The organism is Paenibacillus sp. PL91 (assembly GCF_012935325.2).
Classification (GTDB): Bacteria; Bacillota; Bacilli; order Paenibacillales; family Paenibacillaceae; genus Pristimantibacillus.
Map to the genome: position 1 here is coordinate 1 of NZ_JABBYG020000020.1, position 57,671 is coordinate 57,671.

Sequence of the window (57,671 nt, forward strand, 5' to 3'; positions counted from 1 at the left end):
GAAGACGATTTCAACCTGGATGGGGCCGGTCAAGTAAGTCGGTTCGGAAATGTATACGAAGAATGGCCGTTCCCGGGCGGTGGCCATTTTTACACAAAACTCTGCTGTCCAACGAAGTGATTAGGACATCGCTATTTCACCACGGCCCCCTCCTGAACGTATGAAAATGATTAAAAACTACCCATGACGCATGTGCGTCATGGGTAGTTTTTGATCGCAATCGTATCTGCCGGATTTCTCCTTTACCTTACGATTTTTAATCTTTTTTGTCCGCAACCAACCGTGATAGGCCAGATGCTCCACATACTCAGCAGATCTATTCAGCAAAACTGCCCGTTAGCTTAATAAAGAAAGGAGCAGCTGCCGTAGCCTACCCCTTTTTGTTCAACTCAAGTTCGCTTAATATTCGATAAAAAACCTACTTTTCAATCCTTCATTTCATTTTTCGGTTGTCTAACTGTAACTTTCTAATAAAGTTTGATAATTTTAAAGCTACATACCCTTGGTTTTTCGCTAAGGAGATCAAGTATTTTTAAAATAAAGTTTGATAAAAACTGAACTTAACGACGAAGGGCTGCCACCTGGCAGCCCTTTTGTTATTCAACTATCGTTCCCAGTTAGCTTAATCGCCCTTACTTTTAAAACTTCGATCGTAATCTGCACTACATCAACATCCGCTGTGATTAGGATTTATATTTAGCATTATTCCGCAACAGGATACTACTATTAATAACGACCACCAAACGCATTTGGACTAACAGCATCAATACGGGCAAAATCATCAGACGTAAGATGAATATCAAGTGCCTTGATATTATCCTCCAAATATTTACGGCGTTTCGTACCAGGAATCGGCAATGTGCCTCTTACTACTGTCCATGCTATTGCTAGTTGAGGTACCGTACAGTTCTTTTCTTTGGCGATTTCCGCTAGTTTATCAACGATGTTAATATTCTTTTGGAAGTTCTCACCTTTGTAACGTGTAAAAAGATTGCGCATATCATCAGCTTGGAAGTTCTCATTCATATGACGTTCCCCCGTAATAAAGCCTCTGCTTAGAGGACTGTAAGCTACAAGTGTGATTCCTAATTCTTTTAGGGTAGGTAGAGCTTCTTCTTCAATTTCCCGACTCCAAATGGAGTATTCCGATTGGACTGCGGAAATAGGGTGTACTTCATGCGCTTTACGAAGTGTAGATGCACTAATAACTGATCCATTTAGGCCATTAGAAAGACCAAGATAACGTACTTTACCTGCTTTAACTAAGTCAGCCATAGCACCAACTGTCTCCTCAATTGGAACATTAGGATCTACCGCATGTTGATAATACAGGTCGATATAATCGAGACCAAGACGTCGAAGGCTTTCATCAATAGCTTTCTTTACATAGTCCGGGTGTCCTCCGATGAATTCCCAATTTGGACCATACGAAAACTTGGTAGCGACAATTGCCTGTTCTCTTCGTCCCTTCAACGCTTTTCCTAATAGCTCCTCATTATGGCCGTTGCCATATGTATCAGCAGTATCAAGCAAAGTTACCCCGAGATCAAGCGCCCGATGAATGGTTTTAATGGACTCCTCATCATCAATGGTGCCATATATGCCGGGGGACATGCCCATCATACCCAATCCGATAGAAGAAACGACGATATCGCTGTGACCGAGTTTTTGCGTTTTCATTTTAGTTACCTCGCTTTTTATATGTTTTAGCTTCGAGTTACATCTTAGCATAAAGACATTTACACAGTAAACACTTTTAATCATTTCTGTATAATCCGCAAAATGTGTTTGTGCCGAAAGCGAAATTCAGGTTATAATAAAAGTAAGGGGGGCTTTATGTGAATAGCCAGATATCAGATAAAAAAAACGAAACACGAGCTAAGCTTATGAATAAGCTGCTTCCTTATTTACGAAAAAATGGCCTTCAGTCCGTTCGGATGGACGAAATTTCTAGAGTAATGGAGATAAGCCGAGCGACTTTATATAAGTATTTCTCAACCAAGGAAGAAATTGTCGAGTTCATCGTAGATGGTTTTATTGAATACATGAAGGAACTGACTCACAACCCTTTGGATTCGGTTCAAAGTTTCGGTACTCGTTTTTTGCAAATATTTGAACAAACCATATCTCTAGTCGTTTATTTCTCGGATATTATCCTTCAGGACCTCGAAACCAGTTACCCAGATTTATTTGATCGCTTTAATGAAGCTATGAAGGAGCGAGAAGAGAAGATACTGGCTTTCTTTGAGGAAGGTAAACAAAAAGGGATTTTCAATCAACTTAACGGCAGGCTATTAATAAAGCAGGATGAAATTCTAAGAGGGATGTTCGATGTTAAATTTCTGATGACCAATCAATTCACGGTTCAACAAGTTTTATATGATTATTTTCAATTAAAGAGGATTCAGTTGTTTAAGCCCGAAAAGCTGACAGCAATTGATGATGAAGTGTTGATGCCGAAAATAGAACATTTAACTCAAAAAGTGACCAAAAACCTTTTTTAACATTCACTAACGCGATACCACAATGATAAGAGGCCCACCAAATTAAATTAATGGGGGTTCTTCACTAACCTGCCCTTTAGCTTAAAAAGGCAACTGATCACTCTGACCAGCTGACTTCTCTTCTTTATTAAACTATCGTTTCCCGTTAGCGTAATCCTCTTTGGATGAAGACTACTCAAAAAGTACGTAAGTGTTATCCAGACCCACCATCTCTTTTAGCGATTTGCCAAGCGAGTAGTGGTTGAGCTTGTCTTTTGGAATCACACACAGAATATTCCCGGCTTTCCCTTCAGACAAATTAGTAAGCTGTAAAAAATCTTCATTATCGTAGATATACGACACAAGATATTCATAATAGTCCTGCTTTTTATCAGCCACATTTAATCCGACATTAAAGAGTCTTAACTTGGCACCAGCCCATATCTTTTCATCATTGCTTATGTTTACTAAAGGAATCCATCCCATTGGGTTAAACAATTCACCCTTTGATATTACGTATTTGAACTAGCGTCTCTCGTGAACTCAATGTTTTTTTATTATATCATGTCAGCTAGATGTCGCTCAGTGAGGGTTATCGAATGATATGTATTATTCGAAAAGGTAATACCCTCTATAATCGCCCCTTTGAATTCTGCACCATCGAGTGAATTGCCAACCAAGATTGCATCTTTAAAATACAATTAGAGAAATCGCACGTTTTAAAATTAGAGTTCATAAGTGTGGAGTTTTCAAAATTAGAACCCGCAAAATCAACCGAGAAGAAACACTCATCGAAGGTTATCCTCGAAAAGTCAACTCCATGATAAATGCCTACTTCTACGCAGATTTTGTGAAAGTATCTCTGACCATTTTGAATCATATCTAAAAATTCGTCTTTCGTAACATCTCTTTCCATTGCTCTCCACACCTTCCCCCTTAATAACTTAATACAGTAAAAATTCTACATGGCTTTCGAAGTAACCTGCCCGTTAGCTCAACGAGGCTGCCGTTTCATGTCGGCAGCCTCGTCCTGTTGATTGTTACGCTATAGTTCTCCGTTAGCGTAATCCTTTTTCGATTTAAAACCTTTTAGCTTCAAGTAATTATCCATAGGGAAATCATAATTAATCCATTTTTCTTTGTAACCTTCCCGTCCATGTTGCTTTAACAATAAGTCCAGTGCTTGAACTACTGCCCTTGTAAATTCCAGTATAGAACCAGTTTCATCTATTTCAATAACTTGCTTTTTCTTGTTCCGTAAATCTTCAAAAGACATAATTTGTACACGTAGTGAATCATCATTAATCTTACTTAATGTCCAAACGGTTCCACCAGGCTCCTCGTTCCATTCAAATTGAGTCTCTAAAACAGGATATAAACTGACTTCTGGAATAAGTGCATTTAGTGCCTTTAACATGTCATTAAGAGCATCAGTTATATAGCTGGATGCGAAGTAAAATGTACTTGAGTTCATTTCAATACAACCATCAGCCCAACCAATACCTGTTAGTTCATATTCAAACCTCATAACGCCCTCCGTTCATAATGGCATTTTCTTTTTTCATTAATTCGGTGTATACACCACGCTAACCTGCCCGTTAGCTTAATACAATGAGCAGGCCGCCGCAGCGCCTGCTCATTAATGTTTGTTATTCAACTATCGTTACCCGTTTGTTCAATAACACCTCGCAGTTTGAATCATCCTAATACTCTCCATTTAGTACTAAAAGTTAATACCAGTCGTATCCTACGTTTTTTGTTTATCCATCAAAACAATAACAATCATAATATGATTGTCTCGATTTTTAGTAGTTCATTTTCTATTTTTCAACCAATAGAGTTCAACTTGTTGTGCTGCGCTTGTTCCAGTAACAAGAATCAGCGCGAGGACATCATGGAAAAATCGGGATTGTCAAACTTGTTACCCGTTAGTTTAACGCTTTCTTGGTTGAGAACCCTGATATATACCTATTCCATTCTCTAGTTCATCTGTGTTGATCTATAAGAATGGGATTACATCAGGATCTCAAATTGTAAAAATTGCACGGCATTCGCTTGTTTCATCTGCTTCAGACAGTTTATAAGAGATTCTGAATCGAAACCTAGTTCAAAAATTCATGCTTATGTTGGCATACAATATTCGCAATATCAAAACAATATGAAGGGGCTGTCCCCTAAGTAGATGATCCTACTTGATGGGCAGCCCCTAAATGAACAGGTAATCGTTATTCGTTTATACGGTTAATTAAATTCAAAATCATCTGGGCACTTTCCGCTCTTGAGCCATTAGCGATTGGAGCAAAAATCTCATTCGTGCGTCCATACATGAGTCCAAGCTCAATCGCCGTTAAAATTGCCGTTCTTGCCCAATCCGGAGCAGCGGCTGTGTCCGTAAAGCGCACATTGCTTAGCGCAAACTCCGATTGTTTCTTCACTGCGTAGTCATAAGCTCTTACGATCATTACCGCCATTTCCTGACGGGTAACCGAAGCATTAGGCGCAAATGTAGTTGCGCTGACTCCTTTCACGATCCCCGCTTGCTGTGAAAGAGCTACCTCGTTTGCATACCACTTGGCTACGGGCACATCCGTAAACATAGGTGTGGCTTGACCCGTAATTCCAAGTACTCGTACAAGCATAGCTGCAAACTCTGCGCGGGTTATGGCTTCGCTTGGATTAAAGCGCTCAGTGGATACCCCTTGAATAAGCTGCTTGGCTGCGAGCTCTTTCACCGCTTTGGCTGCCCAATGGCTTTGCGGCAGATCGATGAACGATTTATTGTACTCTAATACTGCATACTTGCTAAAATGATTAACTGCAGCCGTCAGCCTTCCATTTACCAACTTGCCCCCTATATATTGCAGCTTGCCGTCATCCGCAATATAGTAGATGCCGAGCAAGCTTGCATCTGCCAGCGGATCTACCGCAAAGGAGATGGTGATAGGCTGATCAAACTTGGTTACCGTAACCGTTACTCCCGCTTCCGTCGTCATCGTCAAGCTGAAATCGAGAAGCTCAGCACTACCCATCCGCAATTGTGCGCCGGCTTGGCTGCCCACATTTACTAATATAGCTGAAGACTCATTGCTCGATGCTGCTTTTGCCGTTAACGAGATCGTGCTTTTACTCACTTGATCTGCTGGAAGCAGCTTCGTTAAATCTTCCAGCACCTGCGCAGGGATGCTAATCGCGAGGTTCTGAGCATCCACTTTAAACGGAGCGCCAGCAAGCAGTTGAGCCGTATGACCTGGTAAAACTAACTCTTTAAGCTGACCATTCGTTTCAATGACAACCTCGCCGTCCGCGTTTTTATCCGTTAGCTGCTTATCGGTTATTTTGACCACGCCAGGCACCTCAGGTGATGGTGTTGGCGTTGGCGTTGGCGTTGGCACTGGAGTTGGTGTTGTCACTGGAGGTGGTGTCGGCGTTGCTGGCTCCGTAACGTTTATGACAAACTCTGTTTGTTTGCCACCATAGCTTGCCGTTATCGTTGCTAGACCAGCTTGCAATGCCTTAACGGTGCTACCACCAACAATCTCCACGGTATTGGGGCTGCTACTCTTAAATTCAGCTTCCCCGCTCACATCCCTTGAGCTGCCGTCACTGTATACCGCTGTTACCTTTGCATTAGCCGACTGACCTGGGTTCATTTGCGCATTCAGGCCGCTCAACTCCACCTTGCTTAACGTGACTTCCGGCTCATTAGCCGTAACCGTTACTTCGTATTTTGCGTTAAAGCCCTTGAAAGTCACGGATATTTCCGCCGTTCCTTCCTTCTTCGCGCTAACCAGACCCGCTTCGTTAATTGCAGCAACTTCCTCATTCGAACTGGCAAATGCAAGTTCACTCAGAATAACCTTTTTCCTGCCTGAGCCATACACGGCTTCCGCAACCGTCTGATCCGCCGCGCCGATCTGAAGCGCCGTTTTCCCTTGAAGCGTTACTCCTTGCAGCATGTCCGTAACCGTAATCTCGCTCTCGGCAAATATATCCGGGTAACCGCTAACCGTCGCTCTTACTGTGGCTTGTCCTGGCTTCATCGCCGTTACCATTCCTTCTGCATTTACCGTTACCGCATTCTCTGGCGTCGATTGAACAACGGACCAGACCAGCTCTTTTTCGGTCGCATGATCCGGCAGCACGGTTGCCTTCAGCGTAATCGGTTGACCCGCTTCAAGCTCAGCGGAAGTATGATCCAGCGTAACCGTCTCCGGCTCCACCTTAGCGATAGCAAACCGGTCAATCTCCCGTCCGTCCACTGTTCTGCCTACAACTACAATCTCGTCTTTAGTAATATCAACAGCGGTAAAAATTTGAGCATCCTCGTCAAAAATCTTCTCCTGCCAATAATGCTCTGTTAATGCATAAAACTTCGGACCTGATGAGCCGCCTATTACATATCGAGTGCCTTGTCCTTCGGCAACTTTCTCTCCGCCCTTCATCGGGTGGGAGCGCATATAAATATGGTCGTGTCCGTTCATGACGAGATCTACGCCATGCTTATCGAAGATCGGCACCCAAGTCGACTGGACCTTTTCATTTGCATAAATACTTCCATAAGGCCCCTGATGAAAGAAGATGACCTTCCACTTTTTGTCTGATTTCCCTAAATCCTCATCCAACCATTGCGCCTGCTCATCGAAGATTTGGCTCGACATTTCCGTGTTCATCACGACAAAATGTGTATCCTTAACGTCAAAGGAGAAGTTCGAGCCTTTTACGCTTGCAGCGCCGTTTTGCGGATTATGAAACTGAGCCAGGTAATCGCCGGCACCATTCGTTCCCATGACCTCGTGGTTCCCGATAATCGGAACAAGCGTCGTATTCATCAGCTTGTCCTGAGCGGCTTCAAACCACCAGTCCCATTGCTCCTGCTCATACCCTTTATCGACGATGTCTCCGGCATGTACGAGCATTTCCGCATCCGGCATGTATGCCGAAGCTTCCTCTAACGTATTGCCCCAAAGCGCGAAGCCCGCTTTCGAGTCTGCCTGCGAATCTCCAATGAACAGGAATTTCATCGTATCGCCTGCAGCTGCGCTTGTTCGGAAGGTTCCTTCGCTGCTTACATTTGTCTTGCCATCACCAACACGGTACACATAAATCGTATCCGGCGTTAGCTGATCGGCTTCCGCTTTATGAACACGCATCGTTCCGTCATTATTGGTGTTATAAATCGAGCTGGTACCTGCGATTTCAATTATGTTGTTATCCTCAAAACTTGTGAAATCCGACTGCTTCACCAGCTCAACAACCGTATCCGTCGTAAGCGGGTCAGTCTGCCAAGTAAAATGGCGCGATGTGTTAGGATCAGCTCCCATCGTCACATTCATGTTGCGCGGCGCCGCCGTTCCCGCATACGGTGCAACCTTGAACGTCATGACCGGACTGTACGCACTGCCTTTTACCGCCTGCACGTTATACGTACCTACCGCCTGAGTCGCTGCTGTCGTCGTAAGCATACCGTTAGCGCTTGAGCTCGTATCTGCGACCTCGACTTGATTGATCAGCAGCTTCGAACCTTCGACAGCTGCTCCGCCTTGCACCTCAGCAACTTTGAAGGAAGCGGCATAGCCCATTCCGATCGCAAAATGATCCCAGCTCAGCTTCAACTGCGTCTTAACGGTCGCTTGCGCCGCAGCGCCGACAAAGCTGATTGGAGTACCTGTGCCTTCCGTAGAAAGGACAGAGCCTGAAGTATTTTCAATGACTAACGGCTTCGTCACTTCAACCTCGGTCTGCTCGAGTGTTAGCGGACCGATATAATCATTCCGGACCGTGTATTGAATTTGTCCGAGGATATCGGCATCCACAAGACTAGCCTCATTAATATTAAACAGATTTAAACGAACAAGACCTTGCGCCTCGTCAATCACCGGCTCCAGCTGACCCTCCTGCACCTTGCTGCCGCGGATGACTTGAAGATCTTTAATCGCTGCAGGATCAAACTTAAATGCAATATGGCCTTCCTTCAGCTTGCTCGCTTTCTCTGCATGAATATTTAAAGTATTTGTCGTGCCTGCATAAACCTCGCTTGGCGTATCGTAAACATAATAAGGTGATCCCAGATTGACCATGAAGTACCATTCTTTGATCGTCTGATTGCCAGCCATGTCGCGGATGGCCACCTTCACCTTGTGACGCCCTTCCGAAAGAGGAATGGTCGATTTATAAGTAATGAGGCCTGCTGGTGGATGGAAGCCGTGCCCTACGAGTTGGTCATCCACATATACGCGTGTTTTAGCAGGATCGATTAAAGTGGTTCCGGGATGCTGCACTGGATCATAGCCTGTATCCTCGCCATGAACCGCAATCGTCGGCGTTGCCGTTTTAATAACAGCATTCTCGGCAGGATAAATATCTTTGAACACAGGTGGCGTCGTATCCTCTTCGAGCGGTCCGTAGAGGGCACGTATATCATCAATATAGAGCGCGCCGTCCGTCTTCTTGACGTTGCTGGTTTCCATATAACGGATAGGCATGTCAATCGTGAGAGGTGTTGCTTTCCCTTTTGGCACAGCCACCTCCACGTACTTCCACCCTGTCCAATTCACGCCGCTCACATTATCCGTAAAATCAACAGGAATAGCGGCATTGTTGCCGTCCCTTAGCTGGGCGCGCAGCCAGTGCTTCTTCCCGTCCCCATAAACCCACATGCTGAGCTTCTCCGGATAACCGGGAATTTGAATGCGATTTTGTGTAGAAGAGGCTGCTAAGTAAGCGCCAGAGGTTCCCGTTTTGCCGATAAAATCATACTCCAGCTTCAGCGCCTTATTCCCGCTTCTCACATAGTCCTGATCCGTCACCTCTACGATTCTCGAGTAGTTTGCGGCAGCACTAGATGCTATGTACTTGTCTAATCCGGACTCAAAATCCTCCAACAGCACAGGCGGAAGACCGACATTCACCTCAAACGAGGTTTCTACATTACCGTATTTTACGAAGATTTTGCCTTGCTGCCCATTCTCCGTCGTAGCTTGGAATACTCCGTTCTCGTCTACAGTCCCGATATTTCCTTCCACGCGCCATTCAAAATTGCGATTATTTGCCTGAACGGTTTGACCATTCCGCAAGGCCTTCACCGATAAGGATGCCGTCGCTCCTGAGTTATAGGTTTTAATGATATCCGGAAATTTAAGCGCCGTAAGCTGATCGACAACCTCAATTTCACCCTTACCTTGCACAGCACCGGCTGCTGCCGTAACGAAGCCTGTTGCGAAAGCCGTACCTGCCGTAAATACGCCGCTTGCATCCACAGTTCCGAGCGATGGATCAACCTGCCAAGCGAGCGTATCCGAGTAAGCTGCCGGATGGCCATTAGCATCGATTCCTGCTGCTTTAAAGGTGAACGATGCGCCTTTCAAGATACGTTCCGCGTTGGGCTGAACCGCCAGCTTTGAAGCTGCATTAAGCTCAGGCGCTTTGTTGATGAGCAGCAAGCCGTTGCCTGTCTTCCGCTCGCCGCCATCGGAGCCTTGGTTCAACATCTGAACCTTGCTCGTTCCCGGCAGCTTCGCTGCGAACGTAGATGATCCGCCGCCGTCAAGGTTCATGCCGTTAACGACGCCTATATCCTTTAACATTTTTGCAAGCTCATCGGTTTCAACGCCTTCGCTAAAGCCCGGAGCCCTTCCATCGATTTCGAAGAGGACAATGCTTCCATCCGCCTTCGTCCCGATTGCGGTACGAGGATGTACACCTGCTGGTCCTACATTTAGCTGCGGAACGCCGTCCTTCACAAGAGGGCCTTGGCCGCCAATAGCAACCGATACTTGAGCCCACTCACCATCAAGTGCAAAGCTGGCAGCCATCTCATCACCAACCTGAAGCCCTGCTACGACTGCTCGCGATGTGCCGGAGGCGGATAAAACTACTTGGCCTTGAGTAATCGCCGTATCCCCTTGATCCTTGCGGAGCTCGGCTACCTTCAGCTTCATCGTCTGCCCGCTTTTCACGTCTCCTTCTATGATATCTAGTACAACCTCATCGCCCAGATTCGTCGACTTAGTTGTGGTATTATAATCCGCTGTGTAGAGGACTAGTTGGTTTGTGTCTCGGTAACGGTTAATGCTCGTCAGATTGGTTGTCACCCCGCCGATCGTGACCGTCTTCGTCAGCTTTGGAGCGCCATAAATTGAAGAACCATCCGCTTTCAGGCCAAAAGCATACGAGGAAATAGAGCTATTAAGAATTCGGCCCTCATCCATAAACAGACCGTTCGGCACACCTGTCGCAAAGCCGCTAATTTCATAGAAATCGCCGTTAATTCCGGCAATGACGCGGCTGCCCGGCGCATCCGCATGAGCTGCCATTTCGGTCACGCCCTTCATGCCATACACTTTTCCGTCCTTGGTGCCAGCACGCAGCTCCAGATTCGGATTTTTCGGATCAAATGCTACCGTATGTATTTTTTGCAAGCCTCGCTCATTTTCCATATCCATCCAAGTATACACCGCTCCCGGTGCTAGCTCCGTCTGGCGAATGTCGATGACCTTGCCGTATTCCGTAGTAGGAAGCTCTGTAATAGCCGCATTAACGATTAATGCCGGCTGAAGTAACGAGATTAATAGAGCAAAGATGATAAATGCGTTCGTTTTTCTTAGGTACTTCTTCACATTCAATTCCTCCTAGTGAAATTTCGCCGTCCTTTACGAGGACAACATTAAGGAGTAATCTTAATGAAAAAGTGTGAGGGGGGTGTTAGTGTGGGGTTAAGAGATTGTGAAGGGAATATAAACTAAAAAGAGCACTCTTATAATATAGGAGTGCTCTTTTAATACATTGAAGATATGCGTCCAACCTCTAGTACCCTGCTGACCATCAGTAAGCCAGCCTTTTTGTTGGAATAGACCAAATTACTAGTACTTGCATTCTTTGAGGGTTCCGACTCTACGACCCTTATGATTTTATTTCCATTTGGCTCTTCTCGAATGTACTTTCCATCCAATACATATAACGGAGCCCCTCCTAGTGCTTTGGCACCGTTTGTTTTATACGTTTGAAGGCCCGTCGTAATTCCTCTCCAGTAACTGCAGATAAGTGTGTCAATCCTTTTTGCTGAATCATTATGATTTGGGTTCGATTTCTTTTATCACTTTCGCTGGATTACCACCAACAATCATGTTTTCCGGAATGTCTTTAGTCACCACAGCTCCAGATGCGATAACAACATTATTGCCAATAGTTACACCTGGATTAATAACAGCTCGTCCGCCTACCCATACATTGTTACCAATCGTTACTGGCTTGCCATACTCTGGTCCCTTGTTTCTTTCATATGGATCCACAGGGTGTGTGGCCGTATATATGTGTACACCGGGTCCGAACATACAGTTATCGCCAATCCGAACCTCGCACACATCAAGAATGGTACAGTCAAAGTTTGCATAGAAGTTCTCACCAACATGAATGTTGTAACCATAGTCAAAACGGATGTTCGGCTCCATACCAAAGTTAGTTCCTGTTGATCCTAGCAGGTCTTTAAGTATCCGTACTCGATTTTCATCATCGATTTCGGTAGTCTGGTTGTACATGCGCGTCATCCGTCTAGCATTTGCCCGCTCACGTGTCAGTTCGGGATCCCAAGCCTTATATAGCTCTCCATCCAGCATCTTTTGTTTTTCTGTTTTCATTTATAAACCCGATCCTCTCTCATCATGAAATAAAGTATGAAATTATATTGGTCTAGCTGATCTGGTCAGAGAAGCTGAGATGACCAGGCCAATAAGTACAACAATCAGTGCACGCAATAACCCAAAATGTTCTCCCAGGAAGCCCAACAGAGGCGGGCCAACCAGAGCTGCGATATAGCCCGACGTAGCTACGGCTCCAACTCTTGTAGCAGCACCTTTAGGTTCATCTCCTACCGCTGACAACCCTACCGGAAAACCTAGTGAAGCTCCAAGCCCCCATAAGACGACGCCTACCGAAGCGACAAAATAATTCTGCCCCCAGATCACAAGCAGTAATCCGAGAATGGCCGCAATGGCGCATCCCGATAAGACCCACACCCTTCCATAACGATCCAGGGCCCATCCGCCAGTAAAACGTCCCATGGTCATCGCTGCAACAAACAAACCATAGATAAATGAACCTGCCATTGCGCTAACCCCGTAACCATCTACCATGATCAGTGGTAGCCAATCATTGGCGGAACCCTCGGCAAATGCCATTCCTAAAACCATAATCCCGATTAACAATGTACGCTTCTCGCTCCATACCTCTAACAGTTGCTTAACAGCCGAACTCTTCTGAGCTGCAGCATCCAAAAGTTCCTTTCCTGTATCCTTTGGCAGGTAACGATAGCAATAAAATAAAAGTGCGGTAATCAATAGACCGAGGATCGAGAAATGGGCCATGATCGGCATATGTATGGCCATAGCTCCTGCTCCGATAGCCGCTCCAATGAGTGTTCCTACACTAAAAAAGCCATGAAAGGTCGGTAAGAGCGTTCGATTCATTGCCTTCTCATTAGCAGAACCTTCCACATTCAGTGCGACCTCAGCCGCACCGAAACCACAGCCAAAAACGATCAACCCGCCCATAACGACAGTCACCATCGTCAAGGCTGCACCGATTCCGATTGCCACAAATCCAATCACAATCATTAAAAAGCTGCCAATTATGACAAGACGGGCACCTTTTCGTGCGACAACTGAACCTGCTGCAAGCAGACCAACAAGGGATCCCGCTGCGACCGCAAATAAAATGATACCCATCTCGGCAGTAGAGACATGAAGCAAATCCCGGACAGCAGGTGTACGGGATATCCACGAAGCAAAGGAAAGTCCTGGAAGGGCAAATAGAAGGAACAAGATGTTGCGGGCAATTCTGAGATCCTGTTTATAAGCAGTTGTCATATGCTTTTCGCTTCACCTCCGTTTCTCTACTAGCTGCAGCGAATAGGCCAGGCTTTCCAATGTCATTGTAATTAATCCATACATGTAATTCTCTTCCGGATGCTCGAGCAGCGTCAGCTGTGGCATATGCATCTCTGGAATATACTTTAGGCATTCCTGTCGGATGAGATCCACATCAGCAGACTCTACCAAGCTCCCCGTCAGAGCGATCATCTCTGGGTTCATTACTGCAATCAAGCTCGATACGACACGGCCAACCAGAGAATGAAATGTGGTCCGATCGTGCAACTGCCGGAATTGCTCTTCAAGTGTCATGCCTAACGGTAAAAAGGCAATCTCTCCTGCAAAGTGAGAACTGCCTCTGTGGATATGTCCATCCACCATCATACCTGCTCCAGGGAAGCTGCCTTCAATAAATGTCGCAACCGCAACCGATTTCTCTTCATCATATCCCTGCTTCTGGTAGAAGCCGTACACGGTCAAATTCATGTCGTTCTCCAAAATGACTTCCACCTCATGCTTTCCACGAATGAAAGCCTCCAGAGGAACATTAATCAGTTCCTGGATGTCGCTGAGATTAATGACTCCCTGATTAACAGCACCCGGCACCCCGATAGCAACTGCTCGGATTTGCGGGAATTGACCTATGAGCTGATCAACCAGTTGATCAATCACTGCAGGATCCATCCGATCGTTTTCCTGGTATCCTTCCTTGATTGTTTCTCCTGCCAGGTTGGCGAGCGTATAAGTGAGCGAACGGGTCTTTACTCCAGCTCTGACAATAATGCAGGCAATATAAAAGAAGTTCTCATTATACCGGTACAATCTGGCCGGACGGCCTCCGCTTGACTCCTCCATCCCCATCTCCAGCAGCTCGCTGGTGTCCAATAGCTCATTTAGAATGTTACCGCAGGTGGCTACACTTAATCCTGTAGCTTGTGCCACCATGGACTTCGTACCCTGCTTCATCATTTTGAGAGCTTGTCGGACTAACTCCTGGTTCATTTTCTTGACTCGCATCGTATTATTTGTAATGTGATTCATATATGGTGTTCTCACTCCTTTCTTTTTAAAATACTTTTAATAAGTACTAATTTATATGATTCTGGTCCTTGTGTCTACTTTTATTCGGGTTAAATTATCAGATACGAATGAAAGGTCTTGTCCTTATATTTGGACAAGACCTTTCATTGCTGATACTAAAAAGCGACACCAGTAATTTCTTGGATATCTAAACAACGTGCCCACTACTCCCAATACTCATGTTGCTTGAAAATAACCTTCTTTTGTTAACCGAGCACTCTTAAACCCAACGCCAATGCTCCACACAAGCCCGCATTGTCGCCTAGCCTAGGTGGTACAATATAATGTTGGATATCCGAAACAATCGGCGCGGCACTCACGTATCCATTTAGAATTCTGCCTACTGCCTCCCGGATCATCGGAAAAAGATGTACTTGTTTCATGACGCCACCACCCAGAATTACCTTCTTGGGGGATAACGTCAATTTTTCATCCTGACTTGACTTTACGGTTGGCTATGAGAGCATATACGGCACAATTAAGGTGGAATTATGGCAATTATCGTTTTTTCAGTTCCCCGTTCTTGAACTCCTTCTACCTTCAATTCCTCTGCGTATGCGATTTTCGCCTCAGCACTCATATTAGACATGGCAAACATAGCAATATTGAAATGAAAAACGGAAACAATCCAGAGAAGCCACGGACGCGCCTGACCGTGCTTTCTTCGTGTCTATCCACCATCACGACCATGCCGATATTTGCAAATGCAACGATCGCTTTGGTCCTGATCCAAAAAAAGACTCCTCGATTGGGAGTCTTTTTTACCCAGTATTTTTTTTCACCACATCGCGTCAGATCCACCTCTGAGCGTCTCAACCTTCACATTCTTGAATTGAGCATTCCCTTGGCTTACGAACAATCCGAGCCTTCCTCGTTCGATATCGTACATTCTAGCGCTTATCGCAACTTCCCGATTTATATATATCTCGCAAATCGATCCATCGATAAAGATTAGCAACTCATGGTAATGATCAGGCAGCAGCTCGATCGGCCGCTCTAATTCGACCTCATAGGGAAACGTCTTTCCCCCTTCCTCGCTCTGCATGATAGGTCCGCGAAACGTTACTCTATTTCGCTGCGGCTCCAGCGTTACATAATAAGCGTCATCCAGACCCTCCCCCGCACGCAGCATAACACCTGCCCCCTGCGTAAATTCCGAGAAACGGATATCCAACGATACTTTGCATCGATCGGGTAATTTCTCTTGCGTTAGACTCGCCGCAAACGCATAGGGAGATTCGCACACATGCTCGTCTAGGGCCGACGACGTCCATGTACCCGTGATCCCATCCACATGGAGTGGTTGCTTGACCGCGAACGCCACATTCACCGAGTCCGGCACTTTAACGGCGAGCGTACCGTCTGGACGCTGGATGATCTCATGGACTATGAGATTGCCACCCCAGTCCCATGTATCGTAATCTTTTCCGGGATGCTTAGGAGGATTCCACCCGAACAAGTCTTCATTCTTCGTCGGATTCCAGCCGAATAAATACCGATTCCGACCGTCCGATACCGACTTCGCCGCATAGAACGCCCTGCCGTCGAACGTATCAACCTTTGGTGTAATCCATGGACCATTCAAGGAGCGACTCATACGGTAGAAGGTGGCGAACCGATCCGTATAGTTAGAGTAAACCAGATACCACCAGTCTCCCATCTGGAATAAATCCGGGCATTCGTGAGCCCCGACATGAATATTCGGCGCATAGAGCGGCTCACTATACGTCCACTTCTTCAAGTCCTGTGATGTGAGCAGGGCCACGCAGCCCTTTCGATTGGATGCTCCCTTAGCCATCGCGGCGAGAATCATCCAATATTGCCCTTCCTCTTCGTTCCAGAACACAAAAGGATCGCGCCAATCTGAAAGCTCGTAGATCTGGTTATCGGCGGAGAAGGTATCCTCCGGAATTGTCGTCCAGTTCATCAAACCCGTGCCGGTTGCATGGCAGACCAACTGCTTCCCCTCGGGAAAGATGCAATAAAATAGATGATAAGTGTTCTCCACCTTTAGAACATGACCGGTCCCGCCGAGAATTTTGCAGGCCCCATACTCCCGGTAATCACAGAAATCGCTCGTTCCGACCAGATGCCAGCCGTGATCCAGACCTTCCCGGTAATTCTCACGCCATCCGTGAAGATAAAACAGTTTAAACTCATTGTCCTCATAGTAGGGGATCACATCTCCAACCCAGGCATTGTTAGGACGATAGAAAAACTCATTCATTGACTGATTCCTCCCGCTGGTTCAGTTTCATAGGCAGATTTCATTTCCCAAATTTCTAACGATTTTACGATAGTTGATGAAGCTCCTATTAGAGCTATGCCAAGCGAGTCTTGCCGAACCGGAAAGATACGGGTTGTTAAGCTGTTAACTCCGTTTATATAAGATTCGATCATGGATTTATCAAGATAAATATGCAGCTGAAGAGGCCCATCGCCAAGGTTAACGTACCCGCTCTCGACACCCGAGCCGTTTGCCTCGGCCGGGAATGCTGGTCGTCACCAGCATATACCACATGCTCTCTTCCTTCCACACGAAAGGATCGCGAAAATTGCCCCGGAGACCAACGCCTTCCGGTAGGGTAGCAACATAGTGAGAGTACTTTATCCAGTCGATTAAATCATTGTTCCCGTCCACAAGGAACGAACTTCTCGCCATGGCGAGGGATTGGTCCGGATCCTGTCTTTTATCTCCCGCCGCATAGGAGATGACCGGTACGCCTTCATCGTCGATCACAGTTCCGCCAGACCAGCAGCAGTCCGGGGCGATGTCGCCCTTCTCTGGGGAAAGCACGAACGGTACGTCGCGCCACCGTACCAGATCCGAGCTAACGGCGTGACTCCAATGAATATGGTTCCAGTACTGTATTTGAGGATTGTGCTGATAGAAAAGATGATATTGCCCGTTGAAAAACTTCGATCCATGTGGCTCATTCATCAAATGCTCAGGCGGTAAAAAAATGATATTGCGGTCGATGGCGATCACCGTTATAACGTTTTCTTCGCTGCCCAGTCTCCGGTTTGACGATAGTAACCGTCCGGTAGCTGTACCGGAGATCCTTCATTCCTTACCCTCCAATCAAGTCAAACTGACTCCTCTTCGTATCCCACTCGATCTTCCAAGCGAACCCGATCGTATCCGTCGCCGGCCCCCCTTACTTGATACCAGTATGCCGTTGCAGCGAATAGGCATCGGTTGTTCGATCCCCACCTGTCAGCTTTATACTTCTCGATAAATCCTTCGAAGGACTCGGTGAAGGGGATATTGTCGCAAACATGAAAACGGTTGACGGATGTATGTCCATTCGCGTCTATCTCGATGTACGGCTGACATGCGAATGCACTATCGAATATCGGGAAGGGAGGCTCCGCCGCCCAGGCATATCCGATGTAATCCTCGCTACCCGTGCCGAATGTAGAAGGAAAGTCTTCACCGTTGATGAAGAACTTCTCGTCGCCTTCTCCCCACCACCAGTCGATCGTCTTTCGATCCCATCGACCGTACCACCAGGTTTCTGCTTCTTCCTCAGGTCTTTCCCATGTATTGTAGACATGAAGATGAATGCCGCAGAATCGTCCAGGTCCCTTGGCCATCAGAATCGGCCAATCCGGCCAGCGGTCGCCTCCTTCCGCAAACCGCTTCCTATCTTTGCCGAAGTAGTTACCGCGATGCCATTTGGCATGGAAGCGAAGCAAATTGTCTGCATCCAATGAATTAAGCGAAATCCCACCGATTTCGAACGAAACCTCGTGCATCTCCGATCCGTCATTCTCAACCTCAATCAATGCGCCTTCCGAGAATGGCATGTACCAATAGCTGTAGCACTCGTGTTCATTCATCCCGAGCGGCAAAGATCTGTACGAATTGATGCCCGGTGCGCAACCGAAGAAGTCGCCTAATGGCGCCCATACGGAAGGAAAGGTTTCTCCATCCCATTTCATCGAGATAGTCAGTTGCCTGAGTATCCTATGCTGCTGCTCCATACTCTTGCTAGCCAAACTCGTCTTCACCCTAAGCATAGTAATAGCTCCTGCATCCCTTTTATCGAATACGACGGATCTTCCTCCTGCTGGAACGGACACCAAATTGGTCGTATGAAAAGAGAACTGTTTGTCCGACATGACGGACCTTGTTCCTCTGAGCTGTAGCACCCGGTCAGCCTCCGCAAGCGCAATAGCGGAATCTCGATCAAACAATCCGGTAAACACCGGTATTTTCACATTGGCGGGGAATCGCGTATAGGTTATGTGGTAATAATGGCCCCAATCTCTATCGAGCACGACTTTGCAATGCTTCTGAAAAGGAATCGGGATGAAGCAATTTCTTCCGCGGGATAGCGTAGTCATCAAATTCGGGAAGTTCGAAGGGCAGCCATCATCGCTGAAGTTTTCAAAATAATCTCTGAAGGGCCGATCAATGACAGGTTCTTTTGCTTGGTCCAGATATATCCTAATGTGTCCTGCCCCGGGCATCGCCGACCATACCCGCCAGATGACACCGGGGCCATCCAGCTCAAGTGCAACGATACCTTCCCCTTCTTTCCTTATATACCCGCCACCATCATTGTTGGCGCCCCAATTCTCATACAGTCCGGTCTCCGGATTGAATACTGAGCTTCGATCATAGCTTGAGAAGACGCCACCCTGCTCTTCCGGATCCGGTGGTATGGCAAGAAGCTCCAAGTCATACAATCGACGGACCAGATCCCGATACGTATATACCGTTTCATCGTACCGCATGCTACACCACCATCCCTATAATCACAATATCGATTACTTTTCCCATTCGGCATTAGCTTTCGTTGTTGTTGTCCCTCACTTGAATATCGCTGGTTGCCTTTCAACTCTCCTTACAAATTACAGAAACAATTTCATTCTGAAACATTATAAAGTAGTATTCCAGGAGTTGCTGTACGTCATTTGATTCCAAACTTCACTGCTACTTTTGATAAGCAGTCAGTTCGTCATTCTCGCATTTTATCTCCTTCAACTTGTTGAAAGAAAGCATCACCTCTTAAGTTTTTATGTTTACGTAAACGATTACGTAAACGTTTACGTTATTCGTAAAAAAATATGATTGAATATCTTATCTAAGTTGTCTCATCCAGATATGCATTTTTTCACAAAAAGAAAACGTTTACTTCAGATAATGTAAACGATTTCCTTAATATTGTCAATTCCCTGTTTGTTACATAAGTTAAGTAACCTCAAACAGTTTAAATTCTCGGCACTGAAAACTAGATACGCCGCACGGTCAGCAGATCATCCACCGAAAATGATATGTTAATTAACTAATTCGTTACATGCGTAATGCAATAATTCTTAAAAATAATTAAACGATTTCTTTTCTCGATTATGTTTTTAAGCTGGCGGGGCCTAAACTGCTAGATCCCGCAATCCTCACAAATACTCATTCCAATCGCTCCCTGCGCCCCTCCTTCTCCGAAGGGGCGCATTATTAATGGCTCCCTCCAGAGAGCGATTTGAAAGTTACGAAGTTTCCTATCTCTTAAACTAATGCCTGAATGATAGGATTATGGTTATCCGGTCCGCTTTCCTTTTCTATTTCATGCTCAAGAAGCGACTTGATATAGGCTACTCCATAATCATTTCCTCGTCGAAGGACTGCTTGAAAAGTGATACTTTCAAAAGGACTATAATCCTTTATCGTAAGATATTCATCTCCGCCGTTAACTTGGTTAATAAATACCAGGTTCTTATAAATATACGCTTGCCCGAGGCACCAATTTCCCCTATGAAAGAATTCGATCAATTCTTCGGCCGTTTCGCAAAGGTGGAAACTCTTTCGCGTGAAAAACGGATCATTGGCTTGACTAATCCAAGGATTTTCATACCCCAGGTATAACCACAAGTCGATCATCTTCCTTTGTCCACAATCAGCGCAAAGAACCTTCTCCTTTGTCCGATTAATATAGCACGACTGCCCTGCAGGGATGTTCCTGCCGCATTCGCATACAAAATCGGTTACACAGCCATTTGTCTTCCAAACCAATTTACCAGGCAGCTCGATGAAATCTCTCTTTAAGAGTTTCCCGAACCATAGCCAAATTATAAATCTATTGGTGCTTGGGAGCCAAACTAGGAACCTCTCTGTAATCTCCTCGGTCGAAGGGTCGAAAGCTACCTTCTCGAACAGATTCCAAAGTTGTTTCAGCTGATCCTTGCTGAGCATGGATAATTGCCTTCTCGTCGGATTCGTTTCAATTACGAGCACGCTTTGGCAAGCCAAGCAGTGCACCTCTTTATATAAAAAATCTGAAACATAGCTTTCACCGCACTCGCAGAAATATAGACCAATATTCATCCGGCTTTGCTCCTTATCAGCCCCTCTCGCATGGGGGGCTGTTTCTCCACCCCCATGCAGGGCACTGATAAAACGATAGACTACTAAGCCGTCCGCGAACTATTGATCCGCTTTCGTCTCCACTTTAGGTGAAGCGCATCAAAATCTCCTTCATCCACTATAATGCCGAAACAACTGCAGCTAAGAATCTGAAGAGCACTTCGAAAGAACATCTTGATCGTCCTTCGCAGCTGTCTACTTCAATTTGATTACGAGGACAAGTGAAGCTCGAATGCGCCGCCCATTGACCCGTCACGATATTTACCAGAAGGATCGGGAGTTGCACGCTGAAAGAATTATCGAAGACGCCGATGATAACAGTCGTTGTGTTGCTTTTAATACGAAATTCCCCTTAACGCCCCCCTCTCACCTCGGGGAAACGTGAGTTTACCTCCTCGCGGTAGGAATCTGGGATCTTAACATCCAGTAATTGATAATATTCCTGCAGCCTCTTTCAAAATGTATATGTCCTCTGTTTCTAACTTTTATGTCACTTAAACCATATTTTAGTCTAAAATTCTAGCTACCTGCGGGATGTAGCCGGAATCGGTGAGATCATCTATTCCCTTGCCAAGTGAAATGTCCCACATCGCCAGACTTAACGTCATGTCAGTGTTCTTCGCAAAGAAGTCGATACACTGTTCCAGTGCCATCTCGACCTCTGGTGTGCTCACAACATCAGCGTCGTATGCGAAAACAACATGCTTACATCCGAGTTGCTTAAGCGGTTCAAGCAGCAGGGAAAAAGCTCCAGCCCCGGGAATACCGAAAACCGGCTTCACAAGCGCATCCGCTGCTTTGTCTGCCTTAATAGGGCCTTCTGTAACCCAAACCTCATCACAACTGATCATTGTTTCTGGGGTTTCACCTACCGACCACATTTTCAGACATGGATACGGAAGTGCAAGATGTATGGGAAGCGGTCCACCGATTGAAGATCCATTCAGTTTATCCCCGCTGCTCCACCACCAATATCGGTTACCAGGCTTTAAAACAATGCCAGAGCCAAATTGATTGGATTTAGAATAAGATTCTTTCTTTTCCTTCTCAGTGAGAATGACCTCCAGTATTTTATCCTGAATGTGAAGTTTACACTTTGCTCTCCGCTTCCCATTTTCATCAGGGTTCACTTCTTCTACTATCTCTCCTTTGATTGCGCCATCCATGTCGAGCTCCAGAATGGGTTTATCTACGCGAATCTGCCAACCTGTAATCTCGTTTCTTATCGAACGAAAGGGAATCATAAGTCCCTGCGCGCCGCCCATGGTCCAATAATGACCATATGTGCCTTCATTACAGAAGAATCCAGGAACACCCAAAAGATCACTCTGCTCGCCTACTCGGCTTATTACTTGTTTCGCAACCTTGTATCGTTCTGGACCGGGCATTGTTCGATAATCACGCAACCTGATTGCTTCATCGGCCATATTACGGTCATTACACAGATGCTCGGCATGATCTCTAGTAAGCTGGAGCTCCTTCGTTAAGGCACGATAGATCCGATTAAGATGTTGATCCGGCTTCTTGTCAACAGCACGGTTAATTTCTATTTCACTCTTTGTCTTGAGAGCAGCATTCGGATCAAGATAGTGCCGATACTGCCTCCCAATCGTGGAATCAAAGAAATCGTCAGATACAGTTCGCATGCAGTAGACAACGGTTTGCTCTTTATTGATTCTGCACCACCCACGTTGTCCGCACACGACGCATGCCGACATAATTTCATACCATCCCTCGTGCTTTGTTCTTCGAAGCTTCATGCCTCTGCCTCCCTAGATGTTTGATTTAGATGTTCCTTCTTCAAATTCTCCTCGATCGCCCTGACGGCAATGTTGGTTCTAAGATTGATTATGGGAGTGGGAATTATTCCGCCCTGAGGTGATGTGCCACTTCCCAGGGGTTGTTGTTCGCCTCCCCGCGTACAATTGACCGCTTTTTGATCAGGCGCAGTAGGCTTCAAACTCATCCAACGCCTTTTGCTTCGATTTCTCGATATAAATGTCCTTAAACAAAGACAAACCAGATCCAAGTGCTAATGATGTGCTAGATTCCGCTTTTCCAAAGCCTTCTCCAAAATGTGCAGTTCTTGATTCCCCGCCAAGGAATCTTTTTGAGCGCTGTTATTTTGATTTCTGTCCTTTTACGCATTCCTCCAAAAGAAAATTTTTGAATTTCCTCCAGCTTCTTTCACGGACCAGGATCAAACCTCCTAATCTTCAAATACAAAAAAAAGACGCATTCAGATGAATGCGTCTCATTAAATGGCCGCAAAAAAAGACATACGGATTGCGTATGTCAGTTAAACGTCCATTGTTTGCTGCCTAGCCAGTTGGCTTCCCTATCTTCGCTGAATTAGGATCGGCGAAGAAAATCAGTATTACTAGAATGCATAAATTATAGCATTCAAGCAGCCAATTGGTAAAGTACAGATACGAAAAGATATAAGCTGCTAACCATTTGATACCTTTCATTTAAGCCAGCCCTTACTGCTTTGAATAGCTAAGTTTATCCATTATCCCGCATCCTAAAATTTGATTCTATAAATAACAAATGTGGATTTTTGTCATTCTCGTGCTTTACCACTGCGAACAGAAGTGCTATATTTTACTTGCGTGCTTGTCGGGTTTTGTCACTTTTTTGCAAAAAAAGAGTCAGGTCGATACCTGTGAACACTCAGCGCCTCAAGAAGAATATGTGTGCTTTCTTGATTATCTGGGATCGTTCTCCACTAGCAATTTTACATAATAAAAATAGAAAAAGCCCCTACCAAGTCACATTCATTGTCCTCCGGCCGCCAAGCGTTGAGACATTGAATGATTCAGGAGTAGAAGCTTTATTCACAGTATCAATGTGCTCATTGTAGCATAGGGATTCTGAAAAATAAAGTGTCTATTCTCTCTTGAGTATTGCCATTTATGGGGCGTCGTCGAGGGAGTTTTTTTATGTCGGAAAAGAAAAATTTGAAAGGCGGTACATCGAAGCTTCTTTACTATCGAAGCCGGCCAACGGGTAACCGCACACCAAAAACAAAGATAGCTCATGGGAAGCAAATTCCCTATTACGAGGAAGAGCTCGAAAGAATTTATTTTAAAGAAGAAGACGTACAAAAATTTTCCCTTGATAAGCATGGACAAAACATTCCGTACGTTGACGGTCACCTAACTATTATTAACAATTATATGTTTGATTACTGGAGTCACTTCCTCTCTGCCGAGGGGATCGCGTTATTCGGTCATTTACTACGCTATTGCTATGGAACAAAAGATATATGCTGGCCGAATCTCGAGTTAATATCACTAAAAATGAATAAGAGCCGGAATACCGTGAAAAAATATCTGGCCATTCTCGAAGAACATGGATTTGTATATCACTTTAATGTCCAAAATGCGGATATGAACAATACCGATGAAAGTCCCTTGTTTAAGGTGCGAAAGAAAGTTCCGTTCCTCTCACAAGAACTATACGAGCTGATGCCGCCGGTGCTGCAGGCTGATCATGACCGTTACCTCTCTCACCTTTTGGAAACCTGTGAAAAGGAAGATCTGGAACTGGATACTACCGTCAATTATAATGATCTTTACAATGAATTAATCGATAAGGGACATATTCATCGAAAGCCGAAGCAACTCTCACTTTTCGAGGCTCAGAAACAAACGCAGATTAAAAAACAGCTGCTGCAGCAAGATGTTACCGAAGCAGATAAGCTACTCTGGTCCACATTCATAGAGGAAGTCAAAACAAAAATCGCAAAACCTTCGTTCGATACCTGGTTTAAAGGAACTTTTTCTACGAAACGAGATGGCATTTACACAATTTATGCACCTCATAATCATGTTAAAGAATGGCTTGAAAGCAGGTATTTTGATCTCATAACGGATACTCTTCGTGCTATTGATAGCAATTTTACTGGAATCAAAATTGAAAACACTAGTTAGTTAGCTACAACTAATGGACTCTCGAGCAAATAAACTCGAGGGTCTTTTTTTGTTCCGTTTCCCAACCATAGAAAGTCGAGAACGGGAAATGACTCCTCGTCCTGTTAACTAATAATCTATATATTTCAACGTCTTCGCTCCGGTTCCGCTCACTCTTTTCCATTTTGAAAAACAGTCTATTTCTAATGAAGTAGTATTTAACTCAAGAGTTTTGCTGTATCCCGATATTGATCATTCCGTTATTCGGAGAGGGTCTCCATGGCTGCTATTAATTCACTTCCACTTTGAAAACAAATACAACAAATCCTTCTGGCCATTTTGCAGTATATGCGTAGGTGTGGATTCCATTGGTATAAGGAACTAGAATTTCATTACTTGAACTGTCTAGTGTATTTGATTCTTCACGGCTCAGAACTTCACGAAGACTACTTATTTCTTTTGGTTTTCTATCAAACGAAAATACAATCTTTGAATTAGGCGGAATTATAGCAGGTTCTACTTCTACATCTATTGTCGCCGAGTCGCCATACTCATACTTCCCACCCCAGTCGTAATAATGTACTTTAACTGGAATTATAATGTCGGTGTTCTCAACATGAGCGGTAGAAGTAGGCATGGGCTTGTTGCTAAACATACCGCAAGCGCAAAGCGTAAAAAGCAAGCAAATAAATATACTAAATACTGTTATTCTCATCGGTTCATGTCCTCCCATGTGGACGGTATACTATGAAACTTAACTAAGTAAAAAGAGGAAAGGGAAAGATTCCCTTTACCTCTTTTATAAGAAAATAATAATTTTATATAATCATCTTAGAACAATCATCTCTCCAGCTTGGATTTTCGCTGTATCCCGATTAAGGTTTAATCTGATGTCCATAGGATACTATCAGTCCAGAAGTTCCAGGAATCCCTTCCTTTTTCCTTATTATGAAGATCCATAACTTTATGTTGTCTTCCAGTAAAACCGTCAAAATATTGGTCATAGTAACTCGGATCATCTTGTGCCTCGTGATCGGTAGCCCACGCATACGCTGACAATTTGTTAATATACTTAACCATCAATGCATTCCATATTGCGTGCCGGAATGCATCTCTTTTCGTACCGTTTCCATCCAGACCTTTATATTTGCTGTTTGCTTCATACTCGACAGCTTTTCTTCTCATTGAATCTACGATCAACGCTTGACCAGTAGTTCTAATTACTAACACCTTTTCTGCCTCAGTCAGAGCATTCCATTTAGCAACATAAGAGTCATACGATGCAAGAGCTGAAAAAGAATTCTTTTGTTGTAAATTATCCAATTTTTGTTCAAATTGTTTAGATACTTCAGGAGATGTCAATTCGGGATGATCTCTCTTGAATTTCTCAATCTCTTTGAATAATTTTACTGTATCACTATCAAAAGTCAAAATACAATGGATTTCGTTACGCAAAAAACTTACTTACCGCGTCACTGAAAAGAAGCTGTGCCGATGGATTACCAGTATCCACCTCTCAAAATCCGATAAGCTGCCTATTAAATTCTGATATACCCCCATCAACGATTGACACCCTCCTCATCAAATTTTGAAAAGCGGCGCCTATCAAAATTTGAAAGGCGACTTATCCCCAGATTTTCCGCATATCGGGGGTACATCAGAATTTGATAGGCGATATCCGCATATCAGAATTTGATCCCCTCCTCTATCAAATATTGATCCCTCCCCATCAAAATTTGATAACGAATAAATACTATCTTAAGAAGGACGTAGTAACTAATAAAAACAATCTTTAAGATTTAAAGATTCATCTTCATAAATGTTATGTAATGTGTGCGATGTCATCATATTTAAAAAAATGGATACGAATAAAATAGTAGAGCAAAAAGAAACACGAATCCCGCAAGTTCATAATATATAGAACTAAGAATAGTGTTGGGAGGTACTAAAAATGCCTAGTATTCTTGTTCAAATCGCATTTGCTTCATGCTTCTGTTGCTATTGTATCGCTTCATTTTTTTCTAATCTTTTAATGAGACCGATAGTAAATAATACACACTTATCCTAAAACAATTGCCTAGCAAAAGATACCAGCGAAATATCGTTGATAAAGCTCATACCTTGATAGCATGGGCTTTTTATTTTGCTAGGGAAAACCGCTGGTATCTGCAAGGGATTAAAGCGTTAGAATTGACTTTTTGTATCACATTTCTCAACAATATTGACGCCACCCAAACATATGATGACTCCTAAAAATAAAAAGACCGCTCCTTAAACGGAGCAGTCCAAAAAATATCAATTAGGAGAGTTGAAACTGCCCCTCCTTGGTACTGATAATGATTAAATAACAAATCTAATTCTTATGATTTCTTCAGTACCTCTAAGGAAGATAGTCCATACCGAGAACTTGCTTCTATCATCTCTCTCCGCTTTCAATGGCTTCCAGGGTACGAGCTCTCTTATCCATTGAACCCCTCAATTACCTTTGATTACTGTGACCTAACATCATTTGAAAAGATAGATCGAGAGCTTCTACTCATGCTAGTAAAACGAATTGAAATTATAAAATAACTTTTCTATATGTTGACACTACACACTCAACATGCACGGTATGCGGGAACATATTGTCCTGGGATCAATCTGTTATAATCCGTAGAAACCTTGAATTGACGAGCTTTTTATTAATCAGCTTCTTTTATGGAAGGCTTCATTCCGATCGTTTTTTTTGATGTTTTACATCAATTTTACATCAACAGCAAATCCCTTGTCTCATCGCTTCCAGTGATAGAGATGGGTTAGGATTTAATATGTTGATGTAGGATAAATCCTTATTAAATAAGGATTTGATCCGACTGTTGTATTATCTAGTTGGTTCTTTTATGTTGCTTGGTGATGGTTTTCGTCCCCATAAGTTACCTTGTTGTTCACAATGCTATCATTCTTCATATAAAATGATCGAGTTTCATCGTATATGCATAAACAGCAGCCACCCTGTTCTCCTTAGGTTACTCCTAGCATAGATGGCGATGGTTTTAAATGAAATGTAATAGTTGCAGGAGACTACTGTACTATTTATGAATGTTGGATAAAAGTGGTTTCAAACTTCTGCTATAATGAACTCATAATTGTCATTTCAAAGGAGCCGGATTTGAATGGATCACTACACGCTCTCTGGACTTGGGCCTCTTGAGACAATCGGCATCTTGCCTGACTACTACTTCCCCCCTTTTATTACGCTTGCCCATATGTTCTCCGCACCTAAGGATTGGGCTATTCACTACCGGGAGATGAAGCAGTATGTCCTTCAATATGTCATTGACGGCTGCGCAGACTATCCGATTGAGGGAAGATCCTATACAACAAGACGTGGAGATCTTATCTTCCACCGGCCCAAGGAACGCCACTCCATATTGCCGCATCCCTCACAGCCATATGTCTGTATATCTATTGTTTTTCACTTTGGATTGACCGATTTCCCTGTCTCAGAACTGTATTCAGAGGAGCATTACCTTGGGAACTTTGCCGACCACCCCATCGATAATATGCTGTCGGAACTGGTAGCCTCTTATAGGCAGCCGGCTTAGTCCATCAAATGTACTGTCAGAGTCTTCTTATTCGAATCTTGTCCGAAGCCTCACAGAGAATCAAACATGATACCGACACGAAATCGGGCTCTTCCAATAAACCGGAGCTGGTGCTTGTTAAAAACTATTTATATGACAACTATCACCGGGATGTACAGCTAAGAGAATTACAACAGCTGAGCGGCTGGAGCAAGAATCACTTGCTTCTTATTTTCCGCAATTATATGGGGATGTCACCTATGCAGTATTTGGCCTGGATACGAATAAATAAAGCCAAAGAGCTGGCCATCCAGACCAACCTTACGATCAGCGAAATTGCTGAGCGTGTCGGTTATTCGGATGTCCATACCTTTGGCCGGATGTTTAAAAAGAAGACAGGGCATTCCTTAAGTCAATTTTGTGCTAATCTGATTCATTCGTGAACTTGCGCTTCATCATTCCCTCTTATCTTCTCAAATAATTCTCATGCGGGATGCGGTAGGATAAGGGAGCCTCATGATAGTAAGAAGCAAATGCTCCGGTAGGCTTGTACTCATAAACCTGTTCCCCTTCCGCATAACCGCACTGCTGCCGCCTGATTATACAGTCCTGCAAGATGCGCTGCTTGATCGGAAGATAAGCGAGTGTATGAGGGCCATATTCAGCCTCAATCTCTCCCGCCCGGAATTCATAATAGACCGTACGGCGCAAAGCATTGCCTTCCCCTTCCGGTGATCCGTGCAGAAGCTGGATATTGTGCAGAATGACGTCACCAGCCCTCATCGGAACGGGGACGGCATCACTTGTCACAAAACCGGGCCGGGAGCAGCGTTCTTCGGCTTCTGACGCTGCCCAATTCTGACTCCCCGGAATAACCCACAGACAGGAATGTTCATCCGAATTGTCCAGATAGAAATCCACATTAAATATTGGTCTTGAATCCTGACAGTCTTCCGGTACAGCCGCATCACGGTGCCAAGGTACTGAAGCCGCGTTATTAGGCACCTTCACGACTAGTGAATCCCAGGTCGGGATAAAATTCGCGCCTTGAAGTTTCTCGACTGTGTTCAGAATAAACGGATGGCCCAAAAGCACTTTATTCGCCTCACACTTGTCGATTACATATTAGGTCCTCCAATACACCTTATCCCCATTTGCCCGAGTCCGGTACAGGTAATCCCTGTCATCCGTTTGTCCTTCAAGTCCTTTCTCGACAATCTGAAGAGATTGCTCCTGCAACAGCCGAAGTTCTTCCCCTCTCACAACATTCCGGATTACTAGATAACCATTATTGAGGAAAAAGCGGGCTTGTTCATCTGTAATGACTTGCTGAAGGCTCGCATCGGCTTCTAGTTTTTCATTTAATGGACGGGTATTCATCTCACAATCAGCTCCTTTAATCTTACGAACAACTTAATTATATCGAGTGACAGCTGATAATGATTTAGTCAGAATCAATGATTTGGTTGCCAAAAGCACACAAGCCATTCCCCATCTCCCCAGATACATCTTGTATCAATGTTGAAGACATTTCATTGCCGGCAGTACGGTGCCCTCATGTTCATCTTACGATCTCTAACTTGAGATACAAACAATGATAAAAGTAAACACCTACATTTCTCGCATAATTTTTTCTCTCAAAAATAGAAATTGCTTTAAAAGTTAGTATGCAAGAGTAACATGTTCGTTCTTGCCACATCTTTTACCTATTTGTGTATGCGCCAATTGGATGGTTAAAGTTAAGGGGGCACAGCACATGGCCATGCCCCCTTAGATCGTTAAGGTTTTTCCGGATCAGCGGAACCGGAATATTTGTTAATCACTCGGTACACGATAACTGCCACTTCTGCCCTTGTCGTAGTAGCATTCGGGCTAATCAAACCTTCTCCTCTGCCTGAAATAATGCCATCCTTGACTAGTGCCGCCACAGCATCTGCCGCATATGCTGAAATTTCAGATGCGTCGGTAAAACTGTTCAAATCGGGAGCCGATCCATTAGGTTCCCATTTACCAACAGCCTGCAGTGCTCTTGCTACCAGCACCATCATATCCTGCCTGGAAATTTCCCCTCTAGGATTGAATATCCCTTCCTCGGTTCCCTTTGCGATTCCCAGATCCTTCACAATGCCGATCGCCTCATAATAGTAATCGTCTTGATCGACATCCTGGAAGTTGCCGCTGATTTCAGCTTTTAAGCCAAGCGCTCTGACTAGCAGCGTCACGAAATCAGCCCTTGTTATCTTTTTACCAGGCTCAAAAGTAGTTGCCGAGGTACCTTTTATGATACCTTGTTTGGCCAATGCTTCGATGGCTACCTCAGCCCATTTGTGACTATTGGTATCCGAAAAGATCGGATCCGTGGAAGAACCACCACCGGATTCTTTTTGTTTTGCCGTAACCTCGACAACCGCTGTTTTCCCTAGATAGCTTACCGTTACGGCCGCACTTCCCTTACCGACCGCTTCCATGATCCCGTTCGCACTTACCGCAATCACAGATGCATCCGAAGTGGCGTATGACGCTTTACCCGTCACGTTCTCCTTGGTTCCGTCGCTATAGGTTGCCGTAACCTGAATCGCTTGGGTTTTGCCTACTTCCAGCGAAGCTGATGCGGCATCGAGGCTGATTCCCGTGAGCACGGCCACATTCCCTGGATTTCCAGGATTTCCGGTATTGACGGCGTTTACAGTAACGTTATACACCGCTTGGTGACCGCCGTCTGCTGTCGTAGCCGTAATCTTCGCCCTTCCAGCAGATACGGCCTTCACGGTAACGCTTGTTGTGCCGGACGCTGCATCGTACACCGCATCTGTAACCGTCACTGCATTTCCTTCTACCGTAAAGGTCACGTTTTTATTGGCTGCATCAGCCGGATTGACCGTTGCAGTCAAGGTATGCTCAGCGCCTATGTCCAACACTTCAGACACTTTATTCAGAGTAACGCCCGTTACCGAGACTGGTACAGCAACAACCGTCGCTTCATACACGGCCTTGTTGCCGCCTGCCGTAGTCGCCGTTACTTTCGAATGGCCTGGCGACACAGCGCTTACCGTTACGCTTGTCGTTCCGCTTACCTCGTCGAATACTGGGGTAGACAATGTGACCGCATTTCCTTCTACTTCAAAAGTTACGGTTTTATCGGTTGCATCAGCCGGACTGACCGTTGCGATCAAGTCATCCGCAGCTCCGACGATCAGGGTCGAGGAGGACTTATTGAGAGAAACACCCTCTGCAGGCACTTGAACGTCGTTAACCGTAACATTGTAGTAGTCTTTGTATTGTCCGTCTTCGGTTTCTACCGTTATCTTCGCTGTACCCGCGGACAGCGCCTTCACTGCTGCGCTAGTCTTTCCGTCAGCGTTGAAGATCACATTGGACAATTCAACCACGTTGTCATTGTCTACCGTGAAAGTTACTTTCTTATTGCTTGCATTAGTCGGCGTTACGGTTGCCACCAAATGATCGGTAGCCCCTACACTTAGCGAAGCGGCCGTTTTATTCAGAGAAACTCCATCAGCTGCTACTATAGTTGTTGCCGGCAGCACAGTGACGCTGATACTTGTTGTCAATGCTACGTTGTTCGGATTTAGCACGTCTACAGGCAGAGTTACAGTTCCATTTACGGTGAATATTTGCTGCGTTCGTACAGCCGGATCATAGCTTGAACCGTCAACATCCCATGTCACATTAGCGTTCATGCTTCCCGTATCGGTAACGAGCTCTGTCGTTGCAGGTAATCCAAGGGCTTCTGCTGTCTTCTCCGTACCGCTCACCACCCCTGTGATTTCTGCAGGAGTTGTTATGCTCGTAAGCGTCAGTCCTTCCTCAGCATTCAGCAATTGCGTTACTTGATCCTGAGTCAACATATAGTTAAATACGCGAACGTCGTCCAGCAGTCCATTGTATGCTTCTCCCCATGGAGCGGCTCCCAGAATGATTTTATTCGTTGTGTTCGGAAGTGGCCCGAGATTCGTTGCATCGCTTGCCACTAAGTTACCATCGACATAGATCTTCAGCCCAATTGCTTGACCGTAGGAAGCCACATAATGATGCCAGTTGTTATCACTGTAGGTCCATGGAAACACCAGCGATTTATTACTAGATGAACCATTGGGCCAATAGGCCACTTGAGCTTTACCCCCGCCTGACAACTGTAAGGCCGTGAAACGACTATCTTGACGGATAACGCTATAGTAGCCGTTTGAAGGCTGAGAAGTCTTGAACCAGAACGAAACGGTCTCGTCACCCGTTTGATTCAAAGTTGCCGAAGGGTTGATCTCAGCCCTTGAGCCGCCGTTGAAAGCAAGCGCTCCGCCGAACTTGCCCGAATTGGTCCAAGTTGGGTTGTTAACCAGAGTTACGGTGTTGCCCTTGCCTGAAGAATCGCCAGCTGTTGTACCGGAGCCTTCATTAAACCTCCAGTAGGCTTCTAGTTCGGCAGGCTTAACAGTTACTCTATTGCTTGATGTCGAGTGCAGTATAATGTAGTCAAGGTTTACGTTTCCGCTATCTCCATCATCGTATTTATAAGATATCGTATTAAGTCCGGATTTTAGCGTTACAGTCTCAACCTTGTCGCCCCATGTATCCCAATTTGCCAAGCTCGGCAGGCTAATCTGCCTTAACTTGATGCCGTTCACATACAGGCTGACTGTCTTTGTTGCGCCCGTAGCATTGGCATACCTGAGATCCAGATTATAACTACGCGTTAACTCTGATGAATTATTTACTGTAAAGGTAGTCGTTGCACCAGTTTCCCCGTATCCGTCCACAAAACCGGTCCCGGAATACTTCAGATGGTCGTTAACTACCACTGCACCGCCCGATAGTGAAGCATCCTCAGCCTCATACTTGTTATATGCCGTTACTGTAATATAATCGAGACTAACATTTCCGCTGTCGCCCGATTCATACTTGTATGTTATGGTATTGTCCCCTGCATTCAGGTTTACCTTCTCAACCTTGTCGCCCCATGTATCCCAATTTGCCAAGCTCGGCAGGCTAATCTGCCTTAACTTGATACCGTTCACATACAGGCTGATTGTCTTTGTTGCGCCCGTAGCATTGGCATACCTGAGATCCAGATTATAAATTCCGGCTGACGCAGCATTTACTGTAAAGGTAGTCGTTGCACCGATAGACCCGTATCCGGCCGCAAAACCGATCCCGGAATAGTTCAGATGGTCATTAACTACCACTGCACCGCCCGAGAGTGAGGCATCCTCGGCCTCATAATTATTTTGTTCCACAAATTCCCATTGATCGCTCGTCCAATCACCTCCACCTACCATACCAGATTGTACATATTCGTTCTGTGTGTGTATATGCTGCAAGGCATGCTTGCGGTTTCTGAGCTGGAAAAATCCATTTTCAGAGCCGACTGGCATCCAATCCGCACTCCATCCTGTAGCTGGTCCAGTCTGAATTCGACCGTTATTAGCTTCAATATTCATATAGTTGCCGGTTAACCGGTTTCTGAAACGGATAAATCCATCACTATTTTCTAGAGCCCATTGATATTTATAACCCGTTCCATCTCCATAATTTACTGTTCCTGAATCATCAAAAAGGCTTTTACCTGTCTGCTTGCGATTATAGATTTGATAATACTTACTGTCGGAGTGCGCAGGGACAATACTCGTCGGCAGCGTAAGGTCTCCCGTGTATGGTACTCCATTAAATGTAACGTTTTCAACATAACTACCTATAGACAAGTTTCCACTTGCGCTATCTGTAACAAGCTTCCCGTCAACTTTTACATTTTCAAAATGTACATTTTTCACAAATTCAGTCGCACTTACCCCGCCTACCTGCGACCCGAAATCATATGGATTGGAGGTATAATTAATATTCTTGAACGTAATATTACTTATACTTCCAGTTGCATGATTCCAGATTTGATAGGGATATACTTCCAACATACTCCCGTATCTGGTACGTTCTATTTCAATATTCTCGAAAAGCACATTATCTGTTAAGCCGTTAGCTGAATAAACTCCAATAGTACCTCTTATGCCAGGATATGCATTAGAGTTAATAATGTAGATATTTTTAGCTGTATAGCCTGTAAGATTACCAGCGTTAACCATAAGACTATGCACTCTCATGCTAGCAACCACGTTATTCTCCCATAAGATGTTACTACTATTAGCGCCAGTCACAAGAGCATCGTCAGAAGTTCTAACAAAACTATTCTTCACTGTCACATTCTTATTGTCCATTACAAGCACAATACCGTCACCTTCATGCATACTGGTGAAGCCTTTAATATTGTCTATTTCTACATTTGAACTGCCGATTACATTGACGGACTGCCTTTCAGGATTGACGACAACTAATCCCTCAATTTTGACATTTTCCGAATAGAATGCGACAATACCCGGCATTTCGGGGTTCTTAGCTCTAGCAGCATCCGTAAAATCACCGCTCCACTTAGACATCTCAAGTATGCCTCGTCCTCTAATGGTAATATCCTTTTTAATAGGACTCTTATCCCAATTAGGCTCATTCAAATACGGATTGGTTCTAATCTGTGCCTTGACTATTGCACCTGGCGCTAAATAGACTGTTGTTCCACTCGGTACATCTATATAATCCATCTCAGCCATGTAGCTGCCGTTTGTGTGAGCGCGTATTTTCTGCCTCTTTATTATTCCATAATTTGGACTTGCCGGATTGTCCGAATACTCATGAACTCCAGGGCCAAAGTACATGACGTTCGCATCACCCTTTGACGGAATGTTCGTGTCGATAGGATTTGCAAATATATGCAGCGCATTATAGATATTATCATTTACCTCAAGTACGATGTTTTTATCTCCGGTCACTGAAAACGTGATCACATTTCCAACAATTGTCGGCTCTATTCCGTATGCCTGAGGCCAAACCTTTGCTGATGTTAATGGACCATCGCCATGATACGTAACCTTCATTTCCACTGTACCTGCAAAGTCAAACATTACAAAACCTGTAGGCATATTGCTATTACCTGGATCACCCGAATCACCATTAAACATTCTTGCCAAATGTGTAAATAATTCCTGATAAGTTCCCCCTGGAGTTTTTACCTCTGCTGTAAAAGCTGAATAGCTTGGTGCAGTCCCTTGCGCCGGAATAGGATATACATTAAGTTGATTTCCTGGATCTTGCTCAGCCGCAGAAATAGAATTTGGTGGAGAAACAATGGTAACAATTGTAAACATCACTAGTACCAGGACCAAACATAATAATTTTTTCCCTTTTCTTTTCATGTTAATTCTCCCTTCTTTTACCTACGATTTGGATCTCCTAAAGCCTTTTGAGTTTTGTCTTATGATTTAGTGGCAGCACAGTTGTTCAGACGTGTTGGATCATTCGCTCAATCAAGCTGAATGCATTTCCCTTCTCATAGGAAGAGCGTATGAAGTTATGTGTATCCCACATCTGATCCCCATAATAATTAGTGAAGAGGTACTCGTTCTAACATCCATATAGGTGAATGAATCGTACCAGGTTGTCCCGTCGCTGACTTTAACTGAATATAAATCCGATGCAGGTTAAGGAAAAACAGCTTTTCGTTTTTGCTTTTTTTAACACCCGTATCACTCCATCAAATATTTCATATTGAGTAGCAACCTATTAAAACGCTTACATGTTATTCCTTGGTTAATCCTTGATTACTTCGATACAAGAAATGTATCGATTTGTTGGCATTTTTAATGAAGGATCATTTTTAAAATTTGCTACAAACCACTGAAACACCATGATGATTCCGAACATCGGAATGATGCTGAACACGCATAACGGCAAGACGTCGGGAAGAATCATGAGATGATACGGTAATAACGTTTTTTGTCCCTCAATCCCGCTCACCTTCGCAAGAAGCAGGAAAGGCGCAAATTCAACAACTTTGCGCCTTTCTCTTCTTTCCTATCCTTACTATTTTTTGATCGCTGCTTCCACTTCTTTGGTGATTTGATCGCCGCCAAGCCGTTTCCATTCCGCAACGAACGAATCAAACTTGTCGACAGGCTCTTCACCCATTACGATTTTCAAAAATGTTTCATTTTCCAATTTCAGTAAGATGGCCCATTTCAATTCCATCGTTTTCGTCTGTCCGAAGAAGACGTTGCGCGTGACAACGAAATTGGCTGGATCGGTTTGAGCCGCGCCCTCCATTCTAGCCATCACTTCGGACCATGCAGCTAAATCCTTTTTCGGATTCTCATCATTTTTCTTCACGGCGTTATACCAATTTGTTAATTCCGTGTTAAGTTTGGACGGATCTTTCGCTTCCCATGCGCTCTTCAATTCGGAATGAGTTCTGAATACGGCATCTTCCGTATCGAGGTTGAGGGCAAACGGCCATACCCACCAGCCGACGTTCAGCCCCTTATAAATGTCTATCGCATCCGGATCAAGCTGACGTCCGGCTTGAGTCTGAACATTCAATATTTTCATAACCGCATCGGGATGTTCGTACCCCTTCCTGACAACTAAGTACGAGCCGGCCGGATCCGTATCATACGTATTGAATTTCCCGTCTGCATCAACAGGAACGGAATAGGCCTTCCACTCTGCTTTCGGATCGTTCTTGACGGAATCGGTTAACGGACTGCCATAAGGACTCCACCATGGTTCGAGTACGATGCCTAACTTCCCTGCCGCACCAAGCTCGTTCACATCTTTGCGTATGGCAAATTGCTTGTCGATGATACCCGCCGCATACAAGTCGCGAAGCTTGGCTAACGCCGTTTTCATTTCCGGCAAGATGGAGCTGTAGGAGACGTTGCCTGACTTGTCTTTCATCCACTGGCCTTTATAAGCATGAAGCGATCCGAGTATAGGACTGAAGTTACTCTTCCCTTCATACGTGGACAAATCCGGAATTGACGTTAAGCCGACCGTATCCTTTTGACCGTTGCCATCCGGATCTTTCTCGACAAACGCTTTCGCTACAGCAACCAGATCATCGAGTGTCTTCGGCGTTTCCATCCCGACTTTCTCGAGCCAATCCTGCCTGATCCAGGTTAAGCTATGCTGTCCGCTGATTTTCGTACTTGGAAGACCCATCAGTTTGCCGTTTATAGTGCCTCTCTTCAAAACACGATCCTCATAGGAATCGTAATAACCTTTAATAAGCGGGCTTGCCAGCTTCTCATAAACGTCAGACAGGTCTGCAATCAGATCGGCTTCCGTTAATTGCTTCAGCTGCTTTTCATTCACGAGGAACGCATCCGGAATATCTCTGCTCGCGATGGATACAGAAAGTTTTTGCTGGTAAGCTTCATCCGTTTCCGTCTGCCAAGCAAACTTAACTTTGACATTCAATTTTTTCTCGATATATCGGAAGTACTCGTTGTTTTCGACCGTGTCCCCATTGGGCAGATTAGTGCCTTTCGCGCTGATGCCTTTCCCGATGCTTAGCGTAATCGGCTGACTATACTTACCAAATGGATCATTTGTGGCGGCTCCTTGCGTTTCATTCGTTTGGCTCGGCTCGGTGCTTGGCGTCACTTCATTATTACCCGTAGTACAAGCCGTCATCAGGATTGTAAGTGACATGAGTACTGCTGCGGTTGTCTTGAGTTTCATTCTGTATTTCCCCCTTAGATCGTATATTTACCTTACAAAGCGATTGTACTATGCTTCTTGTCCTAGACAGGAGCGAAAACAGTCGATAGCAGGTAGAATTTGATCCTCCGTTTCTTATGTTTGTGTGTTTGCCGACCATTTTCACACCACCTCCGACTGAATTCCTACTCTAACGTACCTCTCCGCTGCGTCAACGGAATATTCATCGTCATCGTTGTACCATGACCAATGCGGCTTTCAACCTGAAACCGGCCTTTATCTCGATAATGGACGTTGATCATCCGCAATACGTAACTTAGTCCGATGCCGAGGCCTGATTTTTTCTTTTCGTTTTCGTATGAAAGTAAGCGGGAAACTTCTTCCTCCGTCATGCCAGCTCCGTTATCTTTCACCTCAATGTTCATATGACCGTCATAAGCAGCGATGCGCACTTCGATCACCCCTTCTTCATCTCCAAGCCCATGATACAAAGCGTTTTCGACGATCGGCTGAAGGATGAAACGCGGAATCGTCTGGTCCAGCAGTGTCTCGTCCACATCGTATCGAACATTAAACTGATAATCGTAACGAATGCGCTGAAGCGCCATGTAGTCTTTCAAGGCTTCGAGTTCATCGCGCAGACTGACGACGGATCCTTCTTTGCCTAAGTTATAGTGCAGAACACGTGTGAAAATGGAAACGAGACGGTCGATATCATCCTGCCCGTTCATGCGCGCGATCCATTGAATTGTATTTAACGTATTATGGATAAAGTGAGGATTGATTTGATGGAGAAGCTTTTCCACTTCCAATTGCGCTTTCATCCGCTCATTCTGTTCGATTTCCGCAAACAATTCCCCCATTCGAGTTCTCATGAGATCGAACTCGAATAGCACGCTGTCGAATTCGCGCACGTTCGTCTTATTGAGCTTAGAATCGAATTTGCTGCCTCTCAGGGAACGAATCTCTCTTAGAATGCTTCGGATCGGCCGGTATACGGTCCGCCATACCAATAATGCGAGCGCAATGCTTAGAGCAAGACATACGAGGCTGATGCCTCCGTATCGCAATAGCCAGGTACGGAATTCCTTCTCAAAATCTCGTTTATCGATCGCAACGATGACACTCCACCCTTGGTCGCTAACTTCCTTGAAAAAATAAAATCCTTTTTCTTCTGCTACATCAACAGCCGAGTTTTTAATAAAAGAAAAATCGGTGCCTGAAGGAAATTGAAGCTTGTTGTCACTGTAGGCAATTTTACCGCTCTGATTCAACAAAATATGCGAGGCGTTCATCCCATATTGATCCTTTTTGAGAATTTTCTCAAAAAAAAGGAGATTGGTTTCTAGATACACGTAAATCGTTTGCTCTTCTATTCCAGGGACATTTACCGGTCTTGTCAACGAGAAAACGGCATTCTGACTGTGCTTGTACGCTGTTTCGTGCGGACCGAAGAACGATTCACCCTTAACGCTGGACAGTAAAGGAAGCGATTCAATGGAGAAATCGTCCCTGATTTCCCGGTTTTCGAACTTCACTTTCTCATCGCCAGAAAAAAAATAGAGCATAACCCCCAAATATGGATTCGTGGAATTAACGAGACTCATATTTTTCTGAATCTCCGTCGTCAGCTGCAGCTGCTCAAAAATACTTTGAGACGAAAGTAGATTGGATAACGATTGTCCGACAGATCCTTCTTGCGAAAGCTGCAGAGAGGCATACTCCATATTGCTAAGCGTATTTTCAAGACCCACTCTCGATTGGGACAGCGTGTTTTTAATTCCGCTTTCGATTTTTTCATGAAAAATCGTTTGCAAAGCCAAATAAGAAACCACCCCTAGTGAGAGGAGTGGAATAATAGTACTCATCAGGAGCGTTACAATCAATCGCGTTTTAAGGGAAGACCAGTCGATCTTCATTTTATCTCGATGCTCCCTTCGTTCGCTTTTCGGTATTCCGCTGGATTCATCCCGGCCCGTTCACGGAATATTTTGCTGAAATACTTTTCATCCTTATAGCCGGTTCGTTCCGCAATTCGGTAAATCGGGTACTTTGTTTCGACAAGCAGTCCTTTCGCCTTCTCGATCTGCAGTTCCTTCATGTATTCACCGAACGATCTACCAATAATCGTTTTGAAGCATTCGCTGAAATAGCCGCTGCTTATGTTAAATGTTGCTGCCACCATGTCGCGATTGACACGCAAATCGTCCAATTGCAGCATATAATAAAGTGCTTTCAAAACGGTGACGATGATTTCGTCAGAGTAAACGAAGCCTTTCATTCTCTTCTGTATCGCACATCGAATCTCAATAAGGATTTGCTTAAACACGTACCAGCTTACCAACGATTCTGAGATGGAAGCGTATGTATCCAACTCGCCGCTTCGGAACATTTCGCGCCAAAGGCGCACGGATATACGGAGTAATTCCGACAAATATCGGTTGTCCGGTTTCGATTGCTCGATCAAGGCGATCAGACGCTGCCACCCCTCCTCTTCATAAAGCCAGCGGAAAGAGAACCATACTTCATCAAGCAGTTTTGGCTGATCGAGAATAGGTTTGTCCGTCGATTTTGCCGGCATCATCGTCAGTTCGTACACTTTCCGATTCGGTTCGTATTCGTAAAACAAATAAGTACGAATGCTTTCGACAGATAATTCCCGCTTTCCATAAACTTTTACAAGGACGTAATCGTTCGATTGAGCTGCATATCGACGTAAGGACGATTCTATTTCGTCATCCGTGCAAGCAATGGACCAAATTTGACCGCCGAGCAGTGTTACGGAAAAAATACCTGCCTTCATCAAATCAGGAACTGGATCTAGCTGCTTGGTTGTAAACATGAGCGCCAATAGATAAATAGGCTTATCTTCCGTCTTCGTTTTGGAAATACCCGTTCCCGCCACTTTATTCGTTTCGTCAAACCGGATTCTCTGTACGATTCGCGCCAGCATGTTATCCATGCTTTCTTTTTCCAACTGTGTTTTGACGATGTAGTCAATTGCTCCGGCACGCATGGCTTCTTGAATGTATTCGAAATCCTGATGACACGTCAGCACGACGATCCAGGTATTCGGATGCTGAGCACGAACCTCATGCATCAGTTCGAAACCACTCATTGTTGGCATCGTCAAATCGACGAACAGCAGGTCGACTTTGTGTTGCTGCATGAAATCGAGTGCCGCCCGACCGTTCCCCGCTTCGCCGACAATTCGGATGTCATATTTACTCCATGGCATCGTGGAAATTAGGCCCTTGCGAACCAGCTTCTCGTCATCCACAATCAATGTATTTAACATTTTGTATCGCCTCGATCCTAACGTAATTTCGCTGTAAGTCGACATAATCAAGCAAGGTGCTCGTTCATCCTTTATCTTCTTCAGATTTATAGTACCCATAATATCTCTTCAATAAAAAAAAGGGTAGCCCTCTGATATCATTCTATCAGAACTACCCTCAATGTTTTGGAGACCCTTTAATCTATCCCCTGACGTAATCATAAATCCCCTTAAAAGTGCTTGTAAGTGTATCTTGACTTATTAAAACATGCGTCCTAAGGCCCTGCGAAGCCAATCCCTCTTGAAAAGTGTGAGCGAACAAAAAGCCGCTATTGGAGATTTGGCCGCCTAGAATGATCCTGTCAGGTACAAATACACGTAGAGCAGGTGATAAAATGAGGGCCATTCGCTGACCAAATAGCTCAAAAAGCTGTCTCGCACCCGGCTCTTCGGATATAGCGGAATTCGCCAACTCGCGTACGTCACGACCTCTCAAATCCATCCCCAATTCCAAAGCCAATTGAATAATACCTCTTTTGGAGATATAGTCATCCGCAATCCCGTTTCGATAGGGCACTTCATACAACCAACCGTTTTCCGGAACGTCGCTCCGTTGTTTCACCAAGCGTCCATGCTCCAGAAAACAGGATCCGAGCCCCGTTCCGATTGTTAAGCATACGACCCTGTCTGCGCCTTGGGCTTCCCCGTAGACGGCTTCGCCGAGGCCGAACAATGAGGCGTCGTTCTCGAAAGTGATGCGGAACTCCGGGGCAAGCCTCTCCTGCACGGTAGCATCAGAGTGAAGCGCTTCCTCTAGCATCTTTCCGATAGGGAGCCTGTATAAGGAATCAAATTTGCCCAAGCCCCGAATGAGGCTTATCCCGTTCTCATAATCGAAAGGACCGGGAAACGCCATACCAATTCCGCTAATCCGCTGGTTATCTTGCTCTACTTTGGAGATAACGTCCCTAACAATCCTAGCAAAGTTATTGATGATCTCATCTGCGGATAATTCGGCTCGAGATTCGTAATGCGCGACGCTCGGCCCGATAATCGTTCCTCCGCATACCGCCGCGGCCTTGATCTGCGTTCCTCCGACATCGAAGGCCAGAATAATAGAAGAATTCATTTTAGGCTACCTCCTAAGCTCTGACATAAGCTTTTATCGTACCGATGGTTTTCCCTTCACTTTTACCGCTTGGCCGAATCAAGTAGGTCGAGACGGAAGCAGGGACAATGAAAGTTTCCGCAAATCGGACCACAAATGGCTCGAACGATCCATCAGGACTTTCAACGGTCGCCTCTTCGCCTTCGATAAGGTTCAGCATATGAACACTTCCGTTCGACTCGTGAATGACGGGAAGCGAGAACCAGTGCCGACGCGTCTCGATGAATTCGAGCTCGTGCAGACCCGTCCGCTCTTCTATCCATCCTTCACCTTCCGCCACCTTTTCGATCTGGCCCACGCATTCCGACGTCGTCCATTCGGTAGTCCGGTTCCATTGAATGACTTTGGCCCCATGCTCCACATGAACGGGTCTAGGCAGCCCGTCGAGACCGAGCCGATCCCAGTCCCATAGTTTAAACGTGAAAATATAAGGCGTAGCGCTAATCTCCAGCACCATACAGCCCGATGCGGAGCAATGGACCGTTCCTGCTGGGATGAGAAAATGATCATGCTTGGCTGCAGGATATACATTGACATATTCCTTCGCTGGAAACGTACATTCCCCATTCTGTGCTTTGCGCAAATCCGTTATCATGGCTGCGGGATCGATGTTTTCCTTAAGCCCTAGATACACTTCTGCCCCTGGCGCGGCATCAAGAATATAATAGCTTTCGTCCTGCGTATAAGACATGCCGAACTGCTCGCGGATATAGTCAGTAGTCGGATGCACCTGCAAGCTCAGGTTCTGTCCTCCTATCGTATCGAGGAAGTCGAACCGAATCGGGAATTCAGCACCGAAGCGCGAATAGACCTTCTCCCCCAGCAGCTTAATCGATTCGAAGAAGACTAGATTGATGGCAGGTATCTCCAAACGCAAAGATCCGTATTGAAAATAAAGGCTGTTTTCTTCCGGCACACCATCGAAACCCCATGCGTATGGATGATTTTTTTGGGGTAGATCTATGTTAGACTCCAACCACGTACCGCCCCATACTCCCGGGTCGAAGTAGGGTACGAGCCGGAACGGCTGGCTTGCGGTCTGAGATAGCCCGGCGAACAACGCTTGCTTGGATAACATCTTAGGTTCATTCTTGGAATTTGAATCCAGATAGTAATCGATACGATCGAACAGAGATCTCTTGAGCCGGTCCGCCATGCGCCATTCAAAGAAGAAACCGCGCTTGTAGAGACGAAGAGTATCATCTTCTCTTTTACTTGTCCGCCAGTTGCCCATCTCCTTCGCTCGGAAACGAAGTTGAATTTCCCAACGTGCTAAGTCCGCATAGATTAGAACGTCACCACTTGCGATAAGTGAGGCCCCGAATCCGATGACCACGATAATCCCGTTATCTATCGCCGCTATCTTACTACGTAATTTGTCGACTTTATCCGGCTGGTAAAACTCATCTATATTGAAAGGCGCCATGTACCCGAATACGCGATCGTCTGACATATAACGCTCGACTTTGCGATCAGCCTCTAATGGGTCGAGTGCTGCCTCTTCAGATCTGACAATCATTTTCGGCTTTAGGGAGACTGCCAATCCTTCGAGAATTTCCTCCTGTCTGACGCCAGGGTAACATTCCACAACGACGATCACCTTCTTCTTCCTCTTATTCGCAATTGACGCCTCTATCGTATCCCCGATCGCCTTATAGCCCGACCAAGCTTCATGCTCCCAATTTCGAATCGTGATGGATGGCTCCTTGTTGTATGAAGATTTCATGTAATTCCACAGCTCCTTCGCATTAATTTATCATAATATATCATAAATTAACACAAATGAACATTGTTATTTGTCATCTAGATGATATGTAGCTCCACGCCGCTTTCTTCGATGTGCTTCTTGTCCTCATCCCCTATGCCTTGATCCGTAACAAAAACATCAATATCGGTAAGATGAGCCACAGTCGAGAAAAATCTTCTTCCGATCTTGGACGAGTCGAGAACCATAACGACCTTCTTGGAAGAACGGATCATCGCTTTCTTTACTTGCGTATCAAGCAGATTAGGATCGGTAAAGCCTCCTTCGGATAAATACCCCAAGGCGGATAAAAACAAGGTATCTGCATGATACCGTTCGAAAAATTCTTCCGCGACTGGTCCGACAAAGGTTCCGGATACTTCCCTTAGCATGCCACCACAGCAAATGATGGTATTTCTCTCCGATACAAACGGGCGAAAGCGGCTCAACGTTTCCATTCCGTTCGTAAGCAAGGTCAACTGGTCGTACGACACTAGAAGCTCAGCCATACGGGAAACCGTTGTTCCGTTCTCTAGGATCAGCACGTCCCCATCTCGCACAAATCGTTCGGCCACATAGGTAGCCAAGCGGTCTTTAACATCCTGATTGTGGGACTGTTTAGCGTCCAAACCCGGTTCTTCTTCCGAGGAGAGAGAATCTCGAAAGATCACTCCTCCATGGGAACGTAGCACGTGCTTTTCCTTCTCAAGCACGTTCAAATCACGGCGGATCGTCATTTCCGATACTCCAAAATGATCGCTCAGCTCTTTCATTGTGGCAGCGCCATGTTCGGATATATAGTTTAACAGTGCTTGTTTCCTTTGCAACGGTAGCATATCGCACCCCCTGTGTTTTCACTCATTCTAACACAAATGATCGAAAATGTTCAAAATCTATCCCTTTTGGTTTTGAAGACCTTTTGGGAACCTTAATACAGAAAAATAGACGTGACTGGTTTTGTTCACGTCTTACGCTTATACCAAGACATGCTGCTAAAGATTGGCGCCCGAATCAACATGTCTCGTCGGGACAATTGTTAACCAATATCGTCCACAAAGAAAATTAAAACTAACGCCGTTACAGTACTGACGCCAATTTGCTGTGAATCATCTTTTGTTGGCTGTCCAAATTCTAGAAGCTATCGTGGGTGATCTCATACATGTAAGCCTTTATCTTGTTCCTTTCGTTAAATAGACTTTTTTCTACTTTATGCGAAGTTTTTGCCATTGATAGTTGATCCCATCTGTGCTAAAGTTGCTCACCGTCCTGGAAGGTATCAGATTCCTTTGCTTGTGCATAAACCCTGAAAGATGGAGTTGCAGTGCATAATCTTCCGTTAAATACAAATAATAACGATTATTCTGGTTTAAGGAGTCAAGCAAGATGGTAACGGCTGTATGCGAGCTTGTCTCTTCTCTTGACGAAAACACAAGCATGATTATAAGCAAATTAGGCGAGATTCCGGACCTTATACACCGAAGCTTTCAGCTTGGCGATAGCAGCGTGCAAGCTGCGGTGATATACGTGGAAAGCTTAGCGGACGACTCTGTCATCAATAAAGAGGCCATTAGAGATCCCGAGCTTTTTCCACTCTATATGTTCGCTTAACCCTTCCCGAATCCAGGCTTCGTCGTCTATAATTACCGCTCTGCATTCCGCATTAATCATTATGTTTACCTCACATTTATCTTGTAGTCAGCTGCAAGAAGCTCCTTGGTTCGACGAATCGTTCATACTTTTCTCCCTTGTTTCACATCGATGTAGTCAATTTTAGTTTCCCGTCCTCGCAAAAAGAATATCAAAAAATTTAAGTTTTCTCTAAAACGTACGATTATTTTCGTTTCGTGAGTTGACACCCTTATGTTAAATCGCTCCTTAAATACAATAAAGGATGCCATTCTTGCTTAGTGGCATCCTTTATTGATGAGTACTTTTTTAATGAATAAAATTGTAAATCACTTGCGCCGCTTCTGCACTTGAAGAGGTTATTCTACAGTCGTAGAAAGAGTCGCAACACTTTCCGCCATGTACTGGTCAGCGCTAATGGCTGCGGCTTTGATCAGCAGAAGCGTAAGCATCGTGCGATCTTCTCGTAGAACTCCAGTTCGCCAACATTGGCAAAGCCGTTTTCGGTCTAGATAATCGTTTTAGCCCACCGGATCAGGATGTCCGCTTGTTCTTTCGTAAAGGATTTTCCGGATTGACCCGTTACTTTACCAATATAGTCGGCCATCATGCTCTTCGCCGCGTCTATTTTTCCGCTGGCAGCGGCAGCTTTAGCCTGATCCAATTTAGAATTCAATGATGTTGCAACACTTTCCCATCCTTTGACATTCGTTGCCTGCAGAAACGCAGTTGTTACTGTCTTTAAGCTGTCAAACGTTGCCTTAACCATAAACGTATGCGTAGCCGTCGTTTTATGACCCGCCATGTCCTCCGCTGTGACCGATACCGTATTCTGACCGGACAATAGAGTATACGCTTTGGCCTGAAGCAGCGGTTTAGCGCATGGTGTACCGTATACACTCGAAATGACATCGGTCGCGCTGCACGTCATGGTGACCGTCTGGTCAATCGTATACGAAGGTGCACCTGTTATTTTCACCACAGGTGACGTAAGGTCGATTTTGACCTCCAGCGACTGGGCTACCTCCACATTGCCTGCTTTGTCTACGCTCCAATATACAAGCTTGTGAACGCCTTCTTCTAACAATACGACGGAAGTTCCCGTTTGCTCAGCGCCATCGTCTACCGTGTAGTAGGTATTGGCTACACCCGATCCGTTATCGCTTGCGCTTAAGCTTACCGTGATATCTTGATTGACCCAGCCGCTTGGCGCATTGTCTGTTGTCGTTGGTGCTACTTGATCGACGGCGGCATTCATCAATTGCGTGACTTGAGCCTGATCCAACGGACCGCTAAATACGCGAACGTCGTCGAGTAGTCCATTGTATGCTTCTCCGCCGGACTCATTGGCTCCAATTACGATCTTATTCGTTACAGCCAAAAGCTTTCCGATATTCGTTTCATCGCTTGCCACTAAGCTACCGTCAACATAGATCTTCATACCCATAGTGTGACTGTAGGAAGCCACATAATGATGCCATTCGTTATCGCTGTAGGTCCACGGAAACGTCAGCAACTTAAGCCTAGATGGAGCTTGGGGCCAATAAGCCGCGCGAGCTGTCCCCTCATTTGTCAACTGTAGGGCAGTGAAACGCTTATCTTGCTGGAAAAGGTTCAAGTATTTGGTTGCAGGCTGAGAAGTCTTGAACCAGAGTGACACCGTCTCGTCACCCGATTTGTTCAACGTTGCCGTAGGGTTGATCTCCGCTCTTGATCCTCCGCCGAAAGTAATCGCTCCGCCGATCTTGCCTGAATTAGTCCATGTTGGGTTATTTACCAAAGATAAGGTGTTGTTATTGCCTGAAGAATCACCAGCAGTTGTACCGGAGCCTTCATTGAGCTTCCAGTGGGCTACTAGTTCGGCATGCTTAGTCGTTACGCTAATGGTAGTTGTCAATGGAGCATTGTTCGGATTGATGACTCCAGTAGGCAATGTTGCTACTCCATTTACCGTAAAGGTATGCCCCGTCGTGACAGTCGGATCGTAGCTTGTACCAGCTACTTCCCAAGTCACGTCAGCCTTCAAAGCTCCTGCATCGGTTGCCAGCATTATTTTCGCAGGCAGTTCAAGGGCTTCCGCTGTCTTCGCTACTCCAATTGTCGCTGTGATCGCTTTAGGAGTTATAACGTTATGAAGCGTTTTAACTGTAGGATTAGGCCCATATACCTCAAACTCATAAATTCTTGCTGCCTGATCGGTGGTTTGCGTTGGTGTTGTAACATTCAACTTGATGTAGCGAGCCGACGCTTCAGCAATACTGTTTACCGTAACGCCGAACTTATTATTGTCTACGTTGACCACCGTAGTCCAGTTTGTGTCGTCATTGCTGACTTGAATCGTGTAAGCTTTCGTATTATAAGAGGCGCTCTCCGCAGCTTCCGATGCATGCTTTATGACAAACTGATTCACTTTTTGCTCGGAACCAAGATCAACATGCAACCAGCGGTCATTGGAGCTCGAGCACCATTTTTCCCCCTGGATTACGCTTCCGTCCACGGCATCAGCTGCTGCTGTTGTGTCACTGCATGCGCTATCCGCCGTAACCGTTTTGTTTAGTGCCAAATTCGGACTGTCGCCATTTATCACTTCAGAATACTTGAAAAATTTCATTGAAGTTTCATTTTTAATAAGATAAAAGTAGAATTCCCCCTCTTTTGATATAAAAGGGACTGCTCCGGTGTTGTAAATATACTCATTGCCTTCGCGCGCGTACAAGAGATTCTTATCACTCCACGGTCCCGACGGATGATCAGCCACTCTAAAATAGGAGTCCCCATCTACGTTCTCCATATAAACCAGAACATATTTGCCATCCAATTGACCACCCTTTGCTTTAAAAAAGCCAGGTATATTTCCGACAGGAACAATATCGTTTCCGGATACATCCTTTAAATTAGAAGCGGTCTCATAATTTCGCGACCAACCTGTGCCATTCCAGTATTCCCTTGCATTAAAATCTTCAAAGCTATCTTTGGGCACTCTTGAGAGAAGTAATTTAGATTTAGATTTAGGATCAACTCCATCATAAATTTCATCTGCACCTAGCCCATAAACATAGCCATCATCATCTTCCCAAAAAGCTAAACTCTCAAACTCCTTCAAACGAATAGTATTGCCAACCCTGGCATCACCTGCTTGTGGTGAAAATCCACTAGGAATGCTCTGGTAATACATATATGGAAGCGCATCAAAAGCTTTAAGGGAATTAAAATCAATCTCGCCATTAGTAATGGTATATCTCATAAGCTGGAATGCATTGTTATCTCTGTTATGAAGATAGAAATATAAGTAATTTCCTAAAGTAATCCCTGACTTACTCCAACTGTCGACACTTTTATACTTTGTGCGGTCAGCGGTAGAACCTGCTCTAGCTGATAAAACAAGCTTATGACCTGTGCTGTCATAGAGGCGGACAGCACTTAGACCAAACATGTCAAGGTCTCCCCAGTTACCGTCATTCGAAACCGGATTGTACGTAATTTTCACATATCTGGATGAAATGGATCCGAAATCAATTTCCTTCGCGTAGCCGTTCGGTGCTGTACCGCCAGCTTGCGGAATTTGGAATGGATAACTGTCGCCCGTAAATTCCGTATAGGATACTCCATCTTCAGATGTGAATATTTTAATATTTTTCAAGCCTTTGCTTGTATGTGTGGGCTCATTGAAATTCCAAATATACATTTTGCCCAGTTCCTTTACTGCATAAGCGTCAAAAATAACATAGCTGTTGGCCACCGATGGTTTATGGTCTGAAAGCCACATTTTGCGATAATTCGTATCATGTGTATCCGAAGTGCTTCTAATTCCACTCATTCCATAGCCGCTGACAAGGTTCCAGGCAACCGTTCCCGAATATCCGCTCTCCGCTTTATCGATCTCATGTAAAGGGTTGTAGTTTTGCTTTTGTCCATTAGTGCCCCAAACATAGTTGATGGAAGGGGTATTGGCATCAATCCCCGTATACTTTCCTAGCGTGCTTCCCGAAACCCAATTCCATCTGTCGCCAACAAAAGAATCATTGAAAAGAATGGCTGATTTGGTCAACGATGTCCCAAGTCCTTGCCGGTTCTTAATTCCGAATGGCAACCACAAAAATCCATCTCCCATATGATCCGTTTTATTGAACACGGCATCCCACTCGGGGGCTTCAGTCACCTGATACGTGTACGCGCCTTCTGCTGTGTTTGCAGTAGCGCGAAGAACAGGCTGTACGTCTTCGGTCTCTTGATACGCATTCTCACCTTCTGCGCTGACCCGCTCTGCAGGAACTTGTGTAGCGATTCCTATGACAAGATTCACCACAAGCAACAATGCCAAGGAAAAACAGCTTTTCGTTTTTACTTTTTTTAACATTCCTATCACTCCTTCAAATATTTCATTTTGAGTGGTATCCTTCGCTTCATAGATGCGCTCCACCCAGTCACCAGCCCATCTTCGCTCATCTTGACTCAATCGATGATGATGTTCGGCTTATCGCAAGCGAGGAAGCTGAACGCTTCTGGAGCATGACCGGAAACCGTAAGCACCGGACAATTCAACGCATAAGCTGCCTTAATGAGAGGATTGCTCATGACGTCCCCGATCTGCCCGCTCATCCGGGCACGCTTCATGATTCGGCCGGCGAATATACCCGTACTGAATCTCATTCATCACTTCCGTCGTGGTAAGCGTTTACAAAAATGGATAGACCACGAACAAAGTAAGCATCGTCACATCTCACGTTTTGTCTATTTCAATTCTGTTAACAATCCTATGACTCCGCTATTTTTTAACCGATCCGAGCACTATGCCGCTAAAAAACGGATATATCAGAAGAATCGGAAGCATCGCCACCATCAGCTCTGCCGCGTTTAAAGTTTTGTCCGATGCTTTCATCAGTTGGATCAGCTGATCTGAGGTTAAGTTACTCATCGCTTCCGGCGATATAGAGACGACCAACTGCTTGATATACGTCTGAAGCGGAAAGTTGTCAGGCTTGCTCATGTAAATCAGTCCGTCGAAGAACGAATTCTAATGCCCAACAATACTGAACAGCGTCACCGTTGCCATCGCTGGTAATGAAAGCGGAATATAGATGCACATCAGTGTATACCACGGTCCCGCTCCATCGATGACCGCCGCTTCGTGCAATTCCTTTGGCAAACTTCGAAAAAAATTCATAATCAGAATGACATTGAAAATGAGAACCGCCCCTGGAAGGACCAAAGATCAAATCGTATTTTGCATACCGAGTGTCGTTATGGTCATGTACAGGGGAATCATTCCTCCGGAAAACAGCATACAAAAGACGAGATACCACATGTACAGATTTCTTCCGCGGAATTGCTTGTTTTCCAAGGATAGATGATACGCCATTATAAATGTTAGGATGAAATTAATCATCCCTCCTAGAACTGCTCGTTTGAGAGAGACGCCAAATACCCTGAAAAATTTATCGTCGTCATGAATAATTTGTTACGGCGTCTGCTGCGGTTGTCTTGAACTTCATTCTTTATTTCCCCCCTTGGATCGTATATTTACCTTACAAAGCGATTGTACTATGCTTCTTGTCCTAGACAGGAGCGAAAACAGTCGATAGCAGGTAGAATTTGATCCTCCGTTGCTTATGTTTGTGTGTTCGCCAACCATTTTCATACCTCCTCCGACTGAATTCCTACTCTAACGTACCTTTCGCGTCAACAGAATTTTCATCGTCAACGTCGTACCATGCCCAATGCGGCTTTCTACCTGAAATCGGCCGTTATCTGCGTAATGGACGTTGATAATCCTCAATAAGAGCAACACTTCATCAAGCAGTTTTGGCTCATCGAGAATTTGTTTGTCCACCGATTTTGCCGGCATCATCGTCAGCTCGTATACTTTCCGATTCGGTTCGTATTCGTAAAACAAATAAGTCCGAATGCTTACGACGGATAATTCCGGCTTTCCATAAGCTTTTATAAGGACGTAATCATTCGATTGAGCTGCATATCGACGTAAGGACGATTCTATTTCGTCATCCGTGCAAGCAATGGACCAAATTTGACCGCCGAACGGTGTTACGGAAAAAATGCCAGCTTTCATCAAATCGGAAACTGGATCTAGTTGCTTGGTTGTAGACATGAGCACCAATAGATAAATAGGTCTGTCTTCCGTCTTCGGCTTGGAAATACCCGTTCCCGCCACTTTATTCGTTTCGTCAAACTGGATTCTCTGTACGATCGCGCCAGCATGTTATCCATGCTTTCTTTTTCCAACTGCGTTTTGATGATATAGTCAATTGTTCCGGCACGCATCGCTTCTTGAATGTATTCGAAATCCTGATGACACGTCAGCACGACGATCCAGGTATTCGGATGCTGAGCACGAACCGCCTTCATCAGTTCGAAACCACTCATTGTCGGCATCGTCTAATCGACGAACAACAGGTCGACTTTGTGTTGTTGCATGAAATCGAGTGCCGCTCGACCGTTCCCCGCTTCGCCGACAATTCGGATGTCATATTTATCCAAAGGCATCGTGGAAATAAGTCCCTTGCGAACCAGCTTCTCGTCATCCACAATCAATGTATTTAACATTTTGTATCGCCTCGATCCTAACGTAATTTCCCTGTAAGTCGACATAATCAAGCTTCAATAAAAAAAAGGATAGCCCTCTGATATAGTACTATCAGGACTACCATCTCAATGTTATGGAGAACCATTTGATTGCCTATACCGCGATTTTCTGCTAATTTCTCTCTCGGCTACCATATATATGCAGAAAATAATTTATCCCCTGACGTAATCATAAATCCCCGGGGGAAGCTTAAAATGGAATTGCTTAATAAAGGCTGAGATTAAAATTTGTGAATGGCATGCGTATTAACTCCTAGATGATAATATGATAATGAACAACAATTAGGTCAATTTCTACGCCAACGGCGCCCGTCACATTACATATGTAATATGAGCCGGTATCCCGTTGCAGAGCGAGGTAATGCAGCTTTAGTACACCTTTGGTACCATTAATCGTCCAAATCGATGGGGGGGAGAAAATTGATCTCCCCCCGTTTCATTACCGATCCATCCTACATTTCGCTATTGTGATGACATCTGTGTTTATTCTTTTGGTTTCAAACACTTGAATTGCTCTACTTTTGTGTCAATAAATATTGAGCGTCTCGAAGCAAATATCCAGCCGCTTTGCTTGAGATGCTCTTCCCGCTTTGAGCATTCACTAGATTCACAAAGCCTTTCAGATCGTTGTTTGCCAATTTATTCAGCAGACTAGTGGTAGTATCGGCTTTATTGATCTCTTTGTTATTAGCAAAGCGTTTCACCAATGCCTTTAAAGAATCGATGCTGGTTGCCGTCGTAAACTGAACTGTCTTGCTTACCTGGTTGCCAGCCAAGTCGCTGGAGGATACAACAAGCGTATGCTGCCCAAGCGGCAACTTATAAAGCGTGATCGTCGTTCCGATTTGGTAAGAATACGTATTGAGCGTCACCGTCGTCTTGCTGCTGTCCACACCCGACAAATTATCGGTCAGATTAATCTGAGGCGTCAAATCCCCGGAATCTTCATATATGCTGTTGTCTCCCGGTACGGTCACCGCGATCGATGGAGCTTTCTTATCCATACTAAAGGATACCGTATGCGCTTGCTCCACGTTGCCTACTTTGTCTACGCTCCAATATACAAGCTTATGAACTCCTTCTTCTGACAATACGACGGAAGTTCCCGTTTGCTCAGCGCCACCGTCTACCGTGTAGTAGGTATTGACTACACCCGTTCCGTTATCGCTTGTGCTTAAGGTTATCGTGGTGTCTTGATTGACCCAGCCGTTTGGCGCATTGTCCGTTGTCGTTGGTGCTTGTTGATCAATTCCAGCATTCATCAATTGACTTACTTGGTCCTGAGTCAATTCGAGGTCAAATACGCGAACGTCGTCCAGCAGTCCGTTGTAAGCTTCTCCGCCGAATTCGGCGGCTCCCAGCGCGATTTTATTTGTGACAGCCGGAAGCGGTCCGAGATTCATTGTATCGCTTGCCACTACGTTACCGTCGACATAAATCTTCAGCCCAGTTGAACTATCGTAGGAAGCCACATAATGATGCCATTGATTATCACTGTAGGTCCATGGAAACGATAGCGTTTTAAGATTGGATGAACTATTAGGCCAATAGGCCACCTGAGCCTTCCCGCCTGCCAACTGAAGGGCTGTAAAACGCTTATCTTGACGAAAAATACTCGTGGTGCTGGTTGCAGGCTGAGAAGTCTTGAACCACAACGACACGGTCTCGTCACCTGTTTGATTCAAAGTTGCTGGAGCGTTGATCTCGACCCTAGAACCGCCGCTGAAAGTAAGCGCTCCGCCGATCTTGCCTGAATCGGTCCAAGTCGGATTGTTAACCAGCGTTCCGATGTTGCCTTTGCCTGAAGAATCGCCGACGGTTGTACCGGATCCTTCATCGAACTTCCAGTGGGCTACTAGTTCGACAAGCTTTGTAGATACGCTAATGCTTGTTGTCAATGGTACGTTATTCGGGTTTGTGACATCGGCAGGCAGGGTAACTGTTCCTGGAACCGTGAAGGTTTGCGCAGTATCGCTATTCTGATCGTAATTAACGGTGCTCAAATCCCATGTCACAATCGCATCCATACTCCCCACATCGGTGACGATCGTTACCCTGCCTGGCAATCCAAGCGCAGTCGCCGTTTTTTCAGTTTTGACGGGAACTGTAACGTCTGCAGGCGCTTTTATGCTGACAACTGCCGATGGCGCCGTATTGGTGACTACGACTTCATTCAAAACGAAATGCTTCCACGTTAAGTTAGCGTTATTGATTTTAATCCGAAACCCTTTTTTGTTCGTAACTTGTGGAAAGAAGATAGACTTCGTTTGAATTCCAGAATCAGAATTGTAAGTCAATGTGCCGGAAGTAGCGACTCTTGTCCAGTTCGTGGAACCGTCATCGGATACTTCCACGTCAAAGTTCTTAACACCTTGGTCAGAACAATAAGCACATGAGATGTTGACCGTATTGAATGTTTGCCCTGACGGCCAATCCAACGTGTAATATTGCGGGAACCCGGGTGAATCCGTGCTCACGTAACTTGTGTCAGGATTCCCGTCTATCGCTTTATCCGGCGAAAAATTCTTGTCGCCTTTGACGGAGGATGCGCTTGCCGTGGCCAGTTCAACCAATCTGCCCACAAAGATTTCGTTGATCGCAAAATGATTTGACGATAAGTTAGCATTATTGATTTTGATACGTACACCTTTCTTGTTAGCAACTTGTCGGAACCCGATGGTCTTCGTTTCATACCCGGAGTTTGATGTGTTAGTTATATCGCCGGATGAAGCGACCCTCGTCCAATTCGTGGTACCGTCATCCGATACTTCCACGTCGAAGTTCGTAATCCCTTGATCTTGACATGAACCGCACGTAATACTGACAGTATCGATTGTCCGTCCTGTTGGCCATTTCATTGTGTAATACTCCGGGAAGCTGGGCGAATCTCCACTCTTGTAACTAGTATCTAAATCCCTATCTAAAGCTTTATCCAGCGAAAATTGAGGGTCGCTATTGACACTCGTAGCACTCAATTTTAGTGTAGGATCCAGGTTTAAATTATTCGTATACGCTGTGTTGACTGTGTCGCTATTCGTAAGCCTCATTTGTACCGTGTTGCTGTAGCCGTTAGCTATCGAAATATTTTTTTCGGCGAAATTGTCACAGCACTGAGTCTTCGTCGGAACCGCCCATAAGTTATTGATGTTCAAACGCGTATTGCTTCCATTGATCTGAGCCCTGATTGAGCCCGTTCCATCCCCTTCGGCACGGAGCCGGATGTTGGAGTCATTCAAAATCAAGGAACCGTAAATGAAGTAAGTTTTGGAGCTTCGGAAGTCATTTGTCCCCCGATCACCAGGATCGTTGGCTCCAAATTCCCCAAAGTTTTTTTCGTCAAGCGACCATGACCACGTCGGCTTCACTCCATAAGTATCCATCTGGCCCGATGGCTTATGTTTGATTGCCTGTCCTGCATTGCGCCCAATATGGTCTGACGGATAAGACGTCCATTTGCCGTTTCTCAGCCAAGATAGCGTATCCGCATTGCCCGTAACGTCGTACCCCACGCCTACTTCTGAATATCCGGATGGAGGATTCGTCACCGTATAGGTTGTACGGATAAGTCCTGTTCCGTCAACTTGGATGGCGAAGGTAGCTCCGACAGAACCGTAAGTCCCATCAATCGTAATGACGGCTTCGTTATTGACGGTGGAGCTCTTTATCGATTTGAAAGTCCAGGCTGAAAGGGATACCTTCCCCATATTCAAATACGGTCCACCTGTCAATACGGTGCTGCCGCTGTATATACCCGACGTGATCATACCAGTACTTTTGCTGAACTTAAGAGCATAATCAGTTCCCGTCACGGTCAAGGATGTCGAATCTTCCGTAATCGCCGGAGCTGAGCCGGACGGATCAGCAAAGCTATAGAGCGGTTTGCCTATCGTCAAGTTATATTCGTTTTCCAAATAACCCTGCGGATTTGTAAACTTCAAATTGAGGACTTCCCCCAACTTCCAGTCACGGGCAGGAATAGTAATCGTCCCAGTCGCGCGCGGATCGATATTCGCATTCACTGTTCCCGAGCTCGATCCGACATTGTAAGTGATATTCATCTCGCTCATATTAGTAAAATCGTGACGATTTTCTACCTTAATGATCAGAGGCTTATTCGCTCCAGGATTAACCAATGCATTCCCAGTAATTTTATTGGGACTGAATACTTCTTTCACATTATAGTATTCTGGTTTTTCACGGCCCCATGCATCCATTGTGGTACCCCAATTGGCGTTGACACCGTTACTACCGGCCGTCTGAAACGAAGCATCCATCACTGTCCACAACGCACCGCCGAGAATCCCCTTATTAGCGTACATGCCTTCCCAATATTTCGAGAGATATTCGCCGTAATAATCGCGAATTCCCGGATCAAAAGCAGGTTCCACGTAAAAACCGTGAGCAAGTTCATCGTAAATCGTCGGTTTCGTAGATGATGGCGAATCCGTTTGATAATGGACGCTATAAATGGAAGTGTTTACACCATTGTAGCCCCAGCTATGTTTATTCGGACGAGTCGGATCTTCCAGTTTGATGTAATCCAGCATTTTCGTCATATTAGAACCTGCAGCACTTTCGTTGGCAATGGACCAGTACAAGATGCTAGGATGCGTTTTGTCGGCCTCAACATTTTCTGAGAATTGGGTCATATATTCTTCAGTTCTTGCAGGGGCGTTCGTTTTCTCACCACCATTAAACATAACGGATGTCTCATACTCTACGAACATGCCCAATTCATCAGCCAAGTCCAGTACAACCTTAGGCGGCGCCATATGAGCAGTTCGAATATAATTGATATTCGCGGCCTTCAATTTCAAAAAGTTTTTCCGATGCTCTTCTGCTGATGTACGGAACCCTTCCGTTGCATAAGTGTGTTGATATGCAACGCCACGCAAATTGACCGGTTTGCCGTTTACAAGTACTTTTTGACCGCTCACCTGAATTTCACGGAAGCCAATCTTTTGAACAATCGTCTGAGTCGTCTTGCCGTCGACGACAAATGTGCCAGTCAACGTATACAGATTCGGGTGCTCGGCATCCCACTTGAGAGGAGCGGTCACAGGTATCGAGATACTGCCTTCTGGATTAGATAAACTGATGGAAATCGAGTTCTGGGCAAGTGCTACGTCTTTGCCGGATGGATCCTTCAATGAAAGATTGACGGTTGCATTCGATCCGCCTTTGAATACGACTCCACTTTCTACCTTTAATGTCGCATTGTTATAATCGGCATCCAGATCCGTCGATGCATGAAGCCGCATAGCGTAGTCCTGAGGAGCCGCGTATAGTGTCAGATCCCGTGTTATGCCTCTTTGATGGAAAAACGCTACTGACGTATCCTGCGCAGTAACGCCGATCGTAACCCATGCGTCGGAACCAGGCGTCACATAATCCGTAATATCCGCATCCCATTCAGAGAACGCCCCAATATGTGT

General features: G+C 45.1%; 36 protein-coding genes and 2 pseudogenes (1 of these 38 running past the window's edge). 5 read left to right on the plus strand and 33 right to left on the minus strand.

Annotated features, from left to right (window positions below; all coding sequences use genetic code 11):
• Window positions 1–726: 726 nt before the first annotated feature.
• Complete coding sequence (locus tag HI950_RS29315) at window positions 727–1,680, minus strand: aldo/keto reductase (protein WP_169089354.1); 954 nt, start codon at window positions 1,678–1,680, stop codon at window positions 727–729.
• A gap of 158 nt (window positions 1,681–1,838) precedes the next feature.
• Between HI950_RS29315 and HI950_RS29320 the strand changes: the two genes are divergently transcribed.
• Window positions 1,839–2,504 carry a TetR/AcrR family transcriptional regulator gene (locus tag HI950_RS29320; protein WP_114495293.1) on the plus strand — a complete coding sequence of 222 codons (666 nt, stop codon included), beginning with the start codon at window positions 1,839–1,841 and terminating at the stop codon, window positions 2,502–2,504.
• 171 nt (window positions 2,505–2,675) lie between these two features.
• Here HI950_RS29320 and HI950_RS29325 read toward each other — a convergent pair whose 3' ends face one another.
• From HI950_RS29325 to HI950_RS29390, 14 genes and pseudogenes are all read right to left on the minus strand, one after another.
• A complete protein-coding gene (locus tag HI950_RS29325; protein WP_169089364.1) occupies window positions 2,676–2,960 on the minus strand; it encodes a hypothetical protein in 285 nt (94 codons plus the stop codon).
• Window positions 2,961–3,114: 154 nt separating this feature from the next.
• Complete coding sequence (locus HI950_RS37170) at window positions 3,115–3,399, minus strand: pentapeptide repeat-containing protein (protein ID WP_169089352.1); 285 nt, start codon at window positions 3,397–3,399, stop codon at window positions 3,115–3,117.
• 129 nt (window positions 3,400–3,528) lie between these two features.
• Complete coding sequence (locus HI950_RS29335) at window positions 3,529–4,011, minus strand: hypothetical protein (RefSeq protein WP_169089350.1); 483 nt, start codon at window positions 4,009–4,011, stop codon at window positions 3,529–3,531.
• Window positions 4,012–4,708: 697 nt separating this feature from the next.
• Complete coding sequence (locus HI950_RS29340) at window positions 4,709–11,098, minus strand: phosphodiester glycosidase family protein (protein WP_169089348.1); 6,390 nt, start codon at window positions 11,096–11,098, stop codon at window positions 4,709–4,711.
• Window positions 11,099–11,548: 450 nt separating this feature from the next.
• The gene (locus tag HI950_RS29345) at window positions 11,549–12,115 is read right to left on the minus strand and encodes a sugar O-acetyltransferase (protein WP_169089346.1); all 567 of its coding nucleotides are present in this window, start codon (window positions 12,113–12,115) and stop codon (window positions 11,549–11,551) included.
• Window positions 12,116–12,157: 42 nt separating this feature from the next.
• Window positions 12,158–13,342: an MFS transporter gene (locus tag HI950_RS29350; RefSeq protein WP_169089344.1), complete on the minus strand. Its 1,185-nt coding sequence runs from the start codon at window positions 13,340–13,342 to the stop codon at window positions 12,158–12,160.
• A gap of 12 nt (window positions 13,343–13,354) precedes the next feature.
• The gene (locus HI950_RS29355; RefSeq protein ID WP_169089342.1) at window positions 13,355–14,386 is read right to left on the minus strand and encodes an ROK family protein; all 1,032 of its coding nucleotides are present in this window, start codon (window positions 14,384–14,386) and stop codon (window positions 13,355–13,357) included.
• 245 nt (window positions 14,387–14,631) lie between these two features.
• Window positions 14,632–14,850, minus strand: a pseudogene (locus HI950_RS29360) (ROK family protein); the annotation flags it as partial.
• A gap of 353 nt (window positions 14,851–15,203) precedes the next feature.
• Window positions 15,204–16,652, minus strand: coding sequence for a glycoside hydrolase family 32 protein (locus tag HI950_RS29365; RefSeq protein ID WP_169089338.1), 1,449 nt, complete (start codon window positions 16,650–16,652; stop codon window positions 15,204–15,206).
• Window positions 16,649–16,849 (minus strand): GH32 C-terminal domain-containing protein, encoded by a 201-nt coding sequence (locus tag HI950_RS37175; protein ID WP_223285593.1) that lies wholly within the window; start codon window positions 16,847–16,849, stop codon window positions 16,649–16,651. Before HI950_RS37175 ends, HI950_RS29365 begins: the two co-directional genes overlap by 4 nt.
• 22 nt (window positions 16,850–16,871) lie before the next feature.
• The gene (locus tag HI950_RS29375; RefSeq protein WP_169089336.1) at window positions 16,872–17,414 is read right to left on the minus strand and encodes a glycoside hydrolase family 32 protein; all 543 of its coding nucleotides are present in this window, start codon (window positions 17,412–17,414) and stop codon (window positions 16,872–16,874) included.
• Window positions 17,415–17,512: 98 nt separating this feature from the next.
• Complete coding sequence (locus tag HI950_RS29380) at window positions 17,513–19,168, minus strand: glycoside hydrolase family 172 protein (RefSeq protein WP_169089334.1); 1,656 nt, start codon at window positions 19,166–19,168, stop codon at window positions 17,513–17,515.
• A gap of 769 nt (window positions 19,169–19,937) precedes the next feature.
• A complete protein-coding gene (locus HI950_RS29385; RefSeq protein WP_187768188.1) occupies window positions 19,938–20,753 on the minus strand; it encodes a hypothetical protein in 816 nt (271 codons plus the stop codon).
• Between the two features lie 545 nt (window positions 20,754–21,298).
• On the minus strand, window positions 21,299–22,552 hold the full coding sequence (locus HI950_RS29390; protein ID WP_169089330.1) for a toprim domain-containing protein: 1,254 nt from the start codon (window positions 22,550–22,552) through the stop codon (window positions 21,299–21,301).
• 1,182 nt (window positions 22,553–23,734) lie between these two features.
• Here HI950_RS29390 and HI950_RS29395 point away from each other — a divergent pair.
• Window positions 23,735–24,727, plus strand: coding sequence for a helix-turn-helix domain-containing protein (locus HI950_RS29395; protein ID WP_169089328.1), 993 nt, complete (start codon window positions 23,735–23,737; stop codon window positions 24,725–24,727).
• A gap of 268 nt (window positions 24,728–24,995) precedes the next feature.
• On the opposite strand, the gene HI950_RS29400 is transcribed toward HI950_RS29395, so the two are convergent.
• Entirely contained in the window at window positions 24,996–25,421 is a 426-nt protein-coding gene (locus HI950_RS29400) for a hypothetical protein (RefSeq protein ID WP_169089326.1), read from the minus strand.
• A 167-nt stretch (window positions 25,422–25,588) separates the two neighbouring features.
• Window positions 25,589–26,161 carry a DUF6973 domain-containing protein gene (locus HI950_RS29405; RefSeq protein WP_169089324.1) on the minus strand — a complete coding sequence of 191 codons (573 nt, stop codon included), beginning with the start codon at window positions 26,159–26,161 and terminating at the stop codon, window positions 25,589–25,591.
• Between the two features lie 1,697 nt (window positions 26,162–27,858).
• Here HI950_RS29405 and HI950_RS36140 point away from each other — a divergent pair.
• Complete coding sequence (locus HI950_RS36140; protein WP_223285581.1) at window positions 27,859–28,290, plus strand: AraC family ligand binding domain-containing protein; 432 nt, start codon at window positions 27,859–27,861, stop codon at window positions 28,288–28,290.
• 110 nt (window positions 28,291–28,400) lie between these two features.
• Window positions 28,401–28,712 carry a helix-turn-helix transcriptional regulator gene (locus tag HI950_RS36830; protein WP_317618470.1) on the plus strand — a complete coding sequence of 104 codons (312 nt, stop codon included), beginning with the start codon at window positions 28,401–28,403 and terminating at the stop codon, window positions 28,710–28,712.
• 22 nt (window positions 28,713–28,734) lie between these two features.
• On the opposite strand, the gene HI950_RS29415 is transcribed toward HI950_RS36830, so the two are convergent.
• The 9 genes from HI950_RS29415 to HI950_RS29450 all read right to left on the minus strand — a co-directional run bounded on the left by HI950_RS29415 (window position 28,735) and on the right by HI950_RS29450 (window position 44,846).
• Window positions 28,735–29,364, minus strand: a complete 630-nt coding sequence (locus HI950_RS29415; protein ID WP_317618471.1) for a phytanoyl-CoA dioxygenase family protein — start codon at window positions 29,362–29,364, stop codon at window positions 28,735–28,737.
• A 30-nt stretch (window positions 29,365–29,394) separates the two neighbouring features.
• On the minus strand, window positions 29,395–29,649 hold the full coding sequence (locus HI950_RS36150; protein WP_223285583.1) for a hypothetical protein: 255 nt from the start codon (window positions 29,647–29,649) through the stop codon (window positions 29,395–29,397).
• Window positions 29,650–30,047: 398 nt separating this feature from the next.
• Window positions 30,048–35,285: an S-layer homology domain-containing protein gene (locus tag HI950_RS29420; protein ID WP_223285596.1), complete on the minus strand. Its 5,238-nt coding sequence runs from the start codon at window positions 35,283–35,285 to the stop codon at window positions 30,048–30,050.
• A gap of 901 nt (window positions 35,286–36,186) precedes the next feature.
• Complete coding sequence (locus tag HI950_RS29425) at window positions 36,187–37,842, minus strand: extracellular solute-binding protein (RefSeq protein WP_169089320.1); 1,656 nt, start codon at window positions 37,840–37,842, stop codon at window positions 36,187–36,189.
• 164 nt (window positions 37,843–38,006) lie between these two features.
• Window positions 38,007–39,740, minus strand: a complete 1,734-nt coding sequence (locus HI950_RS29430; protein ID WP_169089318.1) for a sensor histidine kinase — start codon at window positions 39,738–39,740, stop codon at window positions 38,007–38,009.
• Complete coding sequence (locus HI950_RS29435) at window positions 39,737–41,119, minus strand: response regulator transcription factor (RefSeq protein WP_169089316.1); 1,383 nt, start codon at window positions 41,117–41,119, stop codon at window positions 39,737–39,739. Before HI950_RS29435 ends, HI950_RS29430 begins: the two co-directional genes overlap by 4 nt.
• Window positions 41,120–41,300: 181 nt before the next feature.
• Entirely contained in the window at window positions 41,301–42,227 is a 927-nt protein-coding gene (locus HI950_RS29440; protein WP_169089314.1) for an ROK family protein, read from the minus strand.
• Window positions 42,228–42,240: 13 nt separating this feature from the next.
• On the minus strand, window positions 42,241–43,992 hold the full coding sequence (locus HI950_RS29445; protein ID WP_169089312.1) for a class I mannose-6-phosphate isomerase: 1,752 nt from the start codon (window positions 43,990–43,992) through the stop codon (window positions 42,241–42,243).
• Window positions 43,993–44,069: 77 nt separating this feature from the next.
• Window positions 44,070–44,846 (minus strand): DeoR/GlpR family DNA-binding transcription regulator, encoded by a 777-nt coding sequence (locus HI950_RS29450; RefSeq protein ID WP_169089310.1) that lies wholly within the window; start codon window positions 44,844–44,846, stop codon window positions 44,070–44,072.
• Between the two features lie 547 nt (window positions 44,847–45,393).
• On the opposite strand from HI950_RS29450, the gene HI950_RS29455 reads away from it, so the two are divergent.
• Complete coding sequence (locus HI950_RS29455; protein ID WP_169089308.1) at window positions 45,394–45,618, plus strand: hypothetical protein; 225 nt, start codon at window positions 45,394–45,396, stop codon at window positions 45,616–45,618.
• 526 nt (window positions 45,619–46,144) lie between these two features.
• Here HI950_RS29455 and HI950_RS29460 read toward each other — a convergent pair.
• The 7 genes and pseudogenes from HI950_RS29460 to HI950_RS29485 all read right to left on the minus strand — a co-directional run.
• Entirely contained in the window at window positions 46,145–49,993 is a 3,849-nt protein-coding gene (locus HI950_RS29460) for a LamG-like jellyroll fold domain-containing protein (protein ID WP_169089306.1), read from the minus strand.
• 95 nt (window positions 49,994–50,088) lie between these two features.
• The gene (locus HI950_RS29465; protein ID WP_169089304.1) at window positions 50,089–50,286 is read right to left on the minus strand and encodes a hypothetical protein; all 198 of its coding nucleotides are present in this window, start codon (window positions 50,284–50,286) and stop codon (window positions 50,089–50,091) included.
• Window positions 50,287–50,401: 115 nt separating this feature from the next.
• A complete protein-coding gene (locus HI950_RS36155) occupies window positions 50,402–50,623 on the minus strand; it encodes a hypothetical protein (protein WP_223285584.1) in 222 nt (73 codons plus the stop codon).
• A 27-nt stretch (window positions 50,624–50,650) separates the two neighbouring features.
• The gene (locus HI950_RS36160) at window positions 50,651–50,845 is read right to left on the minus strand and encodes an ABC transporter permease subunit (RefSeq protein ID WP_223285585.1); all 195 of its coding nucleotides are present in this window, start codon (window positions 50,843–50,845) and stop codon (window positions 50,651–50,653) included.
• 453 nt (window positions 50,846–51,298) lie between these two features.
• Window positions 51,299–51,742, minus strand: coding sequence for a hypothetical protein (locus tag HI950_RS29475; protein ID WP_169089302.1), 444 nt, complete (start codon window positions 51,740–51,742; stop codon window positions 51,299–51,301).
• Window positions 51,721–52,242, minus strand: a pseudogene (locus HI950_RS29480) (response regulator). The gene HI950_RS29475 and the pseudogene HI950_RS29480 overlap by 22 nt, the downstream one beginning before the upstream one ends.
• 509 nt (window positions 52,243–52,751) lie before the next feature.
• A protein-coding gene (locus HI950_RS29485; RefSeq protein WP_169089299.1) for a glycoside hydrolase family 2 TIM barrel-domain containing protein crosses the window boundary here: on the minus strand, window positions 52,752–57,671 show its 3' portion. The gene runs 450 nt beyond the window's last position; only the last 4,920 of its 5,370 coding nucleotides appear in the window; its start codon lies beyond the right edge, outside the window — the gene reads right to left on this strand; its stop codon occupies window positions 52,752–52,754.

Bases quoted from the DNA above. Each gene is read 5' to 3' on its own strand.
- HI950_RS29315 (WP_169089354.1), bottom strand. From the start codon at position 1,680: ATGAAAACGCAAAAACTCGGTCACAGCGATATCGTCGTTTCTTCTATC.
- HI950_RS37170 (WP_169089352.1), bottom strand. From the start codon at position 3,399: ATGGAAAGAGATGTTACGAAAGACGAATTTTTAGATATGATTCAAAAT.
- HI950_RS29335 (WP_169089350.1), bottom strand. From the start codon at position 4,011: ATGAGGTTTGAATATGAACTAACAGGTATTGGTTGGGCTGATGGTTGT.
- HI950_RS29345 (WP_169089346.1), bottom strand. From the start codon at position 12,115: ATGAAAACAGAAAAACAAAAGATGCTGGATGGAGAGCTATATAAGGCT.
- HI950_RS29350 (WP_169089344.1), bottom strand. From the start codon at position 13,342: ATGACAACTGCTTATAAACAGGATCTCAGAATTGCCCGCAACATCTTG.
- HI950_RS29355 (WP_169089342.1), bottom strand. From the start codon at position 14,386: ATGAATCACATTACAAATAATACGATGCGAGTCAAGAAAATGAACCAG.
- HI950_RS29365 (WP_169089338.1), bottom strand. From the start codon at position 16,652: ATGAATGAGTTTTTCTATCGTCCTAACAATGCCTGGGTTGGAGATGTG.
- HI950_RS29380 (WP_169089334.1), bottom strand. From the start codon at position 19,168: ATGCGGTACGATGAAACGGTATATACGTATCGGGATCTGGTCCGTCGA.
- HI950_RS29385 (WP_187768188.1), bottom strand. From the start codon at position 20,753: ATGAATATTGGTCTATATTTCTGCGAGTGCGGTGAAAGCTATGTTTCA.
- HI950_RS29390 (WP_169089330.1), bottom strand. From the start codon at position 22,552: ATGAAGCTTCGAAGAACAAAGCACGAGGGATGGTATGAAATTATGTCG.
- HI950_RS29395 (WP_169089328.1), top strand. From the start codon at position 23,735: ATGTCGGAAAAGAAAAATTTGAAAGGCGGTACATCGAAGCTTCTTTAC.
- HI950_RS29400 (WP_169089326.1), bottom strand. From the start codon at position 25,421: ATGAGAATAACAGTATTTAGTATATTTATTTGCTTGCTTTTTACGCTT.
- HI950_RS36140 (WP_223285581.1), top strand. From the start codon at position 27,859: ATGGATCACTACACGCTCTCTGGACTTGGGCCTCTTGAGACAATCGGC.
- HI950_RS36150 (WP_223285583.1), bottom strand. From the start codon at position 29,649: ATGAATACCCGTCCATTAAATGAAAAACTAGAAGCCGATGCGAGCCTT.
- HI950_RS29420 (WP_223285596.1), bottom strand. From the start codon at position 35,285: ATGTTTAATGGTGATTCGGGTGATCCAGGTAATAGCAATATGCCTACA.
- HI950_RS29425 (WP_169089320.1), bottom strand. From the start codon at position 37,842: ATGAAACTCAAGACAACCGCAGCAGTACTCATGTCACTTACAATCCTG.
- HI950_RS29430 (WP_169089318.1), bottom strand. From the start codon at position 39,740: ATGAAGATCGACTGGTCTTCCCTTAAAACGCGATTGATTGTAACGCTC.
- HI950_RS29435 (WP_169089316.1), bottom strand. From the start codon at position 41,119: ATGTTAAATACATTGATTGTGGATGACGAGAAGCTGGTTCGCAAGGGC.
- HI950_RS29440 (WP_169089314.1), bottom strand. From the start codon at position 42,227: ATGAATTCTTCTATTATTCTGGCCTTCGATGTCGGAGGAACGCAGATC.
- HI950_RS29445 (WP_169089312.1), bottom strand. From the start codon at position 43,992: ATGAAATCTTCATACAACAAGGAGCCATCCATCACGATTCGAAATTGG.
- HI950_RS29450 (WP_169089310.1), bottom strand. From the start codon at position 44,846: ATGCTACCGTTGCAAAGGAAACAAGCACTGTTAAACTATATATCCGAA.
- HI950_RS29455 (WP_169089308.1), top strand. From the start codon at position 45,394: ATGGTAACGGCTGTATGCGAGCTTGTCTCTTCTCTTGACGAAAACACA.
- HI950_RS29460 (WP_169089306.1), bottom strand. From the start codon at position 49,993: ATGTTAAAAAAAGTAAAAACGAAAAGCTGTTTTTCCTTGGCATTGTTG.
- HI950_RS29465 (WP_169089304.1), bottom strand. From the start codon at position 50,286: ATGAGATTCAGTACGGGTATATTCGCCGGCCGAATCATGAAGCGTGCC.
- HI950_RS36155 (WP_223285584.1), bottom strand. From the start codon at position 50,623: ATGAGCAAGCCTGACAACTTTCCGCTTCAGACGTATATCAAGCAGTTG.
- HI950_RS29475 (WP_169089302.1), bottom strand. From the start codon at position 51,742: ATGTCTACAACCAAGCAACTAGATCCAGTTTCCGATTTGATGAAAGCT.